At 58.3% G+C, this 57,671-nt stretch carries 44 protein-coding genes (1 of these 44 running past the window's edge); 18 read left to right on the top strand and 26 right to left on the bottom strand.

What is annotated here, in order from left to right:
• The 3 genes from BN874_RS15480 to BN874_RS15470 form a co-directional block, all read left to right on the top strand.
• On the top strand, positions 1–567 hold the 3' portion of the coding sequence (locus BN874_RS15480) for a spore germination YkwD domain-containing protein (RefSeq protein WP_034435093.1). 1,272 nt of this gene lie to the left of the window's left edge; only the last 567 of its 1,839 coding nucleotides appear in the window; the start codon falls outside the window, past its left edge; the stop codon is at positions 565–567.
• Between the two features lie 759 nt (positions 568–1,326).
• Positions 1,327–2,643, top strand: coding sequence for a hypothetical protein (locus BN874_RS15475; RefSeq protein ID WP_051497917.1), 1,317 nt, complete (start codon positions 1,327–1,329; stop codon positions 2,641–2,643).
• 69 nt (positions 2,644–2,712) lie between these two features.
• Positions 2,713–3,441 (top strand): sulfotransferase family protein, encoded by a 729-nt coding sequence (locus BN874_RS15470; RefSeq protein WP_081756433.1) that lies wholly within the window; start codon positions 2,713–2,715, stop codon positions 3,439–3,441.
• 68 nt (positions 3,442–3,509) lie between these two features.
• Here BN874_RS15470 and BN874_RS15465 read toward each other — a convergent pair whose 3' ends face one another.
• From BN874_RS15465 to BN874_RS15420, 10 genes are read right to left on the bottom strand one after another with little or no spacing between them, the layout of a single operon-like run.
• Complete coding sequence (locus BN874_RS15465) at positions 3,510–4,817, bottom strand: phenylacetate--CoA ligase family protein (RefSeq protein ID WP_154724965.1); 1,308 nt, start codon at positions 4,815–4,817, stop codon at positions 3,510–3,512.
• A 30-nt stretch (positions 4,818–4,847) separates the two neighbouring features.
• The gene (locus tag BN874_RS22790) at positions 4,848–5,510 is read right to left on the bottom strand and encodes a CBS and ACT domain-containing protein (protein WP_051497915.1); all 663 of its coding nucleotides are present in this window, start codon (positions 5,508–5,510) and stop codon (positions 4,848–4,850) included.
• 10 nt (positions 5,511–5,520) lie between these two features.
• Positions 5,521–6,246 carry an ABC transporter ATP-binding protein gene (locus BN874_RS15455; RefSeq protein WP_081756432.1) on the bottom strand — a complete coding sequence of 242 codons (726 nt, stop codon included), beginning with the start codon at positions 6,244–6,246 and terminating at the stop codon, positions 5,521–5,523.
• The gene (locus tag BN874_RS15450) at positions 6,236–7,042 is read right to left on the bottom strand and encodes an ABC transporter ATP-binding protein (RefSeq protein ID WP_320411475.1); all 807 of its coding nucleotides are present in this window, start codon (positions 7,040–7,042) and stop codon (positions 6,236–6,238) included. The genes BN874_RS15455 and BN874_RS15450 overlap by 11 nt, the downstream gene beginning before the upstream one ends.
• On the bottom strand, positions 7,039–7,992 hold the full coding sequence (locus BN874_RS15445) for a branched-chain amino acid ABC transporter permease (protein WP_051497913.1): 954 nt from the start codon (positions 7,990–7,992) through the stop codon (positions 7,039–7,041). The genes BN874_RS15450 and BN874_RS15445 overlap by 4 nt, the downstream gene beginning before the upstream one ends.
• Positions 7,993–7,995: 3 nt before the next feature.
• Entirely contained in the window at positions 7,996–8,871 is an 876-nt protein-coding gene (locus BN874_RS15440) for a branched-chain amino acid ABC transporter permease (RefSeq protein ID WP_034435091.1), read from the bottom strand.
• Between the two features lie 9 nt (positions 8,872–8,880).
• On the bottom strand, positions 8,881–10,020 hold the full coding sequence (locus tag BN874_RS15435; RefSeq protein ID WP_034435090.1) for an ABC transporter substrate-binding protein: 1,140 nt from the start codon (positions 10,018–10,020) through the stop codon (positions 8,881–8,883).
• 37 nt (positions 10,021–10,057) lie between these two features.
• Positions 10,058–10,663, bottom strand: a complete 606-nt coding sequence (locus tag BN874_RS15430; protein WP_034435089.1) for a Uma2 family endonuclease — start codon at positions 10,661–10,663, stop codon at positions 10,058–10,060.
• A gap of 46 nt (positions 10,664–10,709) precedes the next feature.
• Positions 10,710–11,312 carry an indolepyruvate oxidoreductase subunit beta gene (locus BN874_RS15425; protein ID WP_034435088.1) on the bottom strand — a complete coding sequence of 201 codons (603 nt, stop codon included), beginning with the start codon at positions 11,310–11,312 and terminating at the stop codon, positions 10,710–10,712.
• The gene (locus BN874_RS15420) at positions 11,309–13,189 is read right to left on the bottom strand and encodes a thiamine pyrophosphate-dependent enzyme (protein ID WP_034435087.1); all 1,881 of its coding nucleotides are present in this window, start codon (positions 13,187–13,189) and stop codon (positions 11,309–11,311) included. The genes BN874_RS15425 and BN874_RS15420 overlap by 4 nt, the downstream gene beginning before the upstream one ends.
• A gap of 348 nt (positions 13,190–13,537) precedes the next feature.
• On the opposite strand from BN874_RS15420, the gene BN874_RS15415 reads away from it, so the two are divergent.
• From BN874_RS15415 to mobB, 5 genes are all read left to right on the top strand, one after another.
• Entirely contained in the window at positions 13,538–14,704 is a 1,167-nt protein-coding gene (locus BN874_RS15415) for a tyrosine-type recombinase/integrase (protein ID WP_051497912.1), read from the top strand.
• A gap of 156 nt (positions 14,705–14,860) precedes the next feature.
• Complete coding sequence (gene gltB / locus BN874_RS15410; RefSeq protein WP_051497911.1) at positions 14,861–19,522, top strand: glutamate synthase large subunit; 4,662 nt, start codon at positions 14,861–14,863, stop codon at positions 19,520–19,522.
• Positions 19,523–19,525: 3 nt separating this feature from the next.
• Positions 19,526–20,962: a glutamate synthase subunit beta gene (locus BN874_RS15405; protein WP_034435085.1), complete on the top strand. Its 1,437-nt coding sequence runs from the start codon at positions 19,526–19,528 to the stop codon at positions 20,960–20,962.
• A gap of 142 nt (positions 20,963–21,104) precedes the next feature.
• Positions 21,105–21,707 carry a molybdenum cofactor guanylyltransferase MobA gene (mobA, locus tag BN874_RS15400; RefSeq protein ID WP_034435084.1) on the top strand — a complete coding sequence of 201 codons (603 nt, stop codon included), beginning with the start codon at positions 21,105–21,107 and terminating at the stop codon, positions 21,705–21,707.
• Positions 21,704–22,222, top strand: a complete 519-nt coding sequence (mobB, locus tag BN874_RS15395) for a molybdopterin-guanine dinucleotide biosynthesis protein B (RefSeq protein WP_034435083.1) — start codon at positions 21,704–21,706, stop codon at positions 22,220–22,222. Before mobA ends, mobB begins: the two co-directional genes overlap by 4 nt.
• Here mobB and BN874_RS15390 read toward each other — a convergent pair.
• The 7 genes from BN874_RS15390 to BN874_RS15360 form a co-directional block, all read right to left on the bottom strand.
• Positions 22,203–24,914 (bottom strand): nitrate reductase, encoded by a 2,712-nt coding sequence (locus BN874_RS15390; RefSeq protein ID WP_081756430.1) that lies wholly within the window; start codon positions 24,912–24,914, stop codon positions 22,203–22,205. The genes mobB and BN874_RS15390 overlap by 20 nt on opposite strands.
• Positions 24,915–24,930: 16 nt before the next feature.
• Positions 24,931–25,281, bottom strand: coding sequence for a nitrite reductase small subunit NirD (gene nirD, locus BN874_RS15385; RefSeq protein ID WP_034435082.1), 351 nt, complete (start codon positions 25,279–25,281; stop codon positions 24,931–24,933).
• 18 nt (positions 25,282–25,299) lie between these two features.
• Positions 25,300–27,741, bottom strand: a complete 2,442-nt coding sequence (gene nirB, locus BN874_RS15380) for a nitrite reductase large subunit NirB (protein WP_034435081.1) — start codon at positions 27,739–27,741, stop codon at positions 25,300–25,302.
• A 74-nt stretch (positions 27,742–27,815) separates the two neighbouring features.
• Positions 27,816–28,607 (bottom strand): ABC transporter ATP-binding protein, encoded by a 792-nt coding sequence (locus BN874_RS15375; RefSeq protein WP_034435080.1) that lies wholly within the window; start codon positions 28,605–28,607, stop codon positions 27,816–27,818.
• A gap of 14 nt (positions 28,608–28,621) precedes the next feature.
• Positions 28,622–29,560, bottom strand: a complete 939-nt coding sequence (gene ntrB / locus BN874_RS15370; RefSeq protein WP_081756443.1) for a nitrate ABC transporter permease — start codon at positions 29,558–29,560, stop codon at positions 28,622–28,624.
• 18 nt (positions 29,561–29,578) lie between these two features.
• Positions 29,579–31,003, bottom strand: a complete 1,425-nt coding sequence (locus BN874_RS15365) for a CmpA/NrtA family ABC transporter substrate-binding protein (RefSeq protein WP_081756444.1) — start codon at positions 31,001–31,003, stop codon at positions 29,579–29,581.
• A 292-nt stretch (positions 31,004–31,295) separates the two neighbouring features.
• Positions 31,296–31,877 (bottom strand): ANTAR domain-containing response regulator, encoded by a 582-nt coding sequence (locus BN874_RS15360; protein WP_034435078.1) that lies wholly within the window; start codon positions 31,875–31,877, stop codon positions 31,296–31,298.
• 480 nt (positions 31,878–32,357) lie between these two features.
• On the opposite strand from BN874_RS15360, the gene BN874_RS15355 reads away from it, so the two are divergent.
• The 9 genes from BN874_RS15355 (at position 32,358) to BN874_RS15315 (ending at position 42,419) form a co-directional block, all read left to right on the top strand.
• Positions 32,358–33,275, top strand: a complete 918-nt coding sequence (locus tag BN874_RS15355; RefSeq protein ID WP_051497910.1) for a hypothetical protein — start codon at positions 32,358–32,360, stop codon at positions 33,273–33,275.
• Positions 33,272–33,679 carry a chromate transporter gene (locus BN874_RS15350; protein WP_081756429.1) on the top strand — a complete coding sequence of 136 codons (408 nt, stop codon included), beginning with the start codon at positions 33,272–33,274 and terminating at the stop codon, positions 33,677–33,679. The genes BN874_RS15355 and BN874_RS15350 overlap by 4 nt, the downstream gene beginning before the upstream one ends.
• A 167-nt stretch (positions 33,680–33,846) precedes the next feature.
• Complete coding sequence (locus tag BN874_RS15345; protein WP_034435077.1) at positions 33,847–34,407, top strand: chromate transporter; 561 nt, start codon at positions 33,847–33,849, stop codon at positions 34,405–34,407.
• 143 nt (positions 34,408–34,550) lie between these two features.
• Positions 34,551–36,704, top strand: coding sequence for a type I restriction-modification system subunit M (locus BN874_RS15340; protein WP_034435075.1), 2,154 nt, complete (start codon positions 34,551–34,553; stop codon positions 36,702–36,704).
• 9 nt (positions 36,705–36,713) lie between these two features.
• Positions 36,714–36,965 carry a hypothetical protein gene (locus BN874_RS15335; protein ID WP_034435074.1) on the top strand — a complete coding sequence of 84 codons (252 nt, stop codon included), beginning with the start codon at positions 36,714–36,716 and terminating at the stop codon, positions 36,963–36,965.
• Positions 36,962–37,324 (top strand): type II toxin-antitoxin system VapC family toxin, encoded by a 363-nt coding sequence (locus BN874_RS15330; protein WP_051497908.1) that lies wholly within the window; start codon positions 36,962–36,964, stop codon positions 37,322–37,324. The genes BN874_RS15335 and BN874_RS15330 overlap by 4 nt, the downstream gene beginning before the upstream one ends.
• Before the next feature lie 97 nt (positions 37,325–37,421).
• Positions 37,422–37,832, top strand: a complete 411-nt coding sequence (locus BN874_RS15325; protein ID WP_051497907.1) for an endonuclease domain-containing protein — start codon at positions 37,422–37,424, stop codon at positions 37,830–37,832.
• The gene (locus tag BN874_RS23800; protein WP_034435152.1) at positions 37,829–38,980 is read left to right on the top strand and encodes a restriction endonuclease subunit S; all 1,152 of its coding nucleotides are present in this window, start codon (positions 37,829–37,831) and stop codon (positions 38,978–38,980) included. The genes BN874_RS15325 and BN874_RS23800 overlap by 4 nt, the downstream gene beginning before the upstream one ends.
• 37 nt (positions 38,981–39,017) lie before the next feature.
• Positions 39,018–42,419, top strand: coding sequence for a type I restriction endonuclease subunit R (locus tag BN874_RS15315; protein ID WP_034435072.1), 3,402 nt, complete (start codon positions 39,018–39,020; stop codon positions 42,417–42,419).
• Positions 42,420–42,425: 6 nt separating this feature from the next.
• Here the strand turns inward: BN874_RS15315 and moaA are convergent, their stop codons facing one another.
• The 7 genes from moaA to BN874_RS15280 all read right to left on the bottom strand — a co-directional run bounded on the left by moaA (position 42,426) and on the right by BN874_RS15280 (position 54,560).
• On the bottom strand, positions 42,426–43,460 hold the full coding sequence (gene moaA / locus BN874_RS15310) for a GTP 3',8-cyclase MoaA (protein WP_051497927.1): 1,035 nt from the start codon (positions 43,458–43,460) through the stop codon (positions 42,426–42,428).
• Positions 43,461–43,563: 103 nt separating this feature from the next.
• Positions 43,564–44,244 carry a respiratory nitrate reductase subunit gamma gene (narI, locus tag BN874_RS15305; protein ID WP_034435070.1) on the bottom strand — a complete coding sequence of 227 codons (681 nt, stop codon included), beginning with the start codon at positions 44,242–44,244 and terminating at the stop codon, positions 43,564–43,566.
• A gap of 71 nt (positions 44,245–44,315) precedes the next feature.
• Complete coding sequence (gene narJ, locus BN874_RS15300; RefSeq protein WP_034435069.1) at positions 44,316–45,029, bottom strand: nitrate reductase molybdenum cofactor assembly chaperone; 714 nt, start codon at positions 45,027–45,029, stop codon at positions 44,316–44,318.
• A 13-nt stretch (positions 45,030–45,042) separates the two neighbouring features.
• On the bottom strand, positions 45,043–46,593 hold the full coding sequence (gene narH, locus BN874_RS15295; protein WP_034435068.1) for a nitrate reductase subunit beta: 1,551 nt from the start codon (positions 46,591–46,593) through the stop codon (positions 45,043–45,045).
• A 2-nt stretch (positions 46,594–46,595) separates the two neighbouring features.
• Entirely contained in the window at positions 46,596–50,357 is a 3,762-nt protein-coding gene (locus tag BN874_RS15290; protein WP_034435067.1) for a nitrate reductase subunit alpha, read from the bottom strand.
• Positions 50,358–50,428: 71 nt separating this feature from the next.
• The gene (locus BN874_RS15285) at positions 50,429–51,781 is read right to left on the bottom strand and encodes an MFS transporter (RefSeq protein ID WP_034435066.1); all 1,353 of its coding nucleotides are present in this window, start codon (positions 51,779–51,781) and stop codon (positions 50,429–50,431) included.
• 82 nt (positions 51,782–51,863) lie between these two features.
• The gene (locus BN874_RS15280; protein ID WP_034435065.1) at positions 51,864–54,560 is read right to left on the bottom strand and encodes a nitrate/nitrite transporter; all 2,697 of its coding nucleotides are present in this window, start codon (positions 54,558–54,560) and stop codon (positions 51,864–51,866) included.
• Between the two features lie 276 nt (positions 54,561–54,836).
• Here BN874_RS15280 and BN874_RS15275 point away from each other — a divergent pair, with 276 nt between their 5' ends.
• A complete protein-coding gene (locus tag BN874_RS15275) occupies positions 54,837–55,988 on the top strand; it encodes an HPP family protein (RefSeq protein ID WP_034435064.1) in 1,152 nt (383 codons plus the stop codon).
• 33 nt (positions 55,989–56,021) lie between these two features.
• Here the strand turns inward: BN874_RS15275 and narL are convergent, their stop codons facing one another.
• Both narL and BN874_RS15265 read right to left on the bottom strand, forming a co-directional pair.
• Positions 56,022–56,672, bottom strand: coding sequence for a two-component system response regulator NarL (narL, locus tag BN874_RS15270; protein ID WP_034435063.1), 651 nt, complete (start codon positions 56,670–56,672; stop codon positions 56,022–56,024).
• Positions 56,665–57,671, bottom strand: a 1,007-nt coding sequence (locus tag BN874_RS15265) for a histidine kinase (protein ID WP_230314456.1), incomplete at its 5' end; no start/stop codon positions are given. The genes narL and BN874_RS15265, both read right to left, overlap by 8 nt.

Raw genomic sequence — 57,671 nt, 5'->3', positions numbered from 1 at the left:
TGGGGTACGGCCGCGAATGCGGCGGAGATTCAGGCGCATCCTGCCCGGCCGCGCTACGCTCAGGAAGCCGCGATTTTGACTACGCTTAATCCCGGCGCTTACACCGCCATCGTGCGCGGGGCCGGTTCCACTACTGGCAATGCCCTCGTCGAGGTTTACGATCTCGAAGCCGGCAATACTACTTCTCGATTGGTCAACATCTCTACGCGAGGTTGGGTCGGCACGGGAGACAGCGTGATGATCGGCGGTTTCATTATTAGCGGCAACGCCGCCAAAAAGGTGTTGATCACAGCCAAAGGACCGGCGTTGGCTCAAGCCGGCGTGCCCTCTGTGCTGAATGATCCCAATATCACCCTGCATAATGCCAGCGGTCAGGCTATTCTCAGCAACGATGATTGGGGTACAGCCGTCAACGCTGCCGAGATTCAGGCGCATCCTGCCCGGCCGCGCTACGCTCAGGAGGCCGCAATTTTGACTACGCTTAATCCCGGCGCTTACACCGCCATCGTGCGCGGGGCTGATGCCACCACCGGCAATGCTCTCGTGGAAGTGTATGAAGTGCAATAGAGTCTTTTACCAGTGGGCGTAGGCATCGCCCACCAATACCTGTGCGCTACTTGACTCTACGGAATGGTGGCTAACCGATGTGACAGCGCAATAAGACCACTGAGTTGTTGTAAATTTGAAAAGAGTTGTAAATTTGAAAAGCATGTTGTACATTCAGACGCTAATACTATTCCGCTGGATTCTCGGCTCGGAATTTGTTGGGCTTCCACAAAAGCTCATAGGGGTTGTAGCTAGTTTGTTGCACTTCTTTGGTTGTCATGTCGGCTTTTGTTGGCGACCATTGTTAATTTTGGGGATGTGCCTGCCCAAAATGCAGTAAAAATGTGTAACCTTCATGAATCGTGCATCGGATTGGGAAGGAATTCTGGAAGCACTCTCGTCTGCTTGGCTTTTTATTGACAGGGTGCGGTTAGCTTGTTATTTTCGGCGCACTTTTACCTGCGAGCACTTGGTAACGATGTCTACTGCACTCACTCGGATGCAGTTAATTTCAAGACAGCCGGTTAACAAGCAGCCCCCAGCAGTGTGCCAGTCTTATGGTTCGTCTCTAAACCTTGTTAATGAGGGGAAGTAAGCATGTTCAGAATGAATAAAATCAGTACAGCTATGGCTACTGCCGGGCTGCTGTCAGCCGCTCTGATGGCGGGGTCGCAACTCGCCAGTGCCCAATCGTTATCAGGGCCTCTTGTTACTGGCGTTACTAGTGGTACCGCAGTGACAGTGCCTTATTACACTGTGCGCGCTGGGTGGCAAACTTTGATGAATATCACCAATACCACTGGCAACTCACTGGCGGTGAAAGTACGGGTGCGCGAATCCTATAACTCCCGCGACGTGCTGGACTTCAATGTGCTGCTGTCGCCGTTTGATGTCTGGACCGCCTCACTTTCTAACAATGCAGGTCGCCCCTTCCTGCAGACCACTGATCGCTCCTGCACTGTCCCGATTTCGGTGCGCAACAGTGGGGAATTTGGCAATGCGCTGGCGTATACTGGCCAATTCGCTGATCAGGGACCGCAGACCAACGAGCGCATGCTCGAGGGGTACGTTGAACTTCTGGTCATGGGTGAGATCCCCGGCACTCCAGCAGGAGCACCTGCCTTTGCCAAGCATGTGAATGGCGAACCGGTTGACTGCGTAGCAGCGCAAAACCGTTTTGTCAGAGGCGTAGCCATTCCTGCTTGGGTGAGTGGTCCTATCACCGGAGTCGCTGGATCGGGAGATCCGCTTGCGCGTGGCGATTATGGTCCCATTACCAGCCCATCTCCGCTCAAGGTCAACATCAGCTATTTGAACCAGGCGCTTGGCCTGTCCGCAGGTGGCACCGCCACCCATATTCAGGGCTGGGGCGTGGGTCAGAACCTGGTGACTGCACAACAGTTTCCCTGGTTCCTGGAGCCGGCGCTGGCTTCACATACGGGCCTCTGGAACAACACTGCGCTGCCCCTGGTTGAGTCAACTATTAACGCGACTGCGGTTATTAACGAGTGGTCGAACTTTCCTGCCAATGGCGTTCAGACAGACTGGGTAGTGACTTTCCCAACCAAGTCGTTCCGGGCCGACATCTCCAACACCAACATTCAGGCCGGTTGTAACCAGTGGAGAAACAATACCGGTGGTGGCGTTATCGCAGCCAATTGCCAGCTCCCTCTCACGCCCTTCCAGAATGCGTTTCTTGCGCCGGGCAAGTCAAACATCACCGTTACCTATACGTTGTATGATCGGGAAGAAGCTGTAGCAGTAGTCACTACTGACGGTGTTACCGTGTCGCCTGCGCCACCGCCGGAGGTTGTGATTAGCACCCTGCCCTATGAAACCAATGTGTTGGTGATTGGTAACTCTACGTATGGTGCCTTGACGCCGGCGTTCAGCTCCGCTGTTGCACAAGTGGTCGACGTTAAAGGCCAGTTGAAACCTGAATCCCCATATGGTTGGGTAAATTTGGGTTTTACGGGGGCTCCAGTTAGCACCGGCTTACCGGCTACTGGCTTTATCTTTAAGGCCCGTACTTTTGGCGACCGCTTGAAAAGCTATGGTCAGATGATGAATCATGGCTATGTGCGTCCTGCTCCGTAAGATGGCCTGATTGCAAGCCTTTTCAGGCTCTGATGTTCGCAGCCACCACCTTCGGGTGGTGGTTTTTTTATGCTTGAATCGGTGACTCCAATGTTGTCCTTCCTTGGCATCGGCGCTCAAAAAGCCGGCACCACCTGGTTATACAGCCAGCTTCGGCAGCATCCGCAATTAGCTTTTCCTCTCACTAAAGAAGCTCACTTCTGGAACCGTCCCCACGATGCGGTTGGAATCCAAAGCTATCTGGAGCAGTTTGCGGCTGTTCCTATTTCTGGAGAAATCACTCCCGCGTATGCGATCTTACCGATAGAGATCATCCGAGAAATTTATGCCTGCAACCCTCGGCTGCGACTGATTTATCTGATCCGCAATCCTATCGAAAGGGCATGGTCGTCGGCGCTGATGGCTTTGCAGCGGGCTGAGATGACGATTGATGAAGCCAGTGACGCTTGGTTTAGCGATCATTTTCATTCGACAGGATCGGTGAAAAGAGGGGACTATCAGTCTTGCCTGCAAAATTGGCGCACTGTATTCCCGGATGAGCAACTGCTCGTATTGCGGTTTGAGCAGATCGTAAACGAACCCGAAACACTACTGAATCGCTGTTTCCAGCATCTCGGCGTTTCCCTTTATGACTCCGAACTGTTGCAAAGACAAGGCTGCCGAGAACGGGTTTTCGCTGGGCTTGGGCATCCCCTGCGTCTCAGTCTGAAGCCGGTGTTACAAGCGATTTATCACGAACGGATCGATGATCTAGCCCGGTATCTCACGATGGACTTGGACTCGTGGAAAATCTTTTGAAGCATGGAATCCTTCGAGTGCGCCAATGACCGGTAGTTTTTATCGGTTCATAGTGGTCAAGCGGTCGGTCATTTAGCCTGTTTACGATGGTCAATGACCCGCACCGCCTTGCCTTCGGAGCGGGGCAGTTCGCTGGTGCGCCGGACAATGACTTTAGCCGTTACGCCGATGAAATCCTTGATGTCTTTCTGGGCCTTGTGCGCCACGCGATCCATCGCTTCCTGGCCTTGGCCGACCAGCGGCGGGCTGCCTTCGACATTGACGGTCAGCAGATCAAGGTTGCCTTCGCGGGTAATTTCCAGTTGGTAGAACGGCGATAGCGTCTCGGTCTGCATCAAAATCGCTTCGACCTGCGAGGGAAACACGTTGACGCCGCGAATGATCAGCATGTCGTCGGTGCGCCCGGTGACACGCTTCATGCGGACGTGCGTTCGACCGCAACGGCAAGGCGCAGGATCAAGCACCGACACATCGCGGGTGCGGTAGCGGATCACCGGGAAGGCTTCCTTGGTCAGCGAGGTGATGACGATTTCGCCGGCTTCACCGTAGGGAATTGGCTGGCCGGTATTCACGTCCACCGCCTCAATCAGGAAATGATCCTCAAACACATGCAGGCCGTTCTTGGCTTCGAGGCACTCAATGGCGACGCCGGGGCCGATAACCTCGGACAGACCATAGATGTCCACCGCCTGGATGCCGAGGCGCGACTCCAGTTCATAGCGCATCTCCTCGGTCCAGGGTTCGGCGCCGAAGATGCCGACCTTGAGCGATTGTTTGCGCAAATCCACATTCATGTGATCGGCGGTTTCCGCCAGATTGAGCGCATAGGACGGGGTACAGGACAGGCCGGTCGGCTCGAAATCCTGAATCAGCATGATTTGCCGCTGGGTCTGACCGCCGGAAATCGGGGTGACCATCACCCCCAGTTCCTCAGCGCCGTAGTGCAATCCCAGCCCGCCGGTAAACAGGCCATAACCGTAGGCGTTGTGCAAGCGGTCGCCGGCGCGCATTCCCGCCGCCGCCAGACTGCGGGCCATCAGCCGCGCCCAAGTGCGAATGTCGCGGCGGGTATATCCCACTACGGTGGGCTTGCCGGTGGTGCCCGATGAGGCGTGAATTCGCACCACTTGGTCGGTGGGCACGGCGAACATACCGAACGGATAATTTTCGCGCAGGTTTTCTTTCTTGGTAAAGGGCAACAGCCGCACATCGGCCAGTGATTGGATATGACGTGGCTTGACGCCGAGTCCGTCCATGGCGTCGCGGTAGTATTTGACCGCATGGTAGCAACGCTCGACGGTGGCGCGCAGCCGGCGCAGTTGCAATTCCTGCAAGTCCTCACGCGGCAGGGTTTCCTGTTCGACATCCAGAATCATGGGCAGCGCTCTCAGAGTTGGGAATAACGATTAAGTCGTGATCAGCGGTGATAGGGTTTCGGTCAGCAGATCGTAGCCGAGATCGCGCAGATGCTGGTTCAAGACACGCGGGTTCGGAGCGCGATAGCGCACGACGGCGATGCGCAAGCCGGTTTGATCGGGGTGCAGCGGCGACACCACCGTGGCGATATAGCCGCCCGCATCGTTGATCGCGGCCAGTAACCGGCCCAGTTGCCCGATGGTGTCGGGCAGATGCACGGCGATGCGGGTGGTGTCTGCCATCAGGCAGCCGGTGATGTCGAGGAAGAAGTCCAGCACATCCTCGTGAGTCAGAATGCCCACCAGCCGACCGTTTTCAACCACCGGTAGGCAGCCGATCTTTTCCTGGCGCAGCAGTCGCGCCGCTTCTTCAACCAGGGTGTCCGGGGCGCAGGTGACTACGGGGGTATGCATGACCTGGGCGGCAGTGAGCTTGCCGAGCAGGTAATTGGCTTCGCCGACCGACAGGGTAGTGACGGGAGAGGGCGAGACCCGTTCGAGATCATGGTGAGTCACCAGTCCGACCAGTTGACCATCGCACGCCACCGGCAAATGACGGATGTGGCGGTCGCGCATCAGCGCCGCCAGTTGCGGAACCCGGGTGTTCTCGGTGACTTGCAACACTTCGCGGGTCATGATCCGGTCCACGTACATGGTTTAGCTCCTAATAACCCAGATAGGCCCGACGCACAGCATCATCGGCCAGCAGTTCCGCCGCCGGGGCGGTTTTGACGATACGGCCGGTCTCCAGAATAGCGCCGCGTTGCGCCAAGGCGAGAGCGGCGCGGGCGTTTTGTTCCACCAGCAGGATGGTGACGCCTTGGGCGTTGAGGCGCTGGATCACCCGGAAGATTTCCTCAACCAGCAGCGGCGCCAGTCCCATTGAGGGTTCATCCAGCAGCAGCAGACGCGGGCGACCCAGCAGGGCGCGACCGATGGCCAGCATTTGCTGTTGACCGCCGGACAAGGTGCCGGCCAGTTGCTGCCGACGGTCGTGGAGAATCGGAAACAGGGTATAGACTCGCTCCAGTTCCTGCTTTACCCACGGCTGATCGCAGCGCTGGCGGTAAGCGCCCAGCCGCAGATTATCCTCGACGCTGAGCGGGGCGAAGATCTGGCGGCCTTCGGGCACTTGGCAGATGCCAGCGGCGACGATGCGATGGGGCGGCCAGCGGGTGATGTCCTGACCGGCGAAGCGGATACAGCCACTGCTGGCGGGATGGAGACCGGACAGGGTGTGGAGCAGGGTGGTCTTGCCGGCGCCGTTGCCGCCGACCAGCGCGACCAATTCGCCAGCACAGATCGTTAAATTCGCGGTGTGAATGGCGCAAACCGGGCCATGATGGCTGCTCAGTTCGGTGATTTCCAGCAGAGGGTCGTCAGACGGCATACTGCACCGCTCCTCCCAGATAGGCGGCGATGACCCGGGGATCGGCCTGAATGTCCGCTGGCGTTCCCTCCGCCAGCACACTGCCGTAATCCAGCACCAGCAGACGGTCGGAAACGCTCATCACCAGCGGCATGTGATGTTCAACCAGCAACACCGTGATTCCAGCCGCACGAATGCGGGCGATCAAGTCGCGTAGAGCTAGAGTTTCAGTATCGTTAAGTCCTGCTGCCGGTTCATCCAGCAGCAGCAAGCGCGGTTTTGCGGCCAAGGCGCGGGCGATCTCCACTCGTTTCATCAGGCCGTAGGGCAGGGCGCCTGCCGGTTGTTCGGCGCGATCCGCCAATTCACAGACTTCCAGTGCTTCGTGCGCCCATTCGCGTAATTGCCGTTCCTCGCGTCGTACTCCCGGCAGGCGCAACGCAGCAGCCAACAAGCCAGTTCGGGCGCGTAAATGGCAGCCCACCATGACGTTTTCCAGCACGGTCATGTTGAAAAACAGTTGCAGATTCTGGAAGGTTCGGGTGACGCCAAGGGCGGCGATACGGTAGGGCGGCAAACCGAGCAGTTCATCGCCTTCAAAGCAGATGGAACCGGCGGAGGGTGAGTAGAAACCACACAGCGCATTGAACAGGGTGGTCTTGCCAGCCCCGTTAGGGCCGATCACGGCGTAAATCAATCCGGCGGGCACCTGGAAGCTGACGCCGGCCAGCGCCATGACGCCGCCGAAGCTTTGCTCCAGTCCTTCAACCGCAAGCAGAGGCGCGGCGGAGGGGAGGGTGGAAAGAGCTGTAGTCACGCTGACGCCTTATTTTTTAAGCGCCACAGCCGCCGTGCTCCCTGGCTCAAACCTATAAACAACCCTTGCGGCATGAAGATCATCACGGCCATCAGCAGCGCGCCGTGAATCATCATCTCGTAATCCTCGAACACCACCAGTCCTTCGTGCAGCAAAGTCAGCGCAATCGCGCCACAAGCCGAACCGTAAGTCGAGGCCAAGCCACCCAACACCACCATGGTCACCAGTTCGACGGAAACAGTTAGATTGAACGAGTCTGGACTGACAAAACTCTGTTGATGCGCGAATAAACTACCGGCGAATGCGGCAAACAGGGCGGAGACAACGAACACCTGAGTTTTAGCGCGCCCGGTGTCAATGCCGAGCATTTGAGCGGCGAACTCGGAGCCGCGCACGGCGCGCAGCGCGCGTCCGATCCGTGAATCCACCAGGTTGAGCGAGAGTCCAATCGCCAGCAGCAGAGCGGCCATGATCACCGCGTACCAGCGGAGATCGCTGTCCACTGACCAGCCTAGGAGGTTGAGCGGTGGAATCCCGTTCAGTCCATCCGGTCCACCCGTCCATGGCGTAGCCTGCACCATCAGCACATGAACAATGACGCCGAAGCCGAGCGTCGCCATCGCCAGATAGTGCCCACGCAGTCGCAGGATCGGTCGGGCCAGCAGCCAGGCGATGACGCCGGCGATGATTAGCCCAGCGGTCAGGGCGATTAGCGAGGGACAGGCATAGCGGGTGGTCAAAATAGCGGAAGTGTAAGCGCCCATGCCGAAGAAGGCGGCGTGTCCGAGTGAAATCTGGCCGGCGTAACCCATCAGCAGATTTAAGCCCACCGCCAGAATGGCGTTCAAACCCGCTGATACTCCCACCGCCATGACGAAGTAGTTATCGGGAAACAGCGCCGGCAACAACGCCACGCCGACCGCAAAGGTGAAGAATCCGATTCGTCGCATCCGTTAGACCCGATCCGCGACTTTATGTCCAAATAATCCGGTCGGCTCGAAGAACAGCACCATTAATACGAACAGGAAGGCAATGGCATCTTTATAACCGGAGGAAATGAATCCTGCGCCCAGCGCTTCCAGCACGCCAAGCAATAAGCCGCCGGCTACTGCACCCATGGGATTGCCAATGCCACCAACGATAGCGGCGGAAAATCCCTTGAGGCCGAGCATAATCCCGGCTTCGTAGGAGCTAAAGGTAATCGGAGCGATGAGAATGCCGGCTAACGCTCCCAACCCGGCGGACAACCCATAGGCCAGCCGCAACATCACTCGTACATTGATACCGACCAGTTGCGCGGCGGCGCGGTTGAACGAACAGGCCAGCAGCGCCTTACCCAATAGCGTGCGATTGAAGAAGAGTCGAACCAGCACGACCAGCAGCAGGGTGACGCCCATGACCCACAGGCTTTGCGGCAATAGCGTGGCTCCACCTAGATGAATGGGCCGATCACCAGAAAAGGCCGGCATGGGATGAAAGTCCTTGCCCCAGAGTAGCAGCGCGATGCCCCGCAGAAAGATGGCCGCGCCGATAGTAATAATAATGGTGGTGACCACCGGTGCGCCCACTGTAGGTTCGATAGCGAAACGCTCCAGCAGCAATCCGACCAGCACCGTAAGCAGAGTAGCGACTATTGCCGCCAGAGGCAGCGGTAAACCTGCAGACAGCAGCGCAATAGCAGTCATCGCTCCCAACATAACGAATTCACCCTGGGCGAAGTTCACCACGTCGGAAGCGTTGTAGATGATGGCAAAACCCAATCCCACCAGCGCATAGAGGGAACCTACCGTGATGCCGGTGACCAGGAACTGAAACAGTTGCTCAGGCATCAGCGGGGCTTATTCGACGATCTTCCAGGCGCCATTGCGAACTTCCACCATCTTGAAGGCATCCAGATTCAGGCCCATGTGATCCGTAGGATTCATGTTGAATACGCCCGCAGTGCCGATGAAGCCCTGAGTTTTTTCGATCTCGGTACGCACCTTAGCCTTGTCGGCATCACCGGCTCGCTCCATCGCCGCTACGGCAATCATCAGGCCATCATAGGCATGGCCACCAAAGGTCGATACCGGCCCGTATTGGGCCTCATACTGCTTCTTGTACGCAAGCAGCACCGGTTTTTGTAGATCGCTGCTCGGTAACTGCTCGGCAACCACCAGGGCTGCCGCCGGTAGACGCACCCCTTCCGCCGCCGCACCGGCTAAGTCAATGAAGGTTTGGGAAGCAACGCCGTGCGACTGGTAGAGCGGCAGGTTGATTCCCAACTGCTTCATATTCTTGGTAACGATGGCCGGAGCCTGACCGAAACCGAAGTTGATGATCGCCTCAGCATCTGATGACCGTATTTTGGTCAGTTGTGGAGTCATGTCAGTGTCTTTATTGCCATAAGACTCATCCGCAACGAAGGTAATGCCGTATTCAGGCGCCAGCTTGAGAAGCTGTTCGCGGCCGGATTTATCGAAACCGCCGTCACCGGTAATCAGCGCGACTTTGGTTAACCCGCGCTTGCGCAAGTCTTCAAAGATTTTGGCGGCGGCCATCCGGTCGGTGTGGGCGACCTTGAACACCCACTTTTTGACCGGTTCGATGATGTCGACTGCGCCGGCCAATGAGATGAAGGGAATCCCCGCTTTTTCCACCTCCGGGATAACGGCCAGCGAATCGCCGGAGGTGGTACCGCCGATAATGAGGTCCACCTTGTCGTTCTGAATCAGGCGTTTGACGAAACTCAGCGCTTCGCGGGCGTTGCCGCCGGTGTCGTAGTGAATCAGTTCCAGTGGCCGACCCTTCACGCCGCCCTTGGCGTTAATGTCCTTTACCACCATTTGCAAGGTGCGCAGTTCGGGGTCACCCAGGAACGAAGCTGGGCCAGTAACCGACAGGAAAGAACCGATTCTAATCGGTTCAACCGCGCCCGCCAGGCTGGTGATCGCCAGCAGCGCCGCCGCCAGAATAATTTTCCACCCATAATCTTTCATTGTTATTTCCTCCCCAGGGTTAGACATTTGTGGCTTTTTATTCGTGATTATTAATAGCGTCACTACGGTTTGCTAAAAACTCTCTCATCTCCTCATTAGCCACCCGCGCATAAATCGCTTCGACCGACACCGATAGATCAATCGTAGCGAAATGGACTTCATCGCCCAAGAAATAATGTTCTGATTGCCAGTGATTGGATTTTCGACAAATTTCCACATCAATAAAATCCTGCTCAATCAGCACATACTCGTTAAGGCTCGGCAAACTCTGATAGGCTCTCCGCTTCAAGGCTTGATCGGTTTTTCGCGTTGATTTTGATAGCACTTCAATAATGATGATCGGCGATTCCGTGTAGTAGTCGTGATCGGTTTTGTCCTTGCATACGACCATTGCATCGGGATAGAAAAAGCTGTTTGCAACTTTGATTTTTAAATCCGATAAAAAAGGTTCGCACGGTGTGTTTTCTAAATGAGCATGAAGCTTGGCAAAAACGTTTCCGATAATCCTTTCATGATTTTTACTTGCCCCTGCCATCGCATAAACATCACCATCGATATATTCATGCTTGACCTCACTGATTAACTCGCCTGCAAGATAATCTTCTTGACTAATGAATGAATGCTTCTGCTGTTGCAAGGCCATTTTTTTCTCCCATGCTTAGTGATCATCTCTGAAAAGTACAGTTGGGCTATACATGACCCGCTGCCCGACCGGCGGCAAAAGCGCGGGCGTTGATGTCCGCCAACTTGGGCTTATAAGCGCGAAAGCCAGCGACGATGCACTCCTCAAGCACCGTAGCGGGGAAGGGCAGATAGTCGCTGATTGCGCCCAGCATGATGGTGTTCACCAGCTTGGAGTTGCCTAATTCGTCAGCCAGCGCACCGGCGTCAAAGGCATGAACCGCAATACCTGCCGCCGCCAGTTCGCCTATCGGGTCCAGAGGGTAGTCGTACAGGCCCGCAGAAACCACCGGTGGAGCAAGCCGCAAGGTGTTGACCATGGCCACGCCGGTCGGGCGCAGATAAGGCAACCAGCGCAGTGCTTCTGCCGCTTCGAAGCCGATCAGGAGATCGGCTTCGCCGGGATCGATCTGCGGTGAATAAATCTTGGGACCGAAGCGGACATGAGAAGAGACCACGCCGCCACGCTGGGCCATACCGGCCACTTCGGTCTTCTTGACATCGTAGCCCTGAGCCAGAGCAGCGCGGGCCAGCATTTCAGCGGCAGTCATCACCCCCTGACCACCGATGCCGACAACGAGGATGTTGGTCACGCGATCAGCAGCAGTCATGGCACGGTATGGATCCAAATGGGTTGACGGCTGTGAGGTGGCATCGGTAGGTTTTGCACGATGGCTTCAGGGGCGCAGGTTCCGACGCACAGGTGACAGCCGGTGCAGGCATTGCTGTCAATGCGAGCGAAACTGAGTTCCTTGGATTTGCCGCTCTTGGTCATCACTGTTTCACGGCGAGCGACAAAAATTGCTGGGCAACCCAGGTCGATGCAATTGCCACAGCCGGTGCATTTTTCATCCAGCACTGCATAGGGTTTGAACCGCTCAAAGCGGTCGGTGAGCGAGCAGGGGCGGTTAGTGATAATGATCGAAGGTTCGTTCATCTTGATCTCTTCCCGCACCAGCTTGACCATCGTCGGCAACTCATAGGGATCGACGGTGCGAATGCGTTCCGGGCGGATGCCCAGCGCTTCGGCTAGTTTGGCAAAATCCACTCGTGGCGCCGCCAAGCCGTGCAGGTCCAGACCGGTGCCGGGATTTTCCTGGCCGCCGGTCATGCCGACCGAGCGGTTATCCAGCAGCAGCACGGTGACATTGCCCCGGTTGTAGATCAGATTCAGCAAGCCCTGCATCCCCATATGCAGGAAGGTGGAGTCGCCAATGACCGCAACCATATGCTTCTTTTCATCAGACTCGCCACGTCCCTTGTCCATACCGTGAGCCATGCTCAGCGATGCACCCATGCAGGTGCAGGTATCCAGTGCGTTCCAGGGATGGCCGGCGCCGAGGGTGTAGCAGCCGATGTCGCCGATGATGTTGAGATTGCGGATGTGGGAAAGGGCGAAGTAGGGGCCGAGATGCGGGCAAGAGGCGCACATGGTCGGCGGGCGGGGGAACACGCCGCTCTGTACTCGAATCGGTGCTTCACAGGGTTCATTCAACAACTGCTTAATAGCCGGACGCAGCACATTGGGCGCTAGCTCGCCGAAGCGCGGCAAAATGTCCTTGCCGTATACGCTGATTCCGGCGGCGCGGAGTTCGGTCTCCAGCAGCGGTTCGGTTTCCTCGACCACGACGATACTGTCCACCTGACCGGCAAAGGCACGGATTTTCTCCAGCGGCGGCGGGCAACTGAAGCCGAGTTTGAGTATGGGTGCGTTCGGGAAGGTTTCGCGGACGTGCATGAATGCCGGACCGGAAGTGACAAAGCCGATTCGTCGGTCGCTGCCGCTGAAGGTCTCATTCAAATCGCTGATTTCAGCTAAATCCCGCAAGTTCCGCTCGCGTTCGTGCATCAACGGCAAACGTGGCTTGGCATTGGCCGGGGTCATGACCCAGCGCTGAGGATTTTTCTGAAAACCGGCAGCGCGATGTTCGATCCGTTCACCGCTGACCATGACCATCGCCTTGACATGGCAGACCCGGGTGGTCATGCGAACGATTACCGGGACTTCGTAATCTTCGGAGAGGTCGAAGGCTCGCTTGACCATGGCGTAGGCTTCCTGGGAATCCGCTGGCTCCAGGATGGGCATGTGACCAAAGCGACCCCAATAGCGGGAATCCTGTTCGTTCTGCGAGGAGGACAAACCAACGTCATCCGCTACCACGATCACCAGCCCACCGACTACACCCGCGAGCGCCTGGGTCATAAAAGCGTCCGAAGCGACGTTCATCCCGACGTGCTTCATCGCTGCGAGCGCACGTGATCCAGCCAGCGAGGCACCAATGGCGACTTCGACCGCCACTTTTTCATTGACCGACCATTCCGAGTAAATGTCGGGATATTGGGCGATGTTTTCCAGAATCTCCGTCGCCGGCGTACCCGGATAAGCAGCGGCCACCCGAACACCGGCTTCCCAGACTGCGCGGGCTACAGCCTCGTTACCCGACAGGAGATGGCGGCTTTCAGCCTGGGCATGAACTACAGCATTCATTAGCGTGCAACCCTCGTTGGCGGCAAGTTTTTCATCTGCTGGATTTTAGCGGTTCTTATCCTTATTAAACAGGGCGTAAACCTGGGAATTCTCTGTATTCGGGGATGCCAAGCGCGGGTGTTCGAAGCGTTGCGGTAATCAGTATTGCTGGATTGGCTTGTGATCTCATTTCTGCAGAATTTGAGGTGAATAGCGAGATCGTACTAATAATAAATTATTACGTAACATGTATTTTTACATTATTTTATGCCCGGAAATTCAAGATTAGTCCAATTATCTTGAATTATGTTTATCGCAAGCATGTAGACTAAAATCACTCGAAACAACACATGTAGAGTGTCTCCCGCTATGCGCCTTACTACTTTGGTTCCTGCTTCAGGAATGACGCCCCCCCAGCCACTGGAATTGTTACGGATACCGGAAGCTTTTGATGGTCGCGCCGGCAGCAATCGCGCCGGTCCCGAGGTCGTTTGCCAATTAGCCGCTGGCAATGACCTCGAAGCTGTTCAAACCTGGCTGGCGGAATTTCACGACTCGCCGCAAACCCTGCGCAACTATCGTAAGGAAGCGGAACGCCTGTTGTTATGGGCGCTGCTGGAGCGCGGCAAACCCTTGTCCAGTTTGACCCGCGAAGATTGCATCCTGTACGAAATCTTTCTCGCTAACCCGCAACCTCGTGATCGCTGGTGCGGGCCAAAGGCACCGCGCTTCAATCCCCGCTGGCGACCTTTTATGGGACCACTCAGTCCCGCCAGTCGCAAACTGGCTATGCTGATTATCAACTCACTGTTCAGTTATCTGGTCAAAGCAGGCTATCTGGCTGGGAATCCAATCGCATTAACCCGTCGCCGTAACCGTCATCAGTCGCTGCGCCAAATCGAACGTTTTCTCGAACACGACCAATGGCAGGCGCTGTTGTCCACCGTCGAATCCCTGCCGCGTGACAGCGAGCGTGACTGCCAGCATTACGCCCGTACCCGCTATTTAATCGCCCTGCTCTATTTGCTGGGACCCCGGGTTAGCGAAGTTGCCGGTCACACCATGAGCAGCTTTACCCAAATTCGGGGACGCTGGTGGTGGCATGTCATCGGCAAGGGGCACAAGGAAGCTCAGGTGCCGGTTAATCAGGATATGTTGCAAGCCCTGCGGGATTATCGGCGTTTTTACAGCTTGCTCCCCTTGCCTGTACCCGACGAAACCACACCGCTAATCCTTAATCTCAAAGGGACGGCAGGTATTGGCGATAACATGATTTACCGTATTATTAAGGAGTTAGTAGGAAAAACCGCCGCACGGATGGAACTGGACGATCCGCATCAGGCGGAGAAGCTGCGCCGAGCGTCTACCCACTGGTTCCGCCACACCAGCATTACCCACCAGGCCGACGCCGGCATTGATCTCCGCTTTCTACAGCGCAACGCCCGCCATGCCCGGCTCGATACTACCGGTTTATATTTGCACGCCGAGGAAGCGGCATGGCATGAATCCATGGAGCAGCACCGGTTAAAGGAATAAATGGCCTGCCACTGCGTTCTAATCAACAGAGCCATGCCGATCCTCTGGACGGTTGCATGACCGGTCAAGGGGTCGGTAGTATGCGAATTGCATCAAAAAATTCTATTTGCGGATCCGCCAGCGCACCGAATGCCGCCAGCCGCCGTTTTTTGAGGAATGATCATGACTGTGATTCACCCGCACTCCACCGAGGGTCTCTACGACCCACGTAACGAGCACGACGCTTGCGGCATCGGCTTCGTCGTTAATATCAAGAACCGCAAAAGTTACCAAACCATTCGCCAAGGACTGGAAATCCTGGCTAACCTCAGCCATCGCGGCGCGGTCGGCGCCGATCCGCTGGCCGGTGATGGCGCCGGTATCCTGATTCAGATTCCCGATGCGTTCCTGCGAGCCGAGTGCGCCAATATTGGCATCCCTCTTCCAGCCCCCGGCGAATACGCAGTGGGCATGGTCTTTTTGCCGCGTGACGCCCGTACTCAGTGCGAGGCTGCACTGGAACGCAGCATTGCCGCCGAAGGCCAAATCCTCCTCGGCTGGCGCGATGTGCCGACCGACAACACCTGCTTGGGCGACAGTGTGCTGCCCACCGAACCGGTGATCCGCCAAGTCTTTATCCAACGCGGCGCCAGCTGTACCGACAGCGACGCTTTTGAACGCAAATTATTCGTATTGCGCAAACAGGCTCATCACAGCGTCTGGAGCGGCGATCCGCAGTCAAATCGCCAGTTGTCATTCTATGTCGCCTCGTTATCCTCGCGGACCCTGGTTTACAAGGGCATGATCCTGGCCAGCAATCTCAGCGTGTATTACCCGGATCTGCGGGATCTCCGGCTGGAATCAGCGTTGGCGCTGGTTCATCAGCGCTTCTCCACCAATACCTTTCCCACCTGGGCGTTGGCGCACCCGTTTCGCTACCTCTGCCACAACGGCGAGATCAACACCCTGCGCGGCAACATCAACTGGATGCTGGCCCGGCGCCACAACATGAAATCCGACCGGCTCGGCGCTGATCTGGACAAACTCTGGCCGCTGATCGGCGATGGCGCTTCCGACTCTGCCACCTTCGATAATGCGCTGGAACTGCTGCTGGCCGGGGGTTACTCACTGCCCCATGCCATGATGCTGATGGTGCCGGAAGCGTGGGCGGATAACCCGCTGATGGACCAGCGCCGCCACGCCTTCTACGAATACCACGCCGCGCTGATGGAACCGTGGGACGGCCCCGCCGCCATCGCCTTTACCGACGGTCGCCAGATCGGCGCTACCCTCGACCGCAATGGCCTGCGCCCTGCTCGCTATCTGGTGACCGACGACGATCAGGTCATCATGGCCTCGGAAATGGGCGTCCTGCCGATTCCGGAAGAAAAGATTGTCAAAAAATGGCGGCTACAACCGGGTAAGATGCTGCTGATCGACCTGGAGCAGGGCCGCATCATTGATGACAACGAGATCAAGGATCAACTGGCTGCCGCTCATCCCTACCAGACCTGGCTGGACGCCACCCAGATTCACCTCCAGGATTTGCCGACCGAGGTCGGACCGATGCCGCCCGATGCGCCCACCCTGCTGCGTCGCCAGCAAGCCTTTGGCTACACTCAGGAAGACCTGCGCGCCTTCCTGACACCCATGGCGGTTAGCGGCGAAGACCCCATCGGTTCAATGGGTCGTGACACCCCGCCGGCGGTACTCTCCGACCGCCCCAAGTTGTTGGCCGACTACTTCAAGCAGACCTTCGCCCAAGTCACCAACCCGCCGATTGATCCGATCCGCGAGGCGTTGGTGATGTCGCTGGTCTCCTTCATCGGCCCTCGCCCTAACCTGCTCGATCCGGGCAGCGCCGGCAGCCAGAAGCGGCTGGCGATCAAGCGTCCGATTCTGGCCAATGTCGACTTGGAGCGGATCCGCCGGATTGAGTATCACGTTGACCGCGCCTTCCGCGCCCGTACCCTGAGCATCTGTTACCCGGTGGAGCGCGGCGCGGCGGGCATGGCACGGGCACTGGAAGACTTGTGTCGTGAGGCCGCTGATACGGTGCGGCGGAGTGGCAACATCATCATTCTGTCCGACCGGGGGCTGGACGCTGATCACATTGCTATTCCCGCCCTGCTCGCCACGGCCGCAGTTCATCACCATTTGATCCGTGCCGGTCTACGCACCGAAGTGGGGTTGGTAGTGGAAACCGGTGAGGCCAAGCGGGTTCACGACTTTTGCCTGCTGGCGGGCTACGGCGCTGAGGCGATCAATCCCTATCTGGCTTTTGATACCCTGTCCGCCAGCTTGCTCTACGCGCCGCAGCCCTTGACCGAGGCGGATGCCCACGAGCATTACACTAAGGCGATTGCTAAAGGCATTCTCAAGGTGATGTCAAAAATGGGCATCTCCACCTATCAATCCTATTGCGGCGCACAGATTTTTGAGGCGGTGGGCCTATCCAGTGAATTTATTGAACGCTATTTCACTGGAACCCAAGGCGTAATCGAAGGTGTGGGCTTAACCGAAATCGCCGCAGAAGCCGCTACTCGTCATCGTCAGGCTTTTGGCGACGCTCCGCTGTACCGCAATGCCCTGGACGCCGGTGGCGAATTGGCCTACCGGTTGCGCGGCGAGCGCCACGCCTGGACCCCGGAAACGGTAGCCCTGCTGCAACATGCGGTGCGTTCTGGCGACTACCACCAGTTCAAAGCCTATAGCCGGCTCATGGACGATCAACACGACGGTCTGCGTAATCTGCGCGGTCTCTTCGATCTACGCGGCACTGGCTTGCCGGTTCCACTGGATGAAGTGGAACCGGCGAGCGAAATCGTCAAGCGGTTGGCAACCGGCGCGATGTCGTTCGGCTCGATCTCGTGGGAGGCGCATACCACCTTGGCGCTGGCCATGAACCAATTGGGCGCCAAATCCAACACCGGCGAAGGCGGCGAAGATCCAATCCGTTATACCCCGCTGGAAAATGGCGATTCGCTGCGCTCGGCGATTAAGCAGGTGGCCTCTGGCCGCTTCGGGGTAACTGCCGAGTACCTGGTCAATGCTGACACCTTGCAAATCAAGATGGCGCAAGGGGCTAAACCCGGCGAAGGCGGTCAACTCCCCGGCCACAAGGTCAATGACTGGATCGCCCGGGTGCGTCACTCCACGCCCGGGGTGGGCTTGATCTCGCCGCCGCCTCATCACGACATTTACTCGATTGAAGATTTGGCGCAACTGATCTTCGACTTGAAGAATGTCAATCCCGAGGCGGCGATTAGCGTCAAGCTGGTATCCGAAATTGGCGTCGGCACGGTGGCCGCAGGCGTGGCCAAAGCGCATGCCGATCATGTCACTATTTCCGGTGAAGACGGCGGCACCGGCGCCAGCCCGCTGACCTCAATCCAGAATGCGGGATCGCCGTGGGAGATCGGCTTGGCCGAAACCCATCAAACTCTGGTGAAAAATAAGCTGCGCGGGCGGATTGCGGTTCAGGTGGACGGGGGCTTGCGTACCGGCAGGGATGTGGTGATCGGCGCCATGCTGGGAGCCGATGAGTTCGGTTTCGGCACTGCGGCGTTGATCGCCGCCGGCTGCGTAATGATGCGCAAGTGCCATCTCAACACCTGTCCAGTGGGAGTTGCCACCCAGGATCCAGAGTTGCGCAAACGCTTTCCCGGTCAACCCGCCCACGTCATCAATCTGTTCACCTTCCTGGTTCAGGAAGTGCGCGAACTGATGGCGCAACTCGGCTTCCGCCGCTTCGACGAGATGATCGGCCGGGCGGATCGACTGGATATGCGCCGCGCCATTCACCACTGGAAAGCGCGGGGGCTGGACTTTACCCGGCTGCTGGCGGTACCCCCCGCCCCGCCCGGCGTCGCGGTTCATCATTGCGAAACGCAGGATCACGGGTTGAGCACGGTGCTGGATCGCACGTTGATTGCCCAAGCGACTCCAGCACTGGAAGCGGGACAAGCGGTGCGAATCGATACTCCGGTACGCAACAGCGACCGGACCGTCGGCGCCATGCTGTCGGGGGTCATCGCTCAGCGCTACGGCCATGCCGGCTTACCGGATGACACCATTCATATCCACCTGACCGGCAGCGCCGGTCAGAGCTTTGGCGGGTTTCTGGCGCGGGGCGTCACCCTGGATCTCCACGGTGAGGCCAACGATTATGTGGGCAAAGGGCTGTCCGGCGGGCGCATCGCGATCCAGCCTCCACCCCAAAGCCAGCGGCGGGCAGAGGATCACATGATCGTCGGTAACACCGTGCTGTACGGCGCTATCGCCGGTGAGTGCTATGTGCGCGGGGTGGCTGGCGAACGCTTCGCAGTACGTAACTCCGGGGCGGTGGCGGTGGTGGAGGGGGTGGGTGACCATGGCTGCGAGTACATGACCGGTGGTGTGGTGGTGGTACTGGGGCCATCGGGTCGCAATTTCGCAGCGGGCATGAGCGGCGGGATCGCCTATGTACTGGATGAGACCGGCGACTTTGTCCGCCGCGCCAACCGCGACATGGTGGTACTGGAACCGCTTAATGACACTGCGGAGACCTTTAACGTCCATGTGCTTCACAACGAGTGGAACACACTGGCACAAGCCACGCTGCCTGAAAACCTGCTGCGTCATGACGCCCTCCGCCTGCACATTCTGGTCGCCCGCCACTATTTTTACACTGGCAGCGAACCAGCCCGCCGGGTGCTGGAACATTGGCGCGAAGCCGTGCCGAAGTTCATCAAGATTATGCCGCTGGATTACCGTCGTGCGCTACAGGACATGCAGGCCAAAGCATCCACTACCATCCGGCATGATGACAACAAGGCCGATCTGGCCGTAGGAGCGTAACTCATGGGTAAGCCTACCGGTTTTCTGGAAATCGCCCGCCATGAACACGGCTATGCGCCGATTGCTGAACGGGTGACCCACTTTCGCGATTTTGTGGTGCCGCTGGCAGAACCACAGGTGCGCGAGCAGGCTGCCCGCTGTATGGATTGCGGCATTCCCTACTGCCATCGCGGCTGTCCGGTTCATAACATCATCCCCGACTGGAACGATTTGGTGTATCGGGGCAACTGGCGCGAGGCGCTGGAGGTGCTGCATTCCACCAACAACTTCCCGGAATTCACCGGGCGCATCTGTCCAGCGCCGTGTGAAGCGTCTTGCACTCTCAACTTCAATGTTCAACCGGTGACGATTAAGGATATTGAATGCGCCATCATTGATCACGGTTGGGCTGAAGGCTGGGTCACGCCGCAAATCGCCGCCCATCGCACCGGCAAACGAGTGGCGGTTGTAGGTTCCGGACCCGCCGGACTGGCCTGCGCCCAACAATTGGCGCGGGCCGGACATGATGTGGTGGTGTTCGAGAAGAACGACCGCATCGGTGGCCTGCTGCACTACGGCATCCCTGACTTCAAGCTGGAAACTGGGCTGATTGATCGTCGCCTGGCGCAACTGCGAGCCGAGGGTGTCGAGTTCCGCCCCAACAGCCATGTCGGCACCGACATTCCCGCTCGATCATTACTGGTAGAGTTCGATGCCGTAGTGCTGGCGGGGGGGTCCGAACAACCGCGTGATCTGACCGTGCCAGGGCGTGAACTGCGCGGTATTCACTATGCGATGGATTTTCTGACCCAACAGAATCGCCGGGTGGCCGGTGCGAAAATCGCGAATGAGGAGATTTTGGCAACGAATCAGGATGTCGTAGTAATCGGGGGGGGTGATACCGGATCCGATTGTGTCGGTACTTCGATCCGGCAAGGCGCCCGATCGGTGACTCAGTTGGAAATCATGCCCCGGCCGCCCCTGCATGAGAACAAACTGCTGACGTGGCCGAATTGGCCGTTGAAGCTGCGTACCTCTTCCTCTCAGGAAGAAGGCTGTGAACGCGATTGGGCGGTCGCCACTCAAGCCTTTGTCGGTCAGGACGGTCGAGTAACGGCCATTCGGATCGTGCGGTTGGAATGGCAGGAGCGCAACGGGCGACAGGTTATGGTTGAAATGGCTGACAGCGCTTTCGAGATTAAGGCGGGGTTGGTGCTGCTGGCGATGGGCTTTGTTCATCCGGTTCACACCGGCATGTTAGGCGAATTAGGCGTAGCGCTGGATGAACGCGGCAACATTCGCGCCGGAGAAGAGGACTATCAGACCTCCGTCAACAAGCTGTTCACTGCCGGCGATATGCGGCGTGGACAATCACTGGTGGTGTGGGCCATTCGTGAAGGTCGACAATGCGCCCGAGCGGTTGACGAGTATCTGATGGGTAGCTCGGAATTGCCGGTCTGATCGTTCCATACCTCTGGCTCCTCTCTCGCAAAGGGAGAGGAGCCAGCTTGGCTGAGACGCTAATCATGAATGGGCTGGAAGTATGCGAACACCCGGAGTCCCATCTTCCGAACAATCAGTTTGTAGTTTCCACGACTTAAACTTGACCGATCTGACCGGTGTCCTTCTCGCCGGTGGTCGCGCCGAGCGGATGGGTGGACACGACAAAGGGCTGCTGCCACTGGCCGGCGAACCGCTGATCACACATAGCCTCCGTCGGTTGCAGCCGCAGGTCGCAGAGCTGCTGATCAGCGCCAACCGCCATCTGGAGCTTTACCAGCGATTCGGTTGCCAGGTGGTCAGCGATAGCGACCGTGACTTTCGAGGTCCGTTGGCGGGGATTCTGGCCGCGCTGCGGGTAGCCAGAACCCCGTATGTTTTAATCGCGCCCTGCGATTCACCGTTATTGCCCCCCGACTATGCCCAGAGAATGGTGGCGGCGCTGGAGCGAGAGCAGGCGACGGTGAGCGTGAGATACCGTGACGAGTACTGGCAACCGGTATTTGCGTTAGTACCGGTCCGGTTGCAGGACGATCTGGCCGATTATCTAGCGACGGGTGCTGGCAATGCCGGGCGCTGGCTGCAACGTCACTGTCCAGCTCCAGTGGAATTTCCCGACGAATCGCTGCGGTTCCGCAACATCAATACCCCGGACGATCTGGCACAACTGGAAGCCGATTGGCCGCGCCTTAAGGACAAATCGTGAAAGTTCTGGGGATCAGCGGTTGGAGCGGTTGCGGTAAAACCACGCTGATCGTCGCTCTGATTCCCCGATTGTGGGTACACGGTCTGACGGTATCCACTCTCAAACATGCCCATCACGATGTCGATCTGGATGTGCCCGGCAAGGATACCTACCGCCATCGTGAGGCGGGCGCGCAAGAAGTGATTTTGGCGACGGGCCAGCGCTGGGCCTTGCTACACGAATTGCGTGAAGCACCGGAACCGCCGCTGGCCGAACTGCTGACTCACCTGCAACCGGTGGATTTAGTGCTGGTGGAAGGTTGGAAAAGCGGCGCTTATCCCAAGCTGGAAATTTGGCGGCCTCACGCGGTCAATAAACCGCCGCGCTTTCCCGACGACCGCACCGTGATCGCGGTGGCCTGTGATCCACTGCGCGATCTATCCGAATATGGCCGCCCGGAACTGCCGATATTTTCGCTGGATGACGTGGACGGCATCGCCGATTTTATCGTCCAGTTCAGCCGTACTCCTGAATGAGTTGCCGCAATTCCGGCACACAAGACCCGCAATTGCTGCCCGCTTTCAGCGTCGCGCCAATCGCTTCCGGCGTCGCCAAACCCTGATCGCGAATGGCGGTCGTCAGCGCGTTCAACCCGACGCCAAAACAGGCGCAAACGATCCGTCCGCAATCCCGCTGGCCCGGCCTTGGCCGACCGGCTAACAAACTGGCGTGTTCAGCAACACCGAGTTCCGCTGCCGCGAACAGTCCAGCCAGCCAGCCACGCAGCGGCAATTCGTGAGTCGGCGCAACGAACAGGCAAGCCTGTAGTCGTCCCTCAGCCAGCACCGCGCCCCGATAGCGCCCCGTGCCCGCATCGGCGAATTCCAGCCATTCCCAGCCCGGATCGTCGCCGAACAGAGTCCGCGCCCAGTCCGGCCAATCGCCAATCACATTTTCGCCCGCCAGTTCATAGCGCCAGCAGGCCCGCTCGCGCACGCTGACCCGATACTCCACCGTCGGCGGTTCAATGGCTTCGCGGCACAACAGGAAGCCATGCCAGCGTGGGCGGTACGCCTGCACCCGCACTGGGGTGTGCTTCAATTCCGGCTGACCGGACAGCGGATCGACCGCCGGATTGACTGCCGCGTTGACCCGTCCCTGTGGCGCCAGCGGCGAACCCCAGTGCATCGGTGCGAACACGCTACCCGGCTGCTGTTCCGCGCTGGTTCGCACCCGGACAATGACTTCACCCCAGCGACTCTGCACCCGCGCCAGCCCGTTCTCGCTAACGCCGCAGGCCAGCGCGTCTACCGGATGAATCTCAACATAGGGTTCTGGAATATGGCCGGTCAGTCGCGCCGTTTTGCCGGTACGGGTCATGGTGTGCCACTGATCACGAATCCGGCCACTATTAAGGATCAGCGGAAAGCTCTTGTCCACCGCATACGCGGGCGACCGTTCGCCGACCGCGATGCAGCGGGCTTTACCATCGGCGGTGAAAAAGCCGCCTTCGCCAAACAGGCGCGTAGCGCCTGTGGTTGCGCCACGCGGCAACGGCCATTGCACCGGCGGCAAGGCGTCGTAACCGTCATCGGTGAGATCGGCCAGCGCGGAAATGTCGAAATCGCGGCGACCCTCGTTTTCAAAACCCGACAACGCCGCGTGTTCGCGAAAAATGGCCGCTGGCGATTCGTAGGGAAACAGGGCGCCGAATCCCAACCGCCGCGCTACCTGAGTCATCGCCCACCAATCGGGTTGCGCCTCGCCCGGCGGCGGCAAAAACGCCCGCTGCCGGGAAATTCGCCGCTCGGAGTTGGTCACCGCGCCTTCCTTCTCGCCCCAGGTCAGCGCCGGCAGCTTGATCTGCGCCAAACGCACGGTGTCGGTATCCGCCACCGCATCGGAGACAATCACCAGCGGGCAGCGCCGCAACGCTTCCCGCGCCGCGTCGGCGTCCGGCAGACTCACCAGTGGATTAGTGCCCATGATCCACAGCGCCTTGATTTTGGTGTCGGCGACCGCCTGAAATAGTTCAACTGCTTTTAAGCCGGGGCGACTGGCGATGGCGGGCGCTTTCCAAAAGCGTCGCACCCGTTCGACCGCCTCCGGCGCGAAATCCATGTGCGCCGCCAATTGACTGGCCAGCCCGCCGACTTCACGCCCTCCCATCGCGTTCGGCTGACCGGTGACAGAGAACGGCCCCATTCCCGGCTGACCAATCCGCCCGGTGGCGAGATGGCAGTTGATGATCGCATTCACCTTGTCGCTGCCATAAGAAGACTGGTTCACGCCCTGCGAGTACACCGTCACCACTTTATGAGTTCGGCCCCAGAGACCATAGAACTCGGCGACCGCGCTTTCCGACAAACCGGTTTTGGCGGCCACGGTCGGAATGTTGGGCGCAACCGCCTTGGCGGCCTGATACGCTGACCAGAAACCGGCGACATGCCGATCGAGAAACTCTGGATTCAACCGATCCTGCTGATAGAGATGCGCCAGCAGACCGTTGAACAGCGCGGTATCCGAACCCGGTTTGAGCGGCAAATGGATTTCGGCGGCCTCGCAAGTGGCGGTGCGGCGCGGATCGATCACCACCAGCCGGGGTTTGCCGGCGCGTTGTTCGCGGGCGGCGAGAATGCGCTGATACAGCACCGGATGACACCAGGCCAGATTGGAGCCGACCAGCACCACCAGATCAGCGTCCTCCAAGTCCTCATAGCAACCCGGCACGGTGTCGGAACCGAAGGCCCGTTGATGTCCCGCCACTGAAGAGGACATGCACAGCCGCGAATTGGTGTCGATGTTGGCGCTGCCGAAACAACCCTTCATCAGCTTGTTGGCGACGTAGTAATCCTCAGTGAGCAACTGCCCGGAAACATAGAAGGCGATGGCGTCGGGACCGTGTTCAGCCAGCGCGTTGCGAAAACCGGCGGCAACTGCGTCCAGCGCTTCATCCCATGTCGCGCGCCGTCCGTGGATTTCAGGATAAAGCAGGCGATCATCGAGACTCAGAGTTTCGCCTAGCGCCGCGCCTTTCGAACACAGCCGTCCGTAATTTGCGGGATGGCGCTCGTCGCCCGTCACCTGCGCCTGACCATCGGCATCCACCGTGACCTTTACCCCGCAACCCACTCCGCAATAGGGGCAGGTGGTGCGGATTTCTTCGCCGCTGTCACTCCCTCCCTCCTTGCGGGGGAAGGCTGGGGCGGGAGGTAAGCTGCTGATCATTGCTTAATCCTCCCGCTCAAGCGGCTTGCTGTGGCGCAGCCGACAAATTGACGAGGTTATTCAGCCCCAGCCAGATCCGCCCATTCTCCAGCCGCAGCGGATAACAGGTCGCGCAGCCCACATCGGGCGCAACCGCCTGGCCGCTGTCCAGCTCCAGCACCCAGTTATGCAGCGGACACGTCACGCGATGGCCGTACACAATGCCCTGCGACAACGGCCCGCCCTTGTGCGGACAGCGGTCCCGCAGAGCGAACACCTGATCGTCGGCGGCGCGGAAGATCGCCACGTCGCCGTATGGCGTATTCACCACCCGCGAGCCGAGCCGGGGAATGTTGTCAAGTTCGCCGATTTCGTGCCAGTCATACATGATCATGTTCTCCATTCCTTAACCCACCTGCCGCAACGGCTGGAACTCGTGGGCGTCCACCCGACCGCTGGCGCGTTCCGCCCACGGATCGATCTGAGCGTACTGCTGGGAGGCGAGAAACCGTTGATGCAGCACGTTACGGCCTTCGCCGTCCTCGACGATGCGCTGCTTAACGTAAGCCAGCCCGACCCGTTCCAGCCACGGCGCGGTGCGTTCCAGATAGCGGCCTTCCTCTCGGTAAAGTTGCATGAAGGCCCCGGCGTACTCCATCGCTTCGGCTTCGGTAGCCACCTTGCACAGCAAATCAGTGCCGCGCAGCTTGATCCCGCCGTTGCCGCCGACATGCAGTTCGTAGCCGGAATCCACGCACACCACACCGAAATCCTTGATCGTGGCTTCGGCGCAATTACGCGGACAGCCGGACACCGCCATCTTGAACTTATGCGGCGTCCACGATCCCCAGGTCATCCGCTCCAGTTTGATTCCCAACCCGGTCGAATCCTGGGTCCCGAACCGGCACCATTCGGAACCGACGCAGGTTTTCACCGTGCGCAGCGACTTGCCGTAAGCATGGCCGGAGACCATCCCGGCGGCGTTGAGATCGGCCCAGACCTTGGGCAAATCCTCTTTCTTCACGCCCAACAGATCGATGCGCTGGCCGCCGGTGATCTTGACGGTGGGAACCTGAAACTTGTCCGCCACGTCGGCGATAGCCCGCAATTCTTTCGCATTGGTCACCCCGCCCCAGATGCGCGGCACCACCGAATAAGTGCCGTCTTTCTGGATGTTGGCGTGAACCCGCTCGTTGATGAAGCGGGATTGCGAATCGTCTTGCGCCTCGCCCGGCCAGGTGGCAAGCAGATAGAAATTGATCGCCGGGCGGCAGGAATGGCAACCGTCGGGCGTTTTCCATTCCATGAACTCGAATACCGCCCGCAAGCTCGTTAAATGCTGTTCGCGGATGGTTTTGCGCACCTGATCGTGGCTATGGTCGGTGCAAGCGCACAACGGCTTTTCCTGGGCGGTCTTGGAATAGTCGCCGACGGTCGCGGCCAATAATTGCTCAACCAGCCCGGTGCAGGAACCGCAGGACGCCGACGCCTTGGTGTGGGCGCGGACGCCTTCCAGGGTGAACAGTTTCTGCGCCGTGATCGCCTTGACAATCGCGCCCTTGCATACCCCGTTGCAGCCGCAAATCTCCGCATCATCGGCCATCGCCAGCACGTTGTTGCCGCCATGGCCGGCGTCGCCCAAGTGCGCCTGCCCGAACAGAATCGAATCACGGAACGCGCCGATGTCGGTTCCCTCGCGCAACAACTGGAAGTACCAGTTGCCGTCAATGGTGTCGCCGTACATCACCGCGCCCTTGACCCGGTTATCCTGGACCACCAGTTTCTTGTAGACGCTGCGCGCCCGATCGCGCAATACGATCTCGTCGCAGCCCGGCCCGCCGCCAAAATCGCCAGCGGAGAACACATCAATGCCCGTCACCTTCAGCTTGGTCGAAGTCACCGAGCCGCGATAGCGACTAATCCCGTAGCAGGCGAGATGATTGGCGCACACCCGCGCCTGTTCCCATAGCGGCGCGACCAGGCCATAGGTCTGGCCGCGATGCTGCACGCACTCGCCGACCGCGTAGATGCGCGGGTCGTAGGTCTGCATGGTGTCGTTGACCACGATGCCGCGTTCGCAGTGAATGCCGAAGGCTTTAGCCAGCGTGATATTGGGACGAATGCCAACCGCCATCACCACCAGATCGGCGGGAATTTCCAGCCCATCCTTGAAACGCACGCCGCGAACCCGCTCTTCGCCAAGCAGGGCGACCGTCTGCATACCGGTCAGGAAGCGCATCCCGCGCTCTTCCAGGCTGGCGCGTAGCAGAGCCGCCGCTTCGGGATCAAGTTGCCGTTCCATCAGTACATCGAGCAAATGCACGACAGTGACTTCCATCCCCTGCTTCATCAAGCCGTTAGCCGCTTCCAGCCCCAGCAGACCGCCGCCGATGACTACGGCCTGTTTTTTACCGGCCTGGGCGGCATCCAGCATCGCCTGCACATCGCGGATGTCGCGGAAGGTGATCACGCCGGGCAAGCTATTACCGGGAATGGGAATAATGAAGGGATCGGAGCCAGTCGCCAGCAACAGCCGGTCATACGGCGCAATGGTCTCGTCGGCGGCGTGAACCTGCCGCCGCGCCCGATTGATCCGCGTCACTTCCTGGCCCGCGTACAGGGTAATCCCGCGCTCGGCATACCAGTTCAGATCATTGATCATGATCTGCTCGACCGTCTTCTCACCCGCCAGCACCGGCGACAGCAGAATGCGGTTGTAATTACCGTAAGGCTCCGCGCCGAATACGGTGATGTCGTAGCGATCCGGCGCAATCGTCAGCAACTCTTCCAGAGTACGCATTCCGGCCATGCCGTTACCCACCAGAACCAGACGTTCTTTCGCGCTCATCTTCAAACCCTTGCCGCTTGAGATTCATACTCCCCTCGCCCTCTGGGAGAGGGGTCGGGGGTGAGGGAAGCGGTTCACGCCGCTTCCGGTCGCCGTTGCCGCTCGTAGAGGAACCGCAGCACCTCAGCGCGGTAATGGTTGTAGCGGGCGTCATCGGCCAGTTCGAGCCGATGGCGCGGGCGCGGCAAATCCACCTTGAGAATCTCGCCGACTGTTGCCGCCGGGCCGTTGGTCATCATCACGATGCGATCAGCCAGCAACACCGCCTCATCCACATCGTGAGTGATCATCAGCACCGTGTTATTCAGCGCGGTTTGAATTTCCATCACCGATTCCTGCAAATGAGCGCGGGTCAGCGCGTCGAGTGCGCCAAACGGCTCATCCATCAGCAATACTTTTGGCTGCATCGCCAAAGCGCGGGCGATGCCGACCCGTTGCTTCATTCCGCCGGAAATCGCGCCGGGCAGCTTGTCGGCAGCGTGATCCATGTGTACCAAATGAAGATTGTGCAGCGTCCAGTCGTGGCGTTCGGCCTTGGATTTGCTCTTGCCAAACACCTTATCCACCGCGATCCGCACGTTCTCGTACACCGTTAGCCACGGCAGCAGTGAATGATTCTGGAACACCACCGCCCGATCCGGACCGGGGCTGTTCACTTCGCGATTTTCCAGCAGCACTCCGCCACGGGTCGCCTGCAACAGACCGGCAACTACATTCAACACCGTGGATTTGCCGCAGCCGGAATGGCCGATGATGGCGATGAATTCGCCTTTTTCGATTTCGAGATGCACTTCGCGCAGGGCGATGTACGCGCCGTTGGCGGTGGGAAACACCACGTCTACATTGGAAATGTTCAGGTAACTCATGGCGGTTTCCTCCATCAACGGCGGTTGTAGTCAAAATGGCGCTGCGCCAGATTCATCACGCTTTCCAGCGCGATGCCGACCAGCCCGATCAGGCCAATCGCCACGATGATCGAAGCGACGTTGAGATTGTTCCACTCGTCCCAGACGTAGAAGCCAATGCCGACCCCGCCGGTGAGCATTTCCGCCGCCACGATCACCATCCAGGCCACGCTCAGCGACAGCCGCATCCCGGTCAGAATATGCGGCAGAGTGGCGGGAATCAGGATGCGGCGGGTCACTTCCAGCTTGCCCAGACGCAACACCCGCGCCACGTTGAGATAATCCTGCGGAATCGCCTGCACCCCGGCGGCGGTATTGACGATCACCGGCCAGATGCTGGTGATGAAGATCACGAAGATGGCCGACGGGTCTTTGGCCTGAAACACCAGCAGGCCAATCGGCAGCCAGGCCAGCGGACTGACCGGGCGCAGAATCTGCACCAGCGGATAGCAGGCTTGATAAAAAGCGCGGCTGGCACCCATCAGAAAGCCCACCGGAATCCCCACGATGACCGCTAGGGCGAAACCGGCCATGACCCGACCCAGCGAATACAACACCTGCCAGCCGATGCCCATGTCATTCGGGCCAGCGACGTAGAACGGGTTGCTGAAAATCTCCACCGCTCGCGCCCAGGTGGCGGCGGGAGTGGGAATGTCGCTGGTGATTTTGGCGTTGACGAAGGTCCAGATAGCCAGCACCACTAGGAAAACCAGAGTCGGCAAGACGATGGCGCGAGTGAGCGCGGCGGCGCGAAGTCTGGCTTTCGACACTGGCGGAAAATTGTAGGCCGGGGATGCGGGCGGTTGCCGCTCGACGTTGGCCGCTTCCCGAACCGGCGGGCGAACTTTAACGACCGGCGCCGTTTCGGCAACAATCGGCGGCGTGATGGTCAGGGCAATGACCTTATTGCTCATCTCGGTTTCCTCTCCCATTCAGGCGTTGGCCTTCAACAACGCATCCGGCGCGACTTTCAGGTTTTTCACTGCAAAGCCGGTGACGTACTCGCCCAGTTTTTTGGGATCAAACTGCCCGCCATCGAAAAAGCGATCCGGCCCCATTGCTATCGGGGTGGTCGCTTCGTTAAGGGTCCAGCCTGCGGCGTGACTGCCCTCGGTCTTCACCTCAATCGTCGGATATGGCAGATTCAAGGCTTTGGCGGCCTGCCGGTACAGGTCGGGGCGATAGATCGAAGCGGCGGCCTGGAGAATGTTGGCGGGCTGTTCCAGTTGGCCCCAGCGGTACATCTGAGTGATGAACCAGGCGGCGTGCGACCGCCAGGGAAAATTGGCGGCATAACGGTAAAACACATTGAAATCCGGCAGCGGGCGCGGTTCTTCGTTTTGCGCGTATTTGAAGGTGCCGGTCATGGACATTTTCACCACGTCTTCCGGCGCGTTGACATAGGACTTTTGCGCAATCAGCCGAACCACTTCCATTCGATTTTCCGGCTGATCCATCCATTGCGTCGCTTCCAGCAAGGCCATCAGCAACGCCTGATGGGTGCGCGGATTTTTCTCATGCCATTCCAGATTGACGCCGAACACCTTTTCCGGGTTGTTGTTCCACAATTCATAACTGGTAATCAGCACCCGGCCAATCCCGGTTTCCACCGCTCGCTCATTCCACGGCTCACCGACGCAATAACCGGCGATATTGCCGGCCTTGAGATTGGCGACCATTTGCGGCGGCGGAATCACGATCAGTCGTAAATCCTGATCGGGGTTGATGCCCGCCGACCCCAGCCAATAGCGCAATTGATAGTTGTGGGTAGAGACCGGGAACACCACGGCAAAGGTCATCGGCTCCTTGCCGGCGACCTTGTCGGCGTCAATGACCTTTTTCAGGGCGCGGGCGGTGAGCGGGCGCTCCTTCATCGCTTCGGGGTCGGCCTTCACCATCCGCTCGTACAATTCGTTGGAAACGGTGGTGGCGTTGCCGTTGAGATCCATCGAGAACGCGGTGATTGTGGCCTTGGGCAACGCGCCCACGCCGAGGCTGGCGGCGATGGGCATCCCCGCCAGCATGTGCGCGCCGTCCAGTTCGCCGATAGACACCTTGTCGCGGATATTGGCCCAGGACGCCTCCTTGGAAAGCGCCGCCTCCAGGCCGTATTTCTTGAAATATCCTTTCTCCGCCGCCACCACCAACGGCGCGCAATCGGTGAGCGGAATAAAACCCAAGGTCAATTTGGATTTCTCCAAACCACCGCCCTCGCCCGCCCAGGCGCTGGTCCGCAGCCAGGGTGCAGTTCCGCCCAGCAGGGTAGCGCCACCGAGCGCCAGTCCGCCGCCCTGGAGAAAGCGGCGCCGGGACAGGTCGGGCGCTTGTGCTACGGTCGTCACGTTCGCTTTGTTCATATCGTAAATCCCCGCCAGATGACCCATAAAAAAAGGCGTCGCAGCTCCGCGTATTCCGCGAAAGCTGGACGCCTTTGTCCGATGCGCGACCGTCGTTGGCCGCGTAACCCGTCCCGTCGCTGGGAAAGGTTGTTAGCAAAACAGAAGCATGAAACGCGCCATCTTTATTGAGTGATTGATCGACATTGAATTAACGGGCAGTGCTCATGGGTTTTTCCTCCGGTTTGACGCCCGATTTGCGCTATCGTGGCGCAGCGCGCCATGCTCTTGCACCAAAGTAAGCAGCGGCTCTTCAACCCAGCATTTCCAGCAGTGAGGTCACGGTGCGCGCTACCTCGCCGATCCGCTGATTGCGATCCATCGCCAGCTTGCGCAACGCCTGATAAGCTTCCTCCTCGCTCAAATTTCGCTGCGCCATCAGCAGACCCTTCGCTTTTTCAATCACCTTGCGCTCGGCCAGGCGGTTGCGGGTTTCCTCCAGTTCCCGGCGCAACGCCTGATACTCGCGGAACCGGGCGATGGCGACCTCCATGATGGGCTGGAGGCGGCGCGGGTTGAGATCGTCCACCACATAAGCGCTGACCCCGGCCCGCAAGGCGGCGGCAGTAGTCTCAGGATCGCTGCGTTCAGCGAACATCACAATCGGCCGGGGCTGGTTTTGCCCAACATCGCGCAACTGTTCCAGGGTGTCACGGTCGGGCAGCTCAATATCAATCAGAATCACGTCGGGCTGGGTTTCCCGCACCTGCTGCAACAACTGATCGGTGCGGGCGGTGCGAACGGTAATGTGATAACCGGCATCGCTCAGCGCCTGCTCCAGAATCGCTGATCGCCCTGGATGGGCGTCAATCAGCATAACTTCAACTTTTTTCATCGACAGCGACCCGCTTGGTATGCTTAATCTCAAAGCAATTGGGCACTATCCATGCCAATCGGAAAGCACTAAGGAGTTCAGGACGTTCGCTTGCCGTCATTCCCGCGCCAGCGGTAATCCATCAACCCGTTGAAAAAACTGGATACCCGTTTTCACGGGTATGACGACACTAAAGTTCATGAGCAAAAGTCCTGGAGTTGCTGGACAAAAGATCGAAGAACTTCTTTTATGATTATAAAAAGTTGCCGAGTGGCGATAACTGCGGGGACAATTGTAACCATACCTTGGCTCGAATCGCGGCGGAGTTCTAATCAGACGAGTACCCAACAAGCACTGGATTTCGAGCGGAGGAACACAATAGCGAAAATGGAGAAACAAAATGTTGAAAAATGATGCACATCCCAGATTTCTTGATCTCCAGCCGGGAACTTACACTGGATTTCGAGCGGAGGAACACAATAGCGAAAATGGAGAAACAAAATGTTGAAAAATGATGCATATCCCAGATTTCTTGATCTCCAGCCGGGAACTTACAGCGACGGACATCCGCTCGATACGGTTCACTATCTCGAATGCAAAGTGATTCTGAAACCCGAACGATTCACCTCCGTAAAGAGTTTTCGGGACTACGGCGTACTGGTGCAGCGTGCGGCTGACGCCTTCAAAGTGGGGTTTTCCGCCGAGGGCGTGGTGAATACAAAGCCCAAAATCCGGGAGGTCGTTTTTCTCGACACGGCGGATTTCAGGCTCTACCGCCATCAGTTCATCTTGCGGCGGCGGATTATCTACGAAGACAACTTCCCGGTGGGCGACCCGGAGATCGTCTTCAAGTTTCGCCATCCCGACATGCAAAAAACCGCCGAATTGGATGTGCGGCCCAACATTGCCGGCTCGTATCGAATCAAATTCAAGGCCGAGGCTCTGCCGTTGAAGGATCAAATCGGCGGGCACCGGTTGCTGTTCTCGCACAACGTGCAATTTGGTTTAAGTCAGGCTCCAGAGGAGCATCACGCCGCCATGGCGAACATTGCGCGGGTTTTTCCGTGTTTGCAGGCGCTGGCCACCGACGATACCGAAAAAGTCCAGTTGGTAAATCAGACGATTGTCGAAGAGGTATTGCAGGATTTGGGAGTGCTGGATTTCGGCAAGGGAGTCAAGGCCAAGGCCAATGCGGCGCTATGGCGCGAACGGGGCACCCATAAGCCGCTCGCGGGAGAATTTTCATTTCAATGCAAGTTCCAGCGCAACGACGAACTCCATACCAAAGCCATGGAACGCGGCAAGCAGTTTTTCACCACGCTCCAGCAAATCGGGAGCGATTGGGTTTCTCTGGGAACGACCAAGACCGGCATTGTTTATCAAACCCAGTTGCATGCGCCGGACCAGGCTCAAGAATGAAGAGCGATCAGAAAGACTCCATGGACGTAACAATCGGCCAGATCTTCGGGGTTTTCCTGCTGATTGGAGCGACCAGCTTCGGCGGGAGCGTCGTCGCCTATCTGCGGACGAGTCTCGTCGCCAAGCGCCGCTGGCTGACCGACTCCGCCTTCGTCAGCTTTCTCGCGATCAGCCAATCGCTGCCAGGTCTGAATGCGACCAACATGGCGATCCTGGTGGGAGACCACCTACGCGGCGTGCCGGGCGCCATTGTCGCGATGGCAGGCATCTGCTTACCGGGCGCGCTGATCATGTTCGCGGTGGGAGTGGCCTATGGTCATCACGGCCATCAGCCTGCCGCCACAGCCATGTTGCACGGAGCGGCGGCGGCGGCGGTCGGATTGATCTTCGCCACCGGGGTGTAATTGGCTCAGAAGACGCTGGAACGCTTGGGCGACCTGTTTTTTGTAGCGCTCGCTGTAATCGGCATCAACGTGTTTCACCTGTCCGTTCTTTACGTGCTGTTTGGTGTGGGAGCGCTCGCAATCGGGTGGCATCGCCCCCGCGCTGGACGTAAGGAGTCCCCCCAATCATGAACCAGTTTCCCTCGTTGATCGGAGTGTTCGCGTACCTGTCGCTGCTGACCGTCGGTGGCGGCATGGCTGCGTTTCCCGAACTCAAAACCCTCACCGTTGATGTTCACCACTGGCTGACGTCTACCCAACTCATTCATCTTTACAGCATCGGGCAGATGGCGCCCGGACCCAACATGATGATGGTGATTGCCATCGGCGAGCGGGTGGCCGGATCGCTGGGCGCGTTGGCGGTATTCGCCGCGTTCTTTTTACCGACCGCTCTTCTAACCTTCGGAGTGGGACGACTCTGGAAGCGGCTGGAAGGATGGCCATGGCGGGATGCGATTCAACGCGGTCTTGGGCCGGTTGCCATCGGTCTGTTCCTGGCCGGCTCTATCACCATGGGCAAGGGTGTAATTGCCGATACTCTGGCCCTTGGAATAGTCGCTGTTTGGACTGCCGCAGCCATCGCGGTCACCGTCTTCGCGACCCTGTTATTGACCCATCGGATTAATCCAGCCTTCCTGATTCTGGGCGGCGCAATCATTGGCCTGTTCGCATTCGGTGGGGGACAATAAGGAAGATCGACGGAGGATCGACCGTTGACCGTTCATGGGTTTCGAGAAGGCCATCACTGGCCCTCTGTAGATTCCCTGTTCCGCTACTTCCCGGACCTCCCCGTTTAGCGCGCCGATCTTTTTGAATCGAATTGACCCCACAAATGACCCACAACGCCCTCCACCACATCGAACAACTGGAATCCTCGCTGTGGGAAGCCGCCGATCAGCTTCGCGCCAATTCCAAGCTGACCTCCAGCGAATACTGTATGCCGGTGCTGGGGGTAATTTTTCTGCGCCATGCCAGCAACCGCTATCAGGCGGCGTTGAAACAGATCGAAGCCGATCAGGCGGCGGGCAAAATGCCCCAGCGGCCCTTGCAGAGTATTGATTTCAAGAAACGGCGCTCGCTGATGCTCCCCGAACCGGCCCGCTATGACACGCTGCTCAAGCGGCCCAAGGACGGCAAGCTGGCGGAGGCGCTGATCGAGGCGATGAACGCCATTGAAGAGGAGTTCGAGCCGCTGCGGGGTCAGTTACCGAGGGATTACGACAAGTTCGAGAGCGATTTACTCGAAAACCTGTTGCGCACTTTCGACCGTGAAGTGCTGCGTAACGCCAGCGGCGATGTCTTTGGCCGCATCTACGAATACTTCCTGATGAAGTTCGCGATCCAGGGCGCGCAAGACAATGGCGAATTCTTCACTCCACCCGCACTGGTGCAAACCCTCGTCAATGTCATTGAACCCGACCATGGCATTGTCTTCGACCCGGCCTGCGGTTCCGGGGGGATGTTCGTGCAATCCAGTCACTTTATTGAGCGTCAGGGTCAGGATACCAGCCATAAAGTCACGTTCTACGGGCAGGAAAAGACCGCGACCACGATTCGCTTAACCCGGATGAATCTGGCCGTGCATGGACTGGAAGGCGATATCCGCGAGGCCAACACCTTCTACCAGGATGAGCACAGCCTGTTCGGTCGGTGTGATTTTGTCATGGCGAATCCGCCGTTTAATGTGGATATGGTGGATGTCGAGAAGGTGAAGGGCGACCGCCGACTGCCGTTTGGATTGCCAGGCACCACCAAAGGCGCGGGCAAGAAAAAAGAAGGGGACGCCAGCAAGAACAAGGAGACGGTCTCCAACGGTAACTACCTGTGGATTTCCTACTTCTGGAGTTATCTGGGGCCGAAAGGCCGGGCTGGTTTCGTGATGTCATCGCAGGCGTCCAGCGCCGGACATGGCGAGGCGGAGGTACGCCGCAAGATCATACAAACCGGCGATGTGGACGTGATGATCGCTATCCGCTCCAACTTCTTCTACACCCGCACCGTGCCGTGCGAATTGTGGCATTTCGACAAAGGGAAGCCGGCAGAGCGGCGCGATACGGTGTTGATGCTCGACGCCCGCACGGTTTACCGCAAAGTCACCCGTAAGATTTACGACTTTAGCCCGGAGCAACTCGCCAATCTCACCGCTATCGTCTGGCTGTATCGCGGTCAGCCGCTGCGATTTTTGGCCTTGGTGCGGGACTATTTCGCCACCGTCTGCCAAGAAGCCGCTGCCGTTCCCGGTGAACTGGAACGCTTTGAGACCACCTTTAAGGCGCTACAAGATCAGCTTGCCGAGTTCATGGAGCGGGTGAAGGCGTTGACGACCCTCACGCCAGAACAGCAACAGCCGCTGACCGATGGACTGGCGGAACTGGCCGAAGCCCGGTACGCCTATGACGCGGACCGGGCTGTATTGCTTAAAGAACTGGCGGCATTTCGTGATCGATACGCCACTGTTCCACTTGACACCAACACCGCCCAACACACCGCCCGCCATGCCTTTGAGCCGCTGGCTACTCGGATTAAGGGATTGGTCAAACAGGTAGACCTGCTTTACAAGCTGGCCGCCCGCTGTGGGCCACTGGCGCAGGAATTGGCCGCGCTTGAAGAAGCCGCCGAATTTCATGATCGCCGCCTCGCCACCAAACGCCTCAAGCAACTGGAGGAAGCGCGCAAACAGGCGGTGGAGCAACTCAAGGCCGTTGCCTATTTCCACCGGCAAATCGTCTGGCTGCAAGACCGTTTCCCCAACGCTGAGATGCAAGCGGTGCCGGGCTTATGCAAGGTAGTGACCCGCGCTGACATCGAAGCCGCTGATTGGAGTTTGACCCCGGGCCGCTACGTGGGCGTTGCCCCGCCAGAAGTGGATGAGGACTTCGATTTCGAGCAGACCTTCCGCGACATTCATGTGGAGTTGATGGATCTAAATCGGGAAGCGGTGGAACTGGCGGCGAAAATTGCCCAGAATTTTGAGGAACTGATTTAGGAGAACGTGATGTTACAGGCCATAGAATTGGAAATGGTTATTCCCGCTGATGGCAAGTTGCCGGAGGCATTCCGTCAGTTTTTTGGGCGTAAGGCCAGGGTTATCGTCCTAGCGCCAGAGCCAGTAGATGCAGCAGAGAAGAGTAAAGACGATTCAGAACGGCTGATGCAGTTTGCCGGAACCATTAACTGGCCGATGGATGATCCCGTAGAATGGCAACGCCAACAGCGCAGTGAATGGGATCGGGAGTGGGACCGTTGAACTTTATATTAGATACCAACGCGGTCATCTATCTGCAAAAGGGATTGCTGGATGAAACACTGCCCCATGGCCGCATAGCGATTTCAATGATCTCAGAAATCGAGTTACGAGGATTCCCCGGCTTAGTCACTGATCAGGAAACTAGGTTGCTGCGTTTTCTGGATAGCATTCAAATCATTGGTCTGAGCCATGACATCAAGGAAGAAGCGATCCGGCTACGTCGCGACCATCGGCTCAAGCTCCCCGACGCAATCATTGCTGCTACCGCTATTACATACGGCGCGGTGTTATTGAGCAATGACGAACATTTGCACGGGGTCACTGGTTTGAATTGCCGGAAGTTGGCGCTGAAACAATAAGTAAAGAGATGCTCTTTTCCAAATAAGTAGCATCGCTTAAATAATAAGTCACCCTCCCCCCTTGCGGGGGAGGGCTGGGGTGGGGGGTAATAACCGCATGACCCAATCACATCTAACCGAGCGCGCAAGAGAACTTCGCTCCAACATGACTAATGCTGAACGGCATCTCTGGAAGCATCTGCGCCAACGGCAAATCGCCGGTTATCGTTTCCGTCGCCAAATGCCTATGGGTTCTTACATCGTTGATTTTATTTGTCTGGAGCGCCGCTTGATCATTGAAATTGACGGCAGTCAGCATCAGGAACAACAGGTTTATGATGCCCGACGGGATCAGTGGCTGGCGGAACAGGAATTTCAGGTGCTGCGATTCTGGAATAACGAAGTGCTGAATCAAACTGAGGGAGTGTTAATGCAGATTTTGGAGGTGTTGGAGAGAACGCCCCCCACCCCAGCCCTCCCCCGCAAGGGGGGAGGGAGCGGTTGCGGAATTGAGGAGTTGGGAGTATGACTTGGCGCAACTCCTCACTCGGAGAACTCACCACACGCGATGGTGGGCTAATTCAGACTGGACCGTTTGGATCACAACTCCATCAATCTGATTATCAATCTGATGGCGTCCCAGTCATCATGCCCAAAGACATTGCAAACGGGCGAGTTTCCTTTGAATCCATAGCCAGAATCTCAGAAGAGACTGCAAACCGCCTTGAACGCCATAAGATCAAGTCACGGTCACTTGTGTTGCCGCGTCGAGGTGATGTAACGAAGCGAGCGTTTATTAGAATCGAGCAAGAGGGTTGGCTCTGTGGAACTGGCTGCTTAAAGATTGAAGTAAACGGCAAAGAGCTTGTGCCGGAGTTTCTCTATTATTTTATGGAACAAAACCATATCGTGCAGTGGTTAGAGCAACACGCTGTTGGGACAACGATGCTCAATCTCAGCGCTGGAATCGTAGCCGGGCTACCAATCCGGTATCCATCAATCGAAGTTCAAAACCAAATCGCCTCTACCCTCTCCGCCTACGACGACCTCATTGAAAACAACCGCCGCCGAATGACGTTATTGGAAGGATCGGCGCGGCTGCTCTATCGGGAATGGTTCGTGCGGCTGCGCTTTCCTGGCTATGAACATACGCGAATTATTGATGGTGTGCCGGAGGGGTGGGAGCGGAAAACACTCGGTAACCAAGTGATACTTAATTACGGCAAGGCGCTAAAAGCTGATGATCGTATAGATGGGCCTTTCCCTGTTTATGGCTCAAGTGGTGTTGTCGGTACACACAATAAATCGCTTGTGGAAGGGCCGGGAATCATCTTAGGCCGCAAGGGTAATGTCGGTAGCGTATATTGGTGTGCTAAGAATTTCTACCCGATTGACACGGTTTATTTTATTGACACCGTAACAAGTAATCTCTACCTATATTATGCGCTCAAGCACATGCACTTCATCAGTACCGATGTAGCCGTTCCTGGTCTCAATCGAAATTTGGCTTATAGCCGCCCATTGATTATTCCAGCAGTTACTATCTTTCACGCTTTCTTGGAAACAGTCGCACTGATCCACGAGCAACTAAACAAACTCGAAGAGATAAACCAAAAACTCCGCGCCGCCCGCGATTTGCTACTGCCGCGCCTGATGAGCGGCGAGATTGCGGTGTGAACGTGTAACCCAAGCCTAAACCTTAGCAACCTCAGCCATGGCCTACACCGACATCAATAGCGAAGACCGGCTGGTACAGGCTACCTTCGCCGAACATCTGGAAAAAGTCTTGGGTTGGGACAGCGTTTATGCCTGGAATCAGGAAACATTCGGGCCGGACGGCACACTAGGCCGCGCCGATACTCGCGATACGGTGTTGAAGCGTGATTTACGCGCCGCACTGGTCAAACTCAACCGCCTCTTACCGCCCAAAGCGATTGATGACGCGGTGAGCCAGCTCACTGCTTACGACTTCTCCCGTTCCCTGCTTCAGCACAACCAGACGTTTTACCGGCTGATCCGTGACGGCGTACCCGTCAGCTACCGCGACGCCAAAGGCGAATTGCGCCACGCCCAAGCCCAAGTCATCGACTTTCGCAATCCCGCCAACAACCGCTTTCTAGCGGTGCGGGAACTTAAGCTCACGGGCCTGCGCGCCCCCGGCTACAACCGCCGCGCCGATTTAGTCTGCTTCGTCAACGGCCTGCTGCTGGTGTTCATCGAACTCAAAGCGATCTATAAAAACATCCGCGCCGGCTTCGAGGGCAACCTCAAAGATTATCTGGACGAGCATGTCATCGCCCACGCCTTCCACCACAACGCTTTTCTCGTCGTCAGCAACGGTCATCGCGCCCGCTACGGCTCTATCACCAGCCAGTGGGAACACTTCGCGGAATGGAAGCGCCTCGACGAACGCGACGCGGGCAACGTGGACGCCGAAGTGTTGCTCAATGGGATGTTGGACAAGACGCGACTGCTGGACATCGTTGAGAACTTCATCCTGTTCGACGCCAGCAAACCGGGCGCAACTCGTAAGGTGGTGGCGCGTAATCACCAGGTACTTGGCGTAAACCATGCCGTGGCGGCAGTAATCCGCCAAGAAGCACTGAAATTGGAATACCCGCCGGAAAAACGGCTGAGCTATCGCGTCATTGAACTGCATCGGGAACAGGCCACTGACCGCGAGCTACTGGCGCTGGCCGCGCCCGATGAACCCCGCACCGTGCGGCTACCGGAGCCGGCACACCCGGAGCTGGGCAAGCTGGGCGTGTTCTGGCACACCCAAGGCAGCGGCAAGTCCTACTCGATGGCCTTCTTTACTGAAAAGGTTCGGCGGCAGATTCACGGTAACTTCACTTTCCTGCTGATGACTGACCGCGACGATCTGGATAGCCAGATTTACCGCACCTTTGCCGGCTGTGGGATCGCTGACGATAACACTCCACGGGCGAGTTCGGGTCAAGCATTGGCGCAACTACTCCAGCAAAACCACCGCTACCTGTTCAGCCTGATCCACAAATTCAACCAGGACGTAAAGCCGGATCAGCCTTACAGCCGCCGCGACGACATCATTGTGATTTCCGATGAAGCGCACCGCACCCAAGCCGGCAAATTAGCCTGCAACATGCGCTTAGCGCTGCCCAACGCCGCCTTCCTGGGTTTCACCGGCACCCCGTTGTTCAAACACGATCACCTGACCCGGCGCATCTTCGGCGATTATGTCTCTTGCTATGACTTCAAGCGTTCCGAAGAAGACGGCGCGACGGTGAAGCTGGTCTATGAAAACCGGGGCGAGAAACTGAAACTAACCCGGACCGACCTTAACGACCGCATCGCCGACGCTATTGAAAAAGCCGACCTGAATCCAGACCAAGGATCCCTGTTGGAGAAATTGCTGGGTAAGGATTACGAAATCATCACCGCCGATGACCGGTTAGAGAAGGTTGCCGCTGATTTTGTGGAATACGTCACCACCCGCTGGGAATCCGGTAAATCCATGCTGGTGTGCATCGACAAGATCACCTGCGCCCGAATGTTCCAGCAGATTGAACCACACTGGCGACAGAAACAAACCGCCGTGAGTAGCGAGATCGCCACCAAGGAAGCGGCCATCGTCATGGAACGGGACGCCGACGCCCGGCAGCTTCTTCACGCCCAGCGCGACCGGCTACGGGCCAAAGCGAAATGGCTGGACGAGACGCTTATCGAAATCATCATCAGCGAGGCGCAAAACGAAGTCGCTGACTTCAAGCAGTGGGGCTTTGACATCATCCCTCACCGCACGATCATGAAACGTGGCTTTGAGACAGCGGACGGCCAGCGGGTCGACGTGGAATCCGCCTTCAAGAATCCAGCGCATCCCTTTCGGATCGCCATCGTTTGCGCGATGTGGCTGACCGGCTTCGATGTGGAATGCCTCTCGACCCTCTATCTCGACAAGCCGATGAAGGCGCATACCCTGATGCAGGCCATCGCCCGCGCCAATCGGTGCTATCCCGACAAGGACTTCGGGCTGATCGTAGATTACAACGGGATGCTTAAAAGCCTGCGCGAAGCTTTAGCCCAATATGCTTTGGGCGACAATCACACCCAAGGCGAGGAAATCATCGGGACCGTGGAAGATCGAGTCAAAGCCCTGCTGGAGGCTATCGAGGAAACCGAAGCCCACTTGCGGAATTTGGGTTTCAACCCGGCCCGACTGATCGGCGCGAAAGGTTTTATTCGGACCACTGCTTTTGCCGACGCGGAAGAGGCGGTCTATACCTCCGACGAAGCCCAATGCCGCTTCAAGATTCTGGTCCGGCAGGTGTTCAGTCGTTTCAAGGCGCTGGTAAGTGAACCCGCTACTGTCGTTTACGCTGAGCGGCATGACAATCTTGAAGCCCTCTACAAGAAACTAACCGAGCGGCGCGACACCGCCGACGTATCAGAATTACTCAAAGCATTGCATCGCATCGTCAACGAAGCCATCCGCACCCAAACCTATGAGCAGGTTTCTGACGAACCTAAATTCTACGACTTGAGCCAAATTGACCTGGAAAAGTTGCGGGATGAATTCGCCAAAAAAGTGAAGCGGAAAGCCACCGCACTACAAAGCATCCGTGACATTGTTGAGCAAAAGCTCGCTACGATGCTGGCGCATAACCCAGAGCGCATGGATTACAACAAGCGCTATCAGGAAATTATCGCTGACTACAATCGGGAAAAGGATCGCGTCACTCTTGAAGAAACCTTCGCCAAGCTGGTCGATCTCGCCAATAGCCTGGACGCTGAACAACGCCGGGCGGTAGAAGAAGGCTTGAGCGAAGAAGAACTGGCGCTGTTCGATTTACTTAAAAAAGAAAAACTGAACACAATCGAAAAAGATCAGATTAAGAAGGCCAGTCAAGAGTTGCTTCACGCACTACAAAATCTCCTCGCCCCGCTCGATCAGTGGACACAGAAGGCGCAGACCCAAGCCGAGGTAGAAGTGTTCATCCTGGATCATCTCTATTCATGGCTACCCAGCCCAACATTTTCGGTTGCTGACAAGGAAGAAGCGGCAAAGAAAGTCTACAGCTTTATCTGGCAGCAGAGCGCAAGCGGCCAGTTTGGCGAGAGCATCATGCGCCCGTCGTGATCGGTTTCAGCCGCCGGTATGGCTCATATAACGCAGAATCACCGGCTGGCCGCCGAGTTGAAAATTGTGGCCGCGCGGCTTGATATCCATCGAAGTGACAATCGCCTGTTTCAGCCGTTCGTGGTCGCCGGGATGAGCGCGCAGGACGTGGCGCAAGTCCACCGAATGTTCCTGCCCCAGACACAACAGCAACCGACCTTCAGCGGAAACCCGCACACGGTTGCAATCGCCGCAGAAGTTGTGGCTGTGCGGCGAGATAAAACCGATGCGGCTGTCGGTTCCCGAAACTCGGTAATAGCGGGAAGGTCCGCCGCTACTTTCAGTGGTCGGCGTGAGGGTGAAAACCCGCGCCAGATCGGCGCGAATCGCATCGCTGGAATAATAAAGTTCAGCGCGGTCATGATCGCCCATCGCGCCCAGCGGCATTTCCTCAATGTAGCTGATATCCAGCCCATTCTCGATGGCGAAGCGCGCCAGCGCCGCCACTTCATCATGATTGCGGCCTTTCAGGATCACCGCATTCAGCTTGAGGCGCTGAAAACCGGCGGCCTGAGCCGAACGGATGCCGCGCAACACCGTATCCAGTTCGCCAACGCGAGTAATCCGGCGGAAGCGTTCCGGATCAAGGCTGTCCAGGCTGATATTGATCCGCGCCACTCCAGCCGCTTTCAACTCCGCCGCCATCCGTTCCAACTGCGAACCGTTGGTCGTCAGCACCAGCTCCGCCAAGCCGTGATCGCGCAATCGGCCCAGTTGCTGGAGCAGCCATAGCACGTTCTGCCGCACCAGCGGCTCGCCGCCGGTGATGCGAATCTTGCGGACCCCCAGTTCCACAAAGGCTCGACCCAGCGTCGCCAGCTCCTCCAGCGTCAACACCTTAGCCCGTGGCAGAAACGTCATCCGCTCGCTCATGCAGTAGACACAGCGGAAATCACAGCGGTCAGTCACGGAAAACCGCACGTAGTTCACCGAGCGACCGAACCGGTCCACCAGCGGAGCGTTTTCCCCCCACCCTTTTGGAGAGGGATCAGGGGCGAGGATGTTTGAACCAGACGGGATAGGCACGCAGGAGACCTCAGAGCTGTTGACCTTGGTTATTGAACGCGAATCCTTCCCCTTGTTCAGGAGAAGGATTCAAGTCGAATCAGCGCTGCCGCACCACCTGATAGGGCCGGGCGGGATAAGTGACCGGCGCGCTCCAGATATGCACCAGGCGGCTGAACGGAAACACCAGAAATACCGTCATGCCCAGCACCATGTGCAGTTTGAACAGGAAGCCGATTTCACTCACGGCGGCGACCGCTTCCGCCGGATCGAAGGTCACGACATTCCGCGCCCAGGCCATCAAATTGAGCATGTTGTGGCCGTCCAGGTGCATCAGCGACACCGGCACGGTCAGCAGGCCGAGAATCAACTGCACATACAGCAGCAGCAGGATGAAAATGTCCATTCGGGTGCTGGTCGCCCGCACCCGTGGATCGGTCAGCCGCCGCTTCACCAGCATCGTCAAGCCGATAAAACACATCACGCCGAAGATCGTACCCGCGACCACCGCCAGCACTTGCTTGGCGCTGGCGGAAACGCCGATGGCGTGCAAAATTTCCAGCGGCGTCAACATCCCGAAGAAGTGGCCGAAAAACAGCAGGATGATGCCAACATGGAACAAATTGCTGGCCAGCCGCATGTCCTTCTTGTTCAAAATCTGGCTGGAATGGGCTTTCCAGGTGAACTGGTCACGGTCAAACCGCACCAGACTGCCAAACAGGAACACCGCGCCAGCCAGATAGGGATAGACGCCAAAAAACAGGGTATCCAGGTAACTCATGATCGTTTGCCTCGAATGATGGAAAATCGCCCTCTCCCCAACCCCTCTCCTGGCGGGAGAGGGGGGATCGTTTAGCGAGAGTGGGCCGGCTGTTGAATGGAACCGGGCCGGGGAACCCATTGCACCGGCTGCGCCGCGCCTGGCATGGGGCGGTTGATGCCGCAACCGTCCTGATTCGCCAGAAACGTCACCGCCTCCTCTTCCCATATCTTGTCCATATTCACCACCGTCTCATCGGGACCCTCGGTCGCCGCCTGCCGCCGAATGTCTTCAATGTCCGCCGGTTCACCCACCAGCGCAGCGAGGGCGTCGAACACGACGTGATAATCATTGCCCCGTTCGGTCAGCCGCGCGCCGATCAAGGTCATGACGTGCATGGCGTCGGTTAGCGAATCCAGCGCTTCTCCCCCTGGCCGTTGCGCCAGATATTCCAGAAACAGCGGAATATAGTCGGGCAACTCGCGGGCGTTGAGGGCGAAGCCGTGCTGGCGATATGCCTCCAGCAGATTCACCATCGCCTGGCCGCGATCCCGCGATTCGCCGTGAACGTGCTCGAACAGATACAGCGACAGCGCCCGGCCCCGATCAAACGACGCCACATACTGCTCCTGCAATGTCATCAGCGGGGTGGAGGCCAACCGATTCATCAACGCCAGCAGCGCCGAATACTCCCGCACCGGCAACAGATTTTCTCTGGCGAGCGCATCCCCCATTTCACCCAGCGCGGCCTGCATCTCCGGCTGTGGATAGCTCAACAGGGCCGATAAGACTTTCAGTGTTTTCACGGTGCAACCTCCCCTACTTTCCTGCCGGTTCAACCCGGATCGGAATCGCCCGACGAGTCGTCACCTTCTTGCCGCCGAACAGGTTAGTCTTATCCGTCCCCGGCGAGCAGCCATTGCCAAAGCTGAAGCCGCAACCGCCGCGTTCGCCGAAAGCGTCATAGGTGGCGCTGGCGTATTCGCGGTGTGAGGTCGGTATCACGAAGCGATCTTCATAGTTGGCAATCGCCAGGTAGCGGTACATCGACTCTACCTGATCGATCCGCAGATTGACCGCCTTCAGCACCTCATCCCGAATTTCGCCATCCACCGTTTTGGCGCGCATATAGGCCCGCATCGCCAGCATCCGCTCCAGCGCCAGCTTGACCGGCTTTTCATCGCCGGCGGTCAACAGGTTGGCGAGATATTTCAGCGGAATTCGTAGCGAGCCGACATCGGGAAGGATGCCATTCATCCCGATCTGGCCGGCCTCAGCGCGGGCCTGAATCGGCGACAGCGCCGGCACGTACCAGACCATCGGAAAGGTGCGGTATTCGGGATGCAACGGAAAGGCGATCTTCCAGTCCATCGCCATCTTGTAGACCGGCGAATCCTGGGCCGCTTGCAGCCACGCCTCAGGAATGCCGGCCTCTCGCGCTTCAGTCTGCACCATCGGGTCGAACGGGTTGAGGAACATGTCGAGTTGCGCCTGATACAAACTCTGCTCATCAGCGACGCTGGCGGCCTGCTCGATCCGGTCGGCATCATAGAGCAGCACGCCCAGGTAACGGATGCGGCCCACGCAGGTCTCCGAACACACCGTCGGCTGGCCGGATTCGATGCGCGGATAGCAGAAGATGCACTTCTCCGATTTGCCGGTGTTCCAGTTGTAGTAAATCTTCTTGTACGGACAACCGGACACGCACATCCGCCAGCCCCGGCACTTGTCCTGATCGATCAGGACAATGCCATCCTCCTCGCGCTTGTAGATCGCGCCGCTGGGGCACGAAGCGACGCAAGCCGGGTTCAGGCAGTGCTCACACAGGCGCGGCAAGTACATCATGAAGGTGTTCTCGAACTCGCCGTAAATCTCTTTTTGCACCTTCTCAAAGTTGTAATCCTTGGAGCGCTTGGCGAACTCGGTGCCGAGGATTTCCTCCCAGTTCGGCCCCCACAGAATCTTCTCCATCCGCTCGCCGCTGATTGCCGAACGCGGGCGGGCGGTCGGCATGGCCTTCGATTCCGGCGCGTTCTGCAAATGCGCGTAGTCGTAATCCCACGGCTCGTAGTAGTCATCAATCGCCGGCAAATCAGGATTGGCGAAGATGTTGGCCAGAATCCGCCACCGGCTCCCCTGCTTTGGCTCGATCTTGCCGTCCTTGCGCAATGTCCAGCCTCCATTCCACTTCTTCTGGCTCTCCCACTCCTTGGGATAGCCGATGCCGGGCTTGGTCTCGACGTTATTGAACCAGGCGTATTCCATCCCGTCCCGCGAGGTCCAGACGTTCTTGCAGGTCACGGAACAGGTGTGACAGCCAATGCACTTATCCAGGTTCAGGACCATGGCGATTTGCGCGCGTACTTTCATGATTAATGCGCCTCCACAGTTGAGGCTTCAGAGGGAGTCTCGTCATCCAGCCAATCGACCTTGTCCATTTTGCGGACGACGATGAACTCGTCACGATTAGCGCCGACGGTGCCGTAGTAGTTGAAGCCGTAGCTCTGCTGGGCGTAACTGCCGATCATGTGGGTCGGCTTCAGCACGGTGCGGGTGACGGAATTGTGAATGCCGCCCCGCGTGCCGGTGGTTTCGGAGCCGGGCGTGTTCACGATCTTTTCCTGAGCGTGGTACATCATCGACATGCCTTCCGGCACCCGCTGGCTGACCACCGCCCGCGCCGCAATCGCGCCGTTGACGTTGTAGGCTTCGATCCAGTCGTTATCCTCGATACCCGCCTTCTTGGCGTCTGCCTCGGATATCCAGATGATCGGACCGCCACGCGACAGGGTGAGCATCAATAGATTGTCGGTGTAGGTGCTGTGGATGCCCCACTTCTGATGCGGGGTGATGAAATTCAGCACGATTTCCGGGTTGCCATTCGGCTTCTTGCCAATGATCGGATCGATAGTCTTCATATCCACCGGCGGTCGGTAAGCGCACATCGCTTCGCCGAAACCGAGCATCCACAAGTGATCCTGATAGAACTGCTGGCGACCGGTGACGGTGCGCCACGGGATCAGTTCGTGGACATTGGTGTAGCCCGCGTTGTACGAAACCTTCTCATCTTCCAGTCCCGACCAAGTGGGCGAGGAGATGATCTTGCGCGGCTGCGCCTGGATGTCGCGGAAGCGGATCTTTTCGTGTTCTTTAGGCAGGGCCAGATGGGTATGATCGCGGCCAGTGATCTTGCTCAGCGCCTCCCAAGCTTTGACCGCGACATGGCCGTTGGTCTCCGGCGCCAGCATCATGACCATTTCAGCGGCGTCGATATCCGTCTCAATCCGGGGGCGGCCCTTGGCGACCCCCTCCTCCAGCACCGTATGATTCAGCGTCGCCAGCGCGGCGACTTCATCCTGCGTGTTCCAGCCGATGCCCTTGCCGCCATTGCCGAGCGTGTCCAGCAGCGGGCCAACCGAGGTGAATTTCTGATAGGTGTTGGGATAATCGCGCTCGACCACGACCAAGCTTGGCGCGGTCTTGCCAGGGATTAAGTCGCATTCGCCCTTCTTCCAGTCGCGCACGTCGGGCATCGCCAGTTCGGTTGGGGTGTCGTGCAAGGTCGGCAGCGCGACGATGTCCTTCTCCACTCCCAGATGTCCAACGCAGACTTCCGAGAAGGTTTTCGCGATGCCTTTGAAAATATCCCAGTCGGTCCGCGACTCCCACGCGGGGTCCACCGCCGCCGACAGCGGATGGATAAACGGGTGCATATCGGAGGTGTTGAGGTCGTTCTTCTCGTACCAGGTCGCCGTCGGCAGCACAATGTCGGAATACATGCAGGTCGTGGACATACGGAAATCCAGCGTGACCAGCAGATCCAGCTTGCCGTGCGCCGCATCGCGCCATTTGACTTCCATCGGTTTCTCGCCGCCATCCTTGCCCAAATCCTTGCCCTGTACGCCATGCGTCGTGCCCAGCAGATACTTGAGGAAGTATTCGTGGCCCTTGCCCGAAGAGCCCAGCAGGTTGGAGCGCCACACGAACAGGTTGCGCGGGAAGTTGACCGGATTGTCGGGATCGGCGAACGCGAAATCGACTTTGCCGGACTTGAGGTTTTCGACCACATACTCAGCCGGAGTCTTGCCCGCCTCGATGGCAGCCTTCGCCAGTTTCAGCGGATTGGCGTCGAAATGCGGCGCGGTCGGCAGCCAGCCCATGCGCGCGGCGCGCACGTTGTAATCGATCTGCGTCCCTTGCCACTGCTTCGGATCGGCTAGCGGCGAGAGAATTTCGCTCATCGCCAGTTTTTCGTAGCGCCACTGGCTGCTGTGAATGTAGAAGAACGAAGTGGAGTTCATATGCCGGGGCGGGCGGTGCCAATCCAGCGCGAAGGCCAGCGCCGTCCAGCCGGTTTGCGGCCGCAACTTCTCCTGACCCACGTAGTGCGCCCAACCGCCGCCGCTCTGCCCGACGCACCCGCACATCATCAGCATGTTGATGACGCCCCGGTAATTCATGTCCATGTGATACCAGTGGTTCATCGCCGCGCCGATGATGATCATCGACTTGCCGTGAGTCTTGTCGGCGTTCTCGGCGAACTGGCGGGCGACCGCGATGATCTGGGCGCGGGGAACGCCGGTGATTTTTTCCTGCCAGGCCGGGGTGTAAGGCACGTCATCGTCATAACTCTGAGCGATGTTGCCGCCGCCAAGGCCACGGTCGAGGCCGTAATTGGCGAGCGTCAGATCGTAGACCGTCGCGACCAGCGCCTCGCGGCCATCAGCCAGTTTGATTTTCTTGGCCGGGACGTGGCGAACCTGAATCGCGTCGTGCTGGGTGCAAGTGAAGTGCGGATGCTGAGTGGCGCCAAAATACGGGAAGGCCACTGGCGCGACGGCATCCTTAATCTCGTTCACCGATAGGCGCAACTGGGTCTTTGCGCCCGCCAGCGATTCCTTGGCTTCCAGATTCCACTTGCCGACCATGCCGTCTTTTTCGCCCCAGCGGAACCCGATGGAGCCATTGGGAACGATCAAATTGCCGCTATTCTCGTCGAAGGCCAACGTCTTCCAATCGGCATTATTCGCCTGGCCGGCGCTATCAGCGAGGTCTGAAGCGCGCAGGAAACGACCGTTGACATAGTTGCCGTCCTCACGCGGGTCGAGCATCACCAGATAGGGGAAGTCGGTGGTCTCGCGCACGTACTTGTTGAAGTACTCGCTCTGACCGTCGAGATGGAACTCGCGCAGGATGACGTGACCCATCGCCATGGCGACAGCAGCGTCGGTGCCCTGCTTGGGATGCAGCCAGACATCGGCGAATTTGGAGGCTTCCGAATAATCCGGGCAGACCACTACGATCTTGGCACCCTTGTAGCGCACCTCGGTCATGAAGTGCGCGTCGGGGGTGCGGGTCTGCGGGACATTGGAACCCCACATCATCAGAAAGGTGGAGTTGTACCAGTCCGCCGATTCCGGCACGTCGGTCTGCTCGCCCCAGATCATCGGGCTGGCGGGCGGCAGGTCGCAGTACCAGTCATAGAAGCTGCCGCAAGCGCCGCCAATCAGCGACAGATAGCGGGAGCCAGCGGCGTAGGACACCATCGACATCGCCGGAATCGGCGAGAAACCGTAAATGCGGTCCGGACCGTACTGTTTGGCAGTGTAGACGTTGGCGGCGGCGATGATCGGGTTCACTTCTTCCCAACTGGCGCGGACGAAGCCGCCCAACCCGCGCATGGTCTTGTACTCGGCAGCCTTGGCCGGGTCTTCGACGATGGAAGCCCAGGCGTCCACCGGGTCTTTCTTCTGCGCCAGCGCCTCGCGCCACAGTTTCAAAAGTCGGCCGCGCACCATCGGGTATTTCACCCGGTTGGCGCTGTAGAGATACCAACTGTAGGACGCGCCACGCTGGCAGCCGCGTGGCTCGTGGTTCGGTAAATCGTCACGGGTGCGCGGGTAGTCGGTCTGTTGGGTTTCCCAGGTGACCAGCCCGTTTTTGACGTAGATTTTCCAGCTACAGGAGCCGGTACAGTTCACCCCGTGTGTGGAGCGCACGATCTTGTCGTGTTGCCAGCGGGCGCGATAGGCGTCCTCCCAGCCGCGATCCTCTTGAGTAACGATGCCGTGATCGCCAGAAAAAGTATCGGTGACTTTTTTGAAAAAATTCAGCCGGTCGAGAAAATGACTCATGATGATGAACCTCGTTTTATCAGCGATGAGCGAGTGCTATTCACTAATTCGCTATGCACTATTCACTTCACTCAGCACGGTTTTTCCGCCCCTTTACGGGCGTAGAACCACCAATTGATCACGATGTTGAACAGGTAAAACACCGCCACGCCGTAGAAGAAAGCATTCGGCGAACCGGTGGCGGCGAACGACCAGCCAATCAGCATTCCGAAAATAAACGGGCCGAACGAGGCCATAGCCGAAGTCCAGCCGATGATGCCGCCGGCCTGGCGCGGCTCGAAGATCATCGGCATCTGCTTGAAGGTTGAGGCGTTGCCGAAACCACTGAAGAAGAACACACCCAGCATCAGCCCAACGAACAGCGGGAACTGCTCCATCGAGGTCGGATGGGTGTAGAAGGTCACGCCGATAGCGCAAGCCAGCAGGCCGATGCCGGACCAATGCGTCACGATGGCGCCGCCTAACTTATCGGAGATTGGGCCGGCCACGACCCGGGCGGCGGCCCCGACCAACGGGCCGAGGAAAGCCCAGGCCAGCGGGTCCGGGCCACCCGGCAACACCGTATACATCTGCTTGATCATCAACGGGAAGGTGGCGGCGAAGCCGGAGAACGAGCCGAAAGTCATGATGTAGAGCGAGGTCATCCAGAAGCCGTGCCGGTTGCTGAAGTGGAAAATGTCGAGTTGCTCGCGGAAGTTGGCCCGCACCGGCACCGACTTCAGCATCGTCCAGGCGGCGATGGCGAACACCACGATGAACGGTACGTAAATCAACGCCGCGTTTTGCAACCACATCGGCTTGGTAGCAGCGCCCGGTGCGGAAGGAACGAAGGTTTGAGACACGCCGGCCAGCGTGCCGAACAGCGCAAAACCGATGATCCACGGCGTGACGAATTGCACTACGCTGACGCCGAAATTGCCGATGCCAGCCTGAATCGCCAGCGCCGTGCCTTGCAGGCGTTTCGGGAAAAACAGGCTGGTCGAGGGCATGAAGGAGCTGAAATTGCCGCCGCCCAGCCCCGCCAAGAACGACAGCAGCAACAACACCCAGTAAGGCGTGGTCGGATCCTGAATCGCAAAGAACCAGCCCAGCGCCGGAATCAGCAACGACAGGGTAGAGAAAGCCACAACATGGCGGGTGCCGTACAGCGGAATCAGGAAGGTGTGGATGGCGCGCAGGATGCCGGCGGCCAGCCCCGGCATGGCCGCCAGCCAGAACAACTGGGTCGGCGTCAGCTTGAAGCCGATGTTGGGCAGGCGCACCACCAGGGCGCTGATCATGAACCAGACGATGAAAGCCATCATCAGATTCAGGGTGGTGATAGTCAGCGTCTTCCAAGCCAGACTTTTGCCGGTAGTTTCCCAGAACCCCGGATCTTCTGGAGTCCAGACGCTCAACCATGTTCGAGGGTTGTGTTCGGTCATACGAAGATGCTCCATCGCAAAAACAGAGGTTCTAAAATCCTTCTCCCCTTGAGGGAGAAAGGTTGGGATAAGAGGTAGCTCATCAACAGGGCGCCTCCGCCTCCTTGCCGGAATACCACCGCCAGGTGATCCACAGGCAGGTCAGGTAGAACAGGCTGAAGAAGATCAGCGCGCCTTGGGGACTGCCGGTCAGATTGATCGAGGCGCCGCAGGCAATTGGGATGAAGAACCCGCCGAAAGCCGCAACCGCCGAGCTGAAGCCCATGGTGGCGGCGGCCTCGGTGGCACCGACGCGCCGCGCCTGTTCCAGCGCCGCCGCATCGTTGCGATCCATCACCTCCCGCTCGTGCAAGGTGCGGAAGATGGTCGGGATCATGCGGAAAGTGGAGCCGTTGCCGATCCCGGCGCCGAGAAACAAAATCAGGAACATCGCCACGAAACCGACCGCATGACCGCCGCTATCCGCCGCTGGCAGAAACGCCACGGAAGCCAGAGCAGCCACCGCCATGACGACAAAGCTCCAGAAGGTGATCGGTGCGCCACCCCGGCGGTCGGACAGCCAGCCGCCAATGGGCCGCACCAGCGCCGCGAGCAACGGACCGATGAAGGCGAATTTGAAAGCATCCACCCCGGGGAACTCAGTGTTGACCAGCATCGGGAAGCTGACCGCCAAACCAATGAACGAACCGAAGGTGCCGGTATAGAGCCAGCTCATCAACCACTGATGCTTGTGCTTGAAGATCGCCACCTGCTCAGCGAAACCGGCCTTGACGCTGGCGATGTTGTCCATGCCGAACCAGGCGGCGACGGCGGCGGCGACGATGAACGGCGCCCAGATGAAGCCGGCGTTCTGTACCCAGATTTGGGTGGTTACCCCGCCATCGGTATGGCTTTGCGCGTTGCCGCCCAGAATCAGCAGCGCTCCGCTGTAGACGGCGATGGGCGCAATGAGCTGCGCCAGTCCAACGCCCAGGTTGCCAATGCCACCGTTCAGGCCCAGCGCGGTGCCTTGCAACCGCTGCGGATAAAAGAAGCTGATGTTGGCCATGCTGGAGGAAAAGTTGCCCGCCCCAAGGCCGCATAGCAGGGCGATGACCACGAACACCGCGTAGTTGGTGTTGATATCCTGCACCGCAACGCCGATCCACAAAGTCGGCAGCAACAGCAGTGCGGTGCTGAACACGGTCCAGTTGCGACCGCCGAAGATCGGCACCACGAACGAGTACAACGCCCGGAAAAACGCCCCCGATAGCCCCGGCAGCGCCGCTAGCCAGAACAGTTGGTTGGTGGTGAACTTAAAGCCGACGTGCGGCAGCTCGACCACGATCACGCTCCACACCACCCAGACCGCGAAGGCCAGCAATAGGGCGGGCATCGACAGCCACAGGTTGCGGTTGGCGATCCGCCGGCCGGTCTTCTCCCAGAACGTCTCGTCATCCGGCCGCCAGTCGATCAACAGATGCCGACGTGGCCGCGCCCGCTCGATGAGTTCGGCACCCACCAGTTCGGCGCGGACGTCGGCATGCCGCTCCAGGATGGCTTCGCGCTCATTGTTCTCGGCCACCCAGGTCCAGATCATGGTGACCACCACCAGCAGAAACATCAGCATGAAGCAACTGCTGCGCACGCCAACAGCGTCGGCGGCGACGCCAAACATGATCGGCAGGACAAAGCCGCCCATCCCGCCGATCAGGCCGACGATGCCGCCAACCACGCCCATCTGGGTGGGATAATGATCGGCCAGACTGCGATAGACGCTGGCCTTGCCAAAACCCTGCGCCAGGCCGACGATGAACACCAGCGCCGTAAACAGCACGATGCCCACGCCCAGGTTGACCGCCACCTCGCCCTTGATGCCGTGAATGATCAGGGTGGTGGGCGGATAGCTGAGCAGGAACAGGCAAATCAGGCTGACCCACAGCACCCACCAGGTCACGGTATTGCCGCCCCATTTATCGGAGGCCCAGCCACCCAAGGCGCGAATCGCCCCGGAAGGCAGGTCGAAGAAGATGGTCAGGAAGGCGGCGGCAGCCAACGGCAGGCCGTATTCGCCGACGTAGTACTTGGGCAGCCACAGCGCCATGGCCACGAACGCGCCGAAAACGAAAGCGTAAGCCAGACCGAAGCGCCACACCCGGGCATCGAGCAGCGGCGTGAGCTGTTGACCGAGGGTCTGGCGGGACCGATTCTGCTGAGCGTCTTTCTCATGCAGCGGGTCGGTGTAGGTGAAGAACCAGAACAGCGCCGCCATCACCACCATGGCGACGGCGTAAATTTTGGGCACCATCTGCCAAGCGCCGCCGAACGCGGCAATGATCAGCGGGGCGATAAACTTGGTCAGCGACGACCCGGCGTTGCCGGCCCCGAAAATGCCCATCGCCGTGCCCTGCCGCTCCTTGCTGAACCAGGTCGAGGTGTAGGCGATGCCGACCGCGAAGGAGCCGCCGGCCAGCCCGACGAACAGGCCCAGCACCAGATATTGCCAATACTCGGTGGCGTAGGAGACCAGCCAGGTCGGAATCGACACCAGGAGCATCTGGATGAAGAACACGATTCTTCCGCCGTAGCGGTCGGTCAACAGCCCTAAGGGCAAGCGCACCAGAGAGCCGGTCAGAATCGGCGTCGCCACCAACAGGCCGAATTCGGTTTCGTTAAGATTGAGTTCGCTTTTAATCTTGATCCCGATGACGGAAAACATGACCCACACGGCGAAATTCACCGCGAAGGCCAGAGTGCTCATCGTCAGAACGGAAACTTGTTTTTGTTTGAGCGTAGCCATTGCGGACCTCACGAGAATGCTGCGGTCGCAATATTACGTTTAAGCAGAGGGTAATAGCTTGATGAAAATCAAGGTTTTTTCTGGGCTTCAGGCGTTTGCGCTGGATATTTACCTCTTTTAGAGTACTTGATTTTTTTCTATTAACTAATTGTTTTGTATTATTTTTATGTAAAAACAACCTGGGTGTTTGGAAAACCCTTGAAAGAATAGTACCTCCTTGGAGGTATTCCGAAGTACCTGGGGATACCTCTCACGCCTCTGGTTTAATAGAACCATATGTTTGCTTTTCTCCAGAGTTGCTTACCGGACACCCCACCGCTTTCTACGCGGGAAGCATTACGCGCCGCTGTTGCTATCGGTGTGGCGGTGCTGCTCACCGGCATCCTCTCTACTCTACTGGCGCCTGGCGCCTTGGCGCCGGTGCTGATTGCCTCGATGGGCGCATCGGCCATTATTCTGCTGGCCTTGCCCACTAGCCCATTGGCTCAGCCTTGGCCCTTTATCGGTGGTCAACTGATCAGCATCACCATCGGGATTACCCTGGCGCGTTGGGTTGAGCCTCCCCTGCTGGCCTGTGGCCTTGCTATTTTTCTGGCTACCTTCGCCATGCTTCGCTTGCATTGCCTGCATCCACCGGGTGGGGCTGCTGCGCTCATCCCCATCCTGGCCCACCACGAAGTACAGCAATTCGGTTACGGCTACTTACTCACCCCGGTAGCCCTCAACGCCATTTTGTTGTTGGCGTTGGCCTGGGGTCTCAATCGCCTCCTCGGCCGCGCTTATCCGCATCCGCCGCGCTCGCCCATGCCCGACCCGCACGGGGTAGGCAATCCGCTACCCACTGCGCGTACTGGGGTGCGGGCCGAGGACGTGCGCGCGGCGCTGGCCAAGGAACAGGTGATGCCGGATATCGGCGCCGCCGAATTGCAGCGCCTGATGGCGCAGGCAGAAGATAATGCGATAACTCGGGTGTTTGGTGAACTCAACTGTGCATCCGTGATGTCCCGTGAATTGGTGACTATTTCTTCCCTGCAGTGGGCAGGCGAGGCTTGGCGCCTATTGCGCCAGCACAAGGTTGGGGCGTTGCCTGTGCTCGATCACATCGGACAATTGGTGGGAGTGATCACTCTTGTAGATTTGCTTAAACACATTCCAATTGAAGGATTACAACAGGATGCACACACCTTGGCTGTTTGGTTATCCGGGCAATCCGGGAACGAACCACGGGTCGAGAATGTTATGACCCGGACGGTCAAGACGGTGCGTGAAGACCAGCCCTTGCTAGAGTTGGTGCCTATGTTGTCTGACTTTGGCTTTCATCATCTACCGGTGGTTGATACCAACGACAAGCTGGTAGGTATGATTACTCAGTCCGACCTCATTGCCGGCTTGCACTGGGCGCTGGTGCAGCGGGCAACGGAGAGATGAGCGGATGGGTAGAAATTATCATTCTGAAGACATTTATTTGCGAAGACCGTTCTTGACCGCCCAAATCGCCGCCTCAACCCGCGAATCCAGATCGAGCTTGCTCAGCAAGTGTTTGACATGCACCTTCACCGTGCCTTCAGTGATTTTCAGTTCGCGAGCAATCAGCTTGTTGCTATGGCCGACGGCGATCAGTGAGAGGATTTTCTGTTCCCGTTCGGTTAATCCGACGCTGCCCGCCGGCTTGGGCTGGCTTTCGTGGCGCAGAGAATTAGCCAGAATTTCTGCAACCCGTTCGCCGAGCGCCATCCGGCCTTGCGCGGCGATCTTCAGGCTGTGCAATACGTCTTCTGGCTCCATGTCCTTGAGCAGGTAACCATCGGCGCCCGCCCGCAGCGCTGAGACCACATCGTCTTCGCTATCGGAGACGGTAAGGATGATCACCCGCACGTCCAGACCAGCAGCCTTGATCGCTTTCAAAGTATCCAAACCGCTTAAACCACGCATATTCAGATCAAGTAAAATCAAGTCGGGCTGCAACTGGCAGGCTAATTCCAGCCCCTGCTGACCGTTGCCGGCCTCACCGACCAGCCGCAGAGAACCCTCCATGGCGATGAGTTGCAGAATCCCTCGGCGCATCAGCGGATGGTCGTCAATAACCAGGATGGTCTGAGTTTCGTCAAGCATATCGTGCCTCATGCGTGTGTTCAGTCGGGGACGGGCGGTGCGCGGCTGGCATAAATCGTAGTTGTACATGCAAGCCGCCGGCAGGCTGGGATTCCAGGTCCAGAGTACCGCTCAAATGGCGGGCCCGTTCGCGCATGATGCTGAGACCAAAATGATTCTCGCGCTCGAGGTGAGCGGGTAGGCCGACGCCGTTGTCGCTAACAGCGATGATCGCCTCACCGCTGTCCAGACTACTGCTGAGCCGGATTGTAATGCGGTTGGCATGGGCGTGCTTTACCGCATTATTCAGCGCTTCCCGGATGATGTGCATGACGTGAATCTGCTCGTTAGGCTTGAGCTTACATTGCCAGCCAGCGCAATCCAGGTCGATGGGCAAATGTCCACGGCGGCTAAACTCCTGCGCCACCTCGCTCAGGCTATCTTCCATCTGGGTATATTCCATTTTCAGACGAAAGGTCGTGATCAGTTCCCGCAACTGGCGGTAGGCGCTATTTAACCCCTTACGCAGCTCATTGACGATGTCGCGCGCCTCCGGGGCAGTTTCCGCGTCGCTCAGCAGGGCTTGCAGGCGGCTGATCTGAATTTTCAGGTAGGACAGGGATTGCGCCAATGAGTCATGCAACTCGCGAGCAATAGCATTGCGTTCTTCCAATAAATCCAACTGCTGGCGATGCTTTATCTGCTCGGTGGTTCGCAGCGTGGCGGCAAGGTGGCGCGCCACCGCTTCCAGCAACGGCAGTTGCCAGGCGGCGACCCCTTCCAATCCGGGGTTGCGGACGATCAGGACTCCGAACTGCTGTCCCTGATCCTTGACTGGGATTGAAAAGATTTCGTTGCGGGCGTCAAGTGGATGCGTGGTTCCATCACCCCAGCAGGCGGTGCAGTTCGGGCGACTGCAAAACGGGGGGACGGCGGTCGGGCGCGGTCGGGTTGAAAACACCTGGGTGGCCTGGTGAGTGACCGGATCTATCATGCAGAGCGTGACTGACCCCTCGCCGG

Source organism: Candidatus Contendobacter odensis Run_B_J11 (assembly GCF_000531125.1).
GTDB lineage: Bacteria > Pseudomonadota > Gammaproteobacteria > Competibacterales > Competibacteraceae > Contendibacter > Contendibacter odensensis.
Note: the sequence above shows the minus strand (reverse complement) of the source record. Positions and strands in the feature narration are given on the sequence as shown.

Bases quoted from the DNA above. Each gene is read 5' to 3' on its own strand.
- BN874_RS15475 (WP_051497917.1), top strand. From the start codon at position 1,327: ATGAATATCACCAATACCACTGGCAACTCACTGGCGGTGAAAGTACGG.
- BN874_RS15470 (WP_081756433.1), top strand. From the start codon at position 2,713: ATGCTTGAATCGGTGACTCCAATGTTGTCCTTCCTTGGCATCGGCGCT.
- BN874_RS15465 (WP_154724965.1), bottom strand. From the start codon at position 4,817: ATGATTCTGGATGTCGAACAGGAAACCCTGCCGCGTGAGGACTTGCAG.
- BN874_RS22790 (WP_051497915.1), bottom strand. From the start codon at position 5,510: ATGTACGTGGACCGGATCATGACCCGCGAAGTGTTGCAAGTCACCGAG.
- BN874_RS15455 (WP_081756432.1), bottom strand. From the start codon at position 6,246: ATGCCGTCTGACGACCCTCTGCTGGAAATCACCGAACTGAGCAGCCAT.
- BN874_RS15445 (WP_051497913.1), bottom strand. From the start codon at position 7,992: ATGCGACGAATCGGATTCTTCACCTTTGCGGTCGGCGTGGCGTTGTTG.
- BN874_RS15440 (WP_034435091.1), bottom strand. From the start codon at position 8,871: ATGCCTGAGCAACTGTTTCAGTTCCTGGTCACCGGCATCACGGTAGGT.
- BN874_RS15435 (WP_034435090.1), bottom strand. From the start codon at position 10,020: ATGAAAGATTATGGGTGGAAAATTATTCTGGCGGCGGCGCTGCTGGCG.
- BN874_RS15430 (WP_034435089.1), bottom strand. From the start codon at position 10,663: ATGGCCTTGCAACAGCAGAAGCATTCATTCATTAGTCAAGAAGATTAT.
- BN874_RS15425 (WP_034435088.1), bottom strand. From the start codon at position 11,312: ATGACTGCTGCTGATCGCGTGACCAACATCCTCGTTGTCGGCATCGGT.
- BN874_RS15420 (WP_034435087.1), bottom strand. From the start codon at position 13,189: ATGAATGCTGTAGTTCATGCCCAGGCTGAAAGCCGCCATCTCCTGTCG.
- BN874_RS15415 (WP_051497912.1), top strand. From the start codon at position 13,538: ATGCGCCTTACTACTTTGGTTCCTGCTTCAGGAATGACGCCCCCCCAG.
- gltB (WP_051497911.1), top strand. From the start codon at position 14,861: ATGATCATGACTGTGATTCACCCGCACTCCACCGAGGGTCTCTACGAC.
- BN874_RS15405 (WP_034435085.1), top strand. From the start codon at position 19,526: ATGGGTAAGCCTACCGGTTTTCTGGAAATCGCCCGCCATGAACACGGC.
- BN874_RS15390 (WP_081756430.1), bottom strand. From the start codon at position 24,914: ATGATCAGCAGCTTACCTCCCGCCCCAGCCTTCCCCCGCAAGGAGGGA.
- nirD (WP_034435082.1), bottom strand. From the start codon at position 25,281: ATGTATGACTGGCACGAAATCGGCGAACTTGACAACATTCCCCGGCTC.
- nirB (WP_034435081.1), bottom strand. From the start codon at position 27,741: ATGAGCGCGAAAGAACGTCTGGTTCTGGTGGGTAACGGCATGGCCGGA.
- BN874_RS15375 (WP_034435080.1), bottom strand. From the start codon at position 28,607: ATGAGTTACCTGAACATTTCCAATGTAGACGTGGTGTTTCCCACCGCC.
- ntrB (WP_081756443.1), bottom strand. From the start codon at position 29,560: ATGAGCAATAAGGTCATTGCCCTGACCATCACGCCGCCGATTGTTGCC.
- BN874_RS15365 (WP_081756444.1), bottom strand. From the start codon at position 31,003: ATGAACAAAGCGAACGTGACGACCGTAGCACAAGCGCCCGACCTGTCC.
- BN874_RS15360 (WP_034435078.1), bottom strand. From the start codon at position 31,877: ATGAAAAAAGTTGAAGTTATGCTGATTGACGCCCATCCAGGGCGATCA.
- BN874_RS15355 (WP_051497910.1), top strand. From the start codon at position 32,358: ATGTTGAAAAATGATGCATATCCCAGATTTCTTGATCTCCAGCCGGGA.
- BN874_RS15350 (WP_081756429.1), top strand. From the start codon at position 33,272: ATGAAGAGCGATCAGAAAGACTCCATGGACGTAACAATCGGCCAGATC.
- BN874_RS15345 (WP_034435077.1), top strand. From the start codon at position 33,847: ATGAACCAGTTTCCCTCGTTGATCGGAGTGTTCGCGTACCTGTCGCTG.
- BN874_RS15340 (WP_034435075.1), top strand. From the start codon at position 34,551: ATGACCCACAACGCCCTCCACCACATCGAACAACTGGAATCCTCGCTG.
- BN874_RS15335 (WP_034435074.1), top strand. From the start codon at position 36,714: ATGTTACAGGCCATAGAATTGGAAATGGTTATTCCCGCTGATGGCAAG.
- BN874_RS15325 (WP_051497907.1), top strand. From the start codon at position 37,422: ATGACCCAATCACATCTAACCGAGCGCGCAAGAGAACTTCGCTCCAAC.
- BN874_RS23800 (WP_034435152.1), top strand. From the start codon at position 37,829: ATGACTTGGCGCAACTCCTCACTCGGAGAACTCACCACACGCGATGGT.
- BN874_RS15315 (WP_034435072.1), top strand. From the start codon at position 39,018: ATGGCCTACACCGACATCAATAGCGAAGACCGGCTGGTACAGGCTACC.
- narI (WP_034435070.1), bottom strand. From the start codon at position 44,244: ATGAGTTACCTGGATACCCTGTTTTTTGGCGTCTATCCCTATCTGGCT.
- narH (WP_034435068.1), bottom strand. From the start codon at position 46,593: ATGAAAGTACGCGCGCAAATCGCCATGGTCCTGAACCTGGATAAGTGC.
- BN874_RS15290 (WP_034435067.1), bottom strand. From the start codon at position 50,357: ATGAGTCATTTTCTCGACCGGCTGAATTTTTTCAAAAAAGTCACCGAT.
- BN874_RS15285 (WP_034435066.1), bottom strand. From the start codon at position 51,781: ATGACCGAACACAACCCTCGAACATGGTTGAGCGTCTGGACTCCAGAA.
- BN874_RS15280 (WP_034435065.1), bottom strand. From the start codon at position 54,560: ATGGCTACGCTCAAACAAAAACAAGTTTCCGTTCTGACGATGAGCACT.
- BN874_RS15275 (WP_034435064.1), top strand. From the start codon at position 54,837: ATGTTTGCTTTTCTCCAGAGTTGCTTACCGGACACCCCACCGCTTTCT.
- narL (WP_034435063.1), bottom strand. From the start codon at position 56,672: ATGCTTGACGAAACTCAGACCATCCTGGTTATTGACGACCATCCGCTG.